General features: G+C 38.9%; 41 protein-coding genes, 1 tRNA gene and 1 rRNA gene (1 of these 43 running past the window's edge). 16 read left to right on the top strand and 27 right to left on the bottom strand.

Annotated elements, in window-relative coordinates:
• A protein-coding gene (locus EFT72_RS12365; RefSeq protein WP_124067234.1) for a doubled motif LPXTG anchor domain-containing protein crosses the window boundary here: on the bottom strand, positions 1-14,364 show its 5' portion. 36 nt of this gene lie to the left of the window's left edge; 14,364 of the gene's 14,400 nt are visible here — the first part of the coding sequence; its start codon is at positions 14,362-14,364; its stop codon lies beyond the left edge, outside the window.
• A 274-nt stretch (positions 14,365-14,638) separates the two neighbouring features.
• On the opposite strand from EFT72_RS12365, the gene nudC reads away from it, so the two are divergent.
• Positions 14,639-15,484 carry an NAD(+) diphosphatase gene (gene nudC, locus EFT72_RS12360; RefSeq protein ID WP_124067233.1) on the top strand — a complete coding sequence of 282 codons (846 nt, stop codon included), beginning with the start codon at positions 14,639-14,641 and terminating at the stop codon, positions 15,482-15,484.
• 71 nt (positions 15,485-15,555) lie between these two features.
• Here nudC and EFT72_RS12355 read toward each other — a convergent pair whose 3' ends face one another.
• From EFT72_RS12355 to adhE, 9 genes are all read right to left on the bottom strand, one after another.
• The gene (locus tag EFT72_RS12355; RefSeq protein WP_124067232.1) at positions 15,556-16,170 is read right to left on the bottom strand and encodes a DUF3267 domain-containing protein; all 615 of its coding nucleotides are present in this window, start codon (positions 16,168-16,170) and stop codon (positions 15,556-15,558) included.
• 173 nt (positions 16,171-16,343) lie between these two features.
• A complete protein-coding gene (locus EFT72_RS12350; protein WP_124067231.1) occupies positions 16,344-17,267 on the bottom strand; it encodes an AEC family transporter in 924 nt (307 codons plus the stop codon).
• Positions 17,268-17,312: 45 nt separating this feature from the next.
• A complete protein-coding gene (locus EFT72_RS12345; protein ID WP_124067230.1) occupies positions 17,313-18,716 on the bottom strand; it encodes a glycoside hydrolase family 1 protein in 1,404 nt (467 codons plus the stop codon).
• Positions 18,717-18,731: 15 nt separating this feature from the next.
• Entirely contained in the window at positions 18,732-20,204 is a 1,473-nt protein-coding gene (locus EFT72_RS12340; protein ID WP_124067229.1) for a glycoside hydrolase family 1 protein, read from the bottom strand.
• 87 nt (positions 20,205-20,291) lie between these two features.
• A complete protein-coding gene (locus EFT72_RS12335; RefSeq protein ID WP_124067228.1) occupies positions 20,292-21,575 on the bottom strand; it encodes a PTS transporter subunit EIIC in 1,284 nt (427 codons plus the stop codon).
• A 24-nt stretch (positions 21,576-21,599) separates the two neighbouring features.
• On the bottom strand, positions 21,600-21,908 hold the full coding sequence (locus EFT72_RS12330) for a PTS sugar transporter subunit IIB (protein WP_124067227.1): 309 nt from the start codon (positions 21,906-21,908) through the stop codon (positions 21,600-21,602).
• 21 nt (positions 21,909-21,929) lie between these two features.
• Entirely contained in the window at positions 21,930-22,262 is a 333-nt protein-coding gene (locus EFT72_RS12325; RefSeq protein ID WP_124067226.1) for a PTS lactose/cellobiose transporter subunit IIA, read from the bottom strand.
• A 4-nt stretch (positions 22,263-22,266) separates the two neighbouring features.
• The gene (locus tag EFT72_RS12320; protein WP_124067225.1) at positions 22,267-24,201 is read right to left on the bottom strand and encodes a BglG family transcription antiterminator; all 1,935 of its coding nucleotides are present in this window, start codon (positions 24,199-24,201) and stop codon (positions 22,267-22,269) included.
• Between the two features lie 298 nt (positions 24,202-24,499).
• Positions 24,500-27,115: a bifunctional acetaldehyde-CoA/alcohol dehydrogenase gene (adhE, locus tag EFT72_RS12315; protein ID WP_124067224.1), complete on the bottom strand. Its 2,616-nt coding sequence runs from the start codon at positions 27,113-27,115 to the stop codon at positions 24,500-24,502.
• 411 nt (positions 27,116-27,526) lie between these two features.
• Here adhE and coaW point away from each other — a divergent pair, with 411 nt between their 5' ends.
• Positions 27,527-28,369 (top strand): type II pantothenate kinase, encoded by an 843-nt coding sequence (coaW, locus tag EFT72_RS12310; protein WP_124067223.1) that lies wholly within the window; start codon positions 27,527-27,529, stop codon positions 28,367-28,369.
• A gap of 120 nt (positions 28,370-28,489) precedes the next feature.
• On the opposite strand, the gene EFT72_RS12305 is transcribed toward coaW, so the two are convergent.
• Genes EFT72_RS12305 through EFT72_RS12295 form a run of 3 tightly spaced genes read right to left on the bottom strand, consistent with a single transcriptional unit; the run spans position 28,490 to position 30,735 of the window.
• Positions 28,490-28,996 (bottom strand): DUF4446 family protein, encoded by a 507-nt coding sequence (locus EFT72_RS12305; protein ID WP_124067222.1) that lies wholly within the window; start codon positions 28,994-28,996, stop codon positions 28,490-28,492.
• Positions 28,997-29,020: 24 nt separating this feature from the next.
• Positions 29,021-29,962: a ParB/RepB/Spo0J family partition protein gene (locus EFT72_RS12300; protein ID WP_124067221.1), complete on the bottom strand. Its 942-nt coding sequence runs from the start codon at positions 29,960-29,962 to the stop codon at positions 29,021-29,023.
• Between the two features lie 2 nt (positions 29,963-29,964).
• Positions 29,965-30,735 (bottom strand): AAA family ATPase, encoded by a 771-nt coding sequence (locus EFT72_RS12295; RefSeq protein WP_124067220.1) that lies wholly within the window; start codon positions 30,733-30,735, stop codon positions 29,965-29,967.
• 233 nt (positions 30,736-30,968) lie between these two features.
• Between EFT72_RS12295 and EFT72_RS12290 the strand changes: the two genes are divergently transcribed.
• Complete coding sequence (locus EFT72_RS12290; RefSeq protein WP_124067219.1) at positions 30,969-31,919, top strand: alpha/beta fold hydrolase; 951 nt, start codon at positions 30,969-30,971, stop codon at positions 31,917-31,919.
• Between the two features lie 104 nt (positions 31,920-32,023).
• On the opposite strand, the gene rsmG is transcribed toward EFT72_RS12290, so the two are convergent.
• The 13 genes from rsmG to EFT72_RS12225 form a co-directional block, all read right to left on the bottom strand.
• Positions 32,024-32,755, bottom strand: a complete 732-nt coding sequence (gene rsmG / locus EFT72_RS12285) for a 16S rRNA (guanine(527)-N(7))-methyltransferase RsmG (RefSeq protein ID WP_124067218.1) — start codon at positions 32,753-32,755, stop codon at positions 32,024-32,026.
• Entirely contained in the window at positions 32,752-34,665 is a 1,914-nt protein-coding gene (gene mnmG, locus EFT72_RS12280; protein WP_124067217.1) for a tRNA uridine-5-carboxymethylaminomethyl(34) synthesis enzyme MnmG, read from the bottom strand. Before mnmG ends, rsmG begins: the two co-directional genes overlap by 4 nt.
• 18 nt (positions 34,666-34,683) lie before the next feature.
• The gene (gene mnmE, locus EFT72_RS12275) at positions 34,684-36,063 is read right to left on the bottom strand and encodes a tRNA uridine-5-carboxymethylaminomethyl(34) synthesis GTPase MnmE (RefSeq protein WP_124067216.1); all 1,380 of its coding nucleotides are present in this window, start codon (positions 36,061-36,063) and stop codon (positions 34,684-34,686) included.
• 116 nt (positions 36,064-36,179) lie between these two features.
• Entirely contained in the window at positions 36,180-36,845 is a 666-nt protein-coding gene (gene jag, locus EFT72_RS12270) for an RNA-binding cell elongation regulator Jag/EloR (protein WP_124067215.1), read from the bottom strand.
• Positions 36,846-36,857: 12 nt separating this feature from the next.
• Positions 36,858-38,138, bottom strand: coding sequence for a YidC/Oxa1 family membrane protein insertase (locus tag EFT72_RS12265; protein WP_124067214.1), 1,281 nt, complete (start codon positions 38,136-38,138; stop codon positions 36,858-36,860).
• A 19-nt stretch (positions 38,139-38,157) separates the two neighbouring features.
• On the bottom strand, positions 38,158-38,373 hold the full coding sequence (yidD, locus tag EFT72_RS12260) for a membrane protein insertion efficiency factor YidD (protein ID WP_124067213.1): 216 nt from the start codon (positions 38,371-38,373) through the stop codon (positions 38,158-38,160).
• A gap of 7 nt (positions 38,374-38,380) precedes the next feature.
• On the bottom strand, positions 38,381-38,728 hold the full coding sequence (rnpA, locus tag EFT72_RS12255) for a ribonuclease P protein component (protein ID WP_124067212.1): 348 nt from the start codon (positions 38,726-38,728) through the stop codon (positions 38,381-38,383).
• Between the two features lie 72 nt (positions 38,729-38,800).
• Positions 38,801-38,935: a 50S ribosomal protein L34 gene (gene rpmH / locus EFT72_RS12250; RefSeq protein ID WP_124067211.1), complete on the bottom strand. Its 135-nt coding sequence runs from the start codon at positions 38,933-38,935 to the stop codon at positions 38,801-38,803.
• 212 nt (positions 38,936-39,147) lie between these two features.
• The gene (locus tag EFT72_RS12245) at positions 39,148-40,200 is read right to left on the bottom strand and encodes a MupG family TIM beta-alpha barrel fold protein (RefSeq protein WP_124067210.1); all 1,053 of its coding nucleotides are present in this window, start codon (positions 40,198-40,200) and stop codon (positions 39,148-39,150) included.
• Positions 40,197-41,597 carry a PTS transporter subunit EIIC gene (locus EFT72_RS12240; RefSeq protein ID WP_124067209.1) on the bottom strand — a complete coding sequence of 467 codons (1,401 nt, stop codon included), beginning with the start codon at positions 41,595-41,597 and terminating at the stop codon, positions 40,197-40,199. Before EFT72_RS12240 ends, EFT72_RS12245 begins: the two co-directional genes overlap by 4 nt.
• 20 nt (positions 41,598-41,617) lie before the next feature.
• On the bottom strand, positions 41,618-42,511 hold the full coding sequence (gene murQ / locus EFT72_RS12235) for an N-acetylmuramic acid 6-phosphate etherase (RefSeq protein ID WP_124067208.1): 894 nt from the start codon (positions 42,509-42,511) through the stop codon (positions 41,618-41,620).
• Positions 42,504-42,971: a MurR/RpiR family transcriptional regulator gene (locus tag EFT72_RS12230; RefSeq protein ID WP_124067207.1), complete on the bottom strand. Its 468-nt coding sequence runs from the start codon at positions 42,969-42,971 to the stop codon at positions 42,504-42,506. Before EFT72_RS12230 ends, murQ begins: the two co-directional genes overlap by 8 nt.
• A 172-nt stretch (positions 42,972-43,143) precedes the next feature.
• Complete coding sequence (locus EFT72_RS12225; protein ID WP_124067206.1) at positions 43,144-43,773, bottom strand: ECF transporter S component; 630 nt, start codon at positions 43,771-43,773, stop codon at positions 43,144-43,146.
• A 461-nt stretch (positions 43,774-44,234) separates the two neighbouring features.
• Here EFT72_RS12225 and dnaA point away from each other — a divergent pair, with 461 nt between their 5' ends.
• The 6 genes from dnaA (at position 44,235) to gyrA (ending at position 52,842) form a co-directional block, all read left to right on the top strand.
• Positions 44,235-45,602: a chromosomal replication initiator protein DnaA gene (gene dnaA, locus EFT72_RS12220; RefSeq protein WP_124067205.1), complete on the top strand. Its 1,368-nt coding sequence runs from the start codon at positions 44,235-44,237 to the stop codon at positions 45,600-45,602.
• A gap of 258 nt (positions 45,603-45,860) precedes the next feature.
• Entirely contained in the window at positions 45,861-46,982 is a 1,122-nt protein-coding gene (gene dnaN, locus EFT72_RS12215; protein WP_124067204.1) for a DNA polymerase III subunit beta, read from the top strand.
• Positions 46,983-47,026: 44 nt separating this feature from the next.
• Positions 47,027-47,236: an RNA-binding S4 domain-containing protein gene (locus EFT72_RS12210; RefSeq protein WP_124067203.1), complete on the top strand. Its 210-nt coding sequence runs from the start codon at positions 47,027-47,029 to the stop codon at positions 47,234-47,236.
• 8 nt (positions 47,237-47,244) lie between these two features.
• Complete coding sequence (gene recF, locus EFT72_RS12205) at positions 47,245-48,330, top strand: DNA replication/repair protein RecF (protein WP_124067202.1); 1,086 nt, start codon at positions 47,245-47,247, stop codon at positions 48,328-48,330.
• A gap of 40 nt (positions 48,331-48,370) precedes the next feature.
• Complete coding sequence (gene gyrB, locus EFT72_RS12200; protein WP_124067201.1) at positions 48,371-50,284, top strand: DNA topoisomerase (ATP-hydrolyzing) subunit B; 1,914 nt, start codon at positions 48,371-48,373, stop codon at positions 50,282-50,284.
• Positions 50,285-50,298: 14 nt separating this feature from the next.
• Positions 50,299-52,842 (top strand): DNA gyrase subunit A, encoded by a 2,544-nt coding sequence (gene gyrA, locus EFT72_RS12195; protein WP_124067200.1) that lies wholly within the window; start codon positions 50,299-50,301, stop codon positions 52,840-52,842.
• Positions 52,843-52,898: 56 nt separating this feature from the next.
• Here the strand turns inward: gyrA and EFT72_RS12190 are convergent, their stop codons facing one another.
• Positions 52,899-53,267, bottom strand: a complete 369-nt coding sequence (locus EFT72_RS12190; protein ID WP_124067199.1) for a hypothetical protein — start codon at positions 53,265-53,267, stop codon at positions 52,899-52,901.
• Between the two features lie 204 nt (positions 53,268-53,471).
• Here EFT72_RS12190 and EFT72_RS12185 point away from each other — a divergent pair, with 204 nt between their 5' ends.
• The 7 genes from EFT72_RS12185 to EFT72_RS12155 form a co-directional block, all read left to right on the top strand.
• Positions 53,472-54,200, top strand: coding sequence for a response regulator transcription factor (locus EFT72_RS12185; RefSeq protein WP_124067198.1), 729 nt, complete (start codon positions 53,472-53,474; stop codon positions 54,198-54,200).
• An 88-nt stretch (positions 54,201-54,288) separates the two neighbouring features.
• A complete protein-coding gene (locus tag EFT72_RS12180; protein ID WP_124067197.1) occupies positions 54,289-54,723 on the top strand; it encodes an Rrf2 family transcriptional regulator in 435 nt (144 codons plus the stop codon).
• Positions 54,724-54,833: 110 nt separating this feature from the next.
• Positions 54,834-55,676 carry a fumarate hydratase gene (locus EFT72_RS12175; protein WP_124067196.1) on the top strand — a complete coding sequence of 281 codons (843 nt, stop codon included), beginning with the start codon at positions 54,834-54,836 and terminating at the stop codon, positions 55,674-55,676.
• A 24-nt stretch (positions 55,677-55,700) separates the two neighbouring features.
• The gene (locus EFT72_RS12170; RefSeq protein WP_124067195.1) at positions 55,701-56,264 is read left to right on the top strand and encodes a Fe-S-containing hydro-lyase; all 564 of its coding nucleotides are present in this window, start codon (positions 55,701-55,703) and stop codon (positions 56,262-56,264) included.
• The gene (locus tag EFT72_RS12165; RefSeq protein WP_124067194.1) at positions 56,261-56,974 is read left to right on the top strand and encodes a lysophospholipid acyltransferase family protein; all 714 of its coding nucleotides are present in this window, start codon (positions 56,261-56,263) and stop codon (positions 56,972-56,974) included. The genes EFT72_RS12170 and EFT72_RS12165 overlap by 4 nt, the downstream gene beginning before the upstream one ends.
• Positions 56,975-57,059: 85 nt before the next feature.
• A tRNA-Ser gene (locus EFT72_RS12160) sits at positions 57,060-57,147 on the top strand.
• Positions 57,148-57,543: 396 nt separating this feature from the next.
• Positions 57,544-57,671 (top strand): 16S ribosomal RNA (locus tag EFT72_RS12155); the annotation flags it as partial.

Genomic DNA, 57,671 nt, shown 5'->3' with positions numbered 1-57,671 from the left:
ATAAAGTGCCATTAGAAATGCAGACAGTACCACGAATACTTTTCCAGTGTTTTTCGTATGATCCCCAGTCTTTGGAAGTCTGCCAAGAGGTACTTCTTGGTCATCAATGGTAATGAAATCCATAGTATTATCTTGTGGCAGATTCGAAAGTGGAACCGGATCTGGTATAATGGTAACCATTGGATTTGATGGAGAAGGATCTCTTCCTCCATCTCCCCCTCCATCTCCTCGGTCTGCCTTAAAGTCCTGAATGGTTATGGTATATCCATTCACTCCGTCTAGTGTAAGAGCCGGGATTTTTCTGTTAATCCGATACCCGTTAGGTGCTTTTGTCTCTTCAAAATAATACGTCCCTTTTGGTATTTTCTTTATAACGTAGGTTCCATCTCTGCCCGTTTGAAATTTAGAGGCTTCTCCCCTCTCTTTTGTATATCCAACAAACGTGCCTTGATAAAGTTTCACATATTGGTTGTTAGAATCTTTTAGAATAAACTCTGCACCCTGTAATTTTCGGTCGGCATACACCGCATTGGTTTTTACTATTTTCAGCCTGGAAGGTGTATTTTCAATCGGTCCATTGGTTTTCTTTAAGAAAGAGGATTTAACAAATTGAGCATCCGGGGAAGACTCCGTTAAGGTAAATTCCCGACTCCATGGCTCCTTTCCTAATAAGTAACCGTCTGGAGCTTTTGTTTCCGTTAGCCGATACGTTCCATAAGGTAAATTAGTAATTTTTCCCTTCCCCTCTAAGAGAAAGGATATGGTATTACCTTTTACCTGATCCTTCGACCAAGAGGCACCCTCTGCTGCTGCCATGTCGCGGTAATGCTCCCATGCTCCCGGTACGATTGTCGAAATATTTAATAATTTAAATTCCGCACCATTTAGCCTATGATCCTTATTTTCCTGATCCACCTTTTCTAGCTCAAGACTTCCCGTTTTTATCTGATTGGTCACGGTAAGTGTTACCATATCATTATTTGAAACCATAACAGCATGGCTGTCATCTTTTAAGATAACCACCTTCCCATCCGCTTCCACCCTAATATAAAAAGGATCAATGGCATGATAGCCTTCCTTATTCTCCTCCCGGATTAAGTAATCCCCGTGTTTTAGTTCCATTGTAACCGTACCGTCTTCTTCTGTAACAAACGCTCCAGATAACCCACCCGCCTCTTTGTAAAACTGACTTGCCCCAAACAAAGACAGCAACTGGTTCTCCTTAAAACGTCCCGGTCCCAGAATCGTAAAGTGAACACCGCCAATCGTCTGGTTTAAATTGTTTCTCTTTTTGATCCGTATTTTTCCTTGTTTTCTGGTGTCATAAACTACAATGGCTTCCGGATTTCCTGCTCGCAATACCGTGATCTCTTGATCCGAAGACAGGTCATAGTGCTCCGGTGCCTGAATTTCTTTTAATACATAGTTTCCTGCTGGAATTCTTTTTAACGTAATTTTCCCTTCCGATCCAGTGACAAAATGAGTGTTTGCTTCCTCCTGATCAGAAAGTCCAAGATAGGAAGACTCCTGATCAAAGGAGACGTATCTTCCTGACTTTGTCATGAATGCAAAGACTGCACCAGAAAGTAGATTTTTGGTTCCCTGATCTCTTTTTTCTATGGTTAATTCATGTGGCCAGTTTACAATTCCCTCATTTCCGGTTAAGTGAATTCCTTTGGGATCCATTAATTTAAATTCCTTGTTAAATCCTCCCTCTACATATCCATCTGGTGTCTGAATCTCCTTTAAGGTGTAAGTTCCATAGGGAATTCCACTTAGATATCCCTGCTTTCCCGGTCGTTCTCCATCTAACTGAAACGTTACATACGGATTGCTTTGATCTTGATTCACAGTTACATGTGAGACACCTAGCCCTGTAACATGGGAAAGATATTCATTAAATGCACCTGGAATCTTAGAAGTTCCACTTAATACGAAACGAGCACCAGAAATCGGTGTCTTTGTTTCTCCATCTAATTTCTCCATGTAAAGAGGGGCCGTTTTCACTCGATTGGTAACAATAAAATTGATTTTATTCTGCTCTTTGCTGTTTTGCCGAATTTCCTTTCGGTCCTCTCCGCCTAATAAAGATACCAGACCAGTTTCATCAATTTTTATACGAAACGGTTTTATTGTCTCGTAGTCTGGCGACGGCAATTCTGTGATTTCATAAGATCCATAAGGCAGATTCCAGGTAAGGATTCCATCTTTATTCGTCTCTTTCTCTTCATATTCGTATTGTTTGAAAAGAGCTAGTTTTTTAATTCCAAACCGGATTCCTTTTACCTTTTGATTCCCAGTTTCATCCTCTTTTCTGATTTGAATCTGATACTCCGTTTTGGTATTGGTAATCCGGTTTCCAGGCAGCCCCACTAAAACTGCCTTCTGATCCTGATCTTGAATCTGAAACTCTACCTCTTTCCTTTTCTTTGTAATATCATATCCATTTGGAACCTGAATTTCTGACATCGTATAACTTCCCTGAGGAATTCCCGTTAAAAATACCTTTCCCGTCGCAACCGTAAACGTCACATCGTCTTTGGTTGTTTCTACATTAAGAATTCCCATGGCATCCGGATTCTTCTTTAACTCTTTGGTCCATGCTTGGAAAGCATCCAAAACCGGTACCCTCTTCTTTGTGATCCGAAATCTTGCTCCCCCTATTTCTTCCTCTGTCTGAAGATCTATTTTTGTAAATTCCAGAGATCCAGTCACAAATGAATTGGTTACAGTTACGGTTCCAGAAATCGGATCCTCCTGGGTTTTAAATTCTTTACTTTTTAGAATCCATGCATTCTGTCCCTTAACTTGGAAGGAATGAAGGGGCTCCATCTCTTTGGAGCTGGCACCAGAAATCCGGTATCCATCAGGTGCCTGATCTTCCACAATCACATAATTTCTATAATAAAGAAGCTCACCTGCATTCCAGATTGCCTCTCCATCAACGATAGATGTGATTCCCTCTGCTGCCGGTTTTGAAAGCATTTTTTCATCTGTAATTTTCTTTTTTTCTAATTCTTCCATCTCGGTGTTGGTATATGGCCCATATATGGTAAAATGAGCTCCCACCACCGGATTTTTTTCTTGGTTTGTCTTTTTAACAATTACTTTCCGGTATGGTACAAATCCAATGTCTTTTGTTTTATCGTAATCATTGGCAGAGGCCCACAGAAAGAAATCTTCCGAAGCGTATCCGTCTCTTGTCTCTGTAAAATTGCTATCCCAGCTTTCCTCATAGTTTTGCCCTCCCTGAATAAGTGTTCTTGGAAGTCTGGACCGTCCTGCTTTTCGATTGGGACCATTGAAACCCATATTTGGCTTCCCTAATTTTAGAATCAGATCCTTAAATTCGTCTGGCATGGTACCCTGATTCACATACATCTGGTAATGAGCCGGATCAACCCCTTTTAATTTCCCAACACGAAGGGTCTGATTGTGATACCACAGATCTTCCTCTTTCTGGGTAAAATCCGTCCCATTGATTCCAACTGGCTTTGCTGGCATCAAATTCTCAAACAAAAATCTGGCATCCGTAACCCCCGGTTGTTTAAAGCTTACGTCATCTCCATATTTACTATAAGCAGACAGACTTACCTGAAAATATCCAGAGGAAAGAAGGGGGGATAAATCCGTTAGAAGATGATCTTGTGTTACGTTTTCATTTTGAATCCCATTGTCATCTTCATCGATCCAGATTCTTCCCGACACTTTTACCTTCCCTGGAACCAGAACCACCTGAACTGAATCACTGGTTTGAATCTGACTATATTCTTTTTCTGTTCCAAGAAGACCACCCTCACGGGTACTGTAAACCGTGGCAAAATCATTGACTGCATACCCATAGGCTGCCTCTTCCAATTCTTTTGCTGTGTTGTAGGGAACCACTGCCCGGTAAGTGACCACCAGATTTTCCCCTGGTGCCAAATAAAATTTATCATCCCTAATTTTTACATGAAACGCAGATGGATTCCTAGAATTTGTTGACCAAAATCCGTTGCGATTGTCATACAATAATGCCTCTTTTCCTGCCGCCACGACTGCTTCGTCTTGAAACTTTTCATTGGAATACGTAAGATCATAGGTAAAATCTTCGGTTTTCCGGTCTGAAGGACTTTCCTTTGTTCTATTCTCTATTTGAATGGACTCAATCCCTTCAAACTTCAATCGATAATCACTGAGTCGTTCAAACCCACCAGTGCTGCGATCTCCCTTGACTGGAAGAATATCCATAAGAGAAAGCTGGCTGACATAATCAACATCCGAGGAATTATGAACTGTCAACCGATAAAGCACCGTTCCGTCTTGATAATTTAAGTCCGTATCGTCTGCACTCTTTGCCACCTTCCCTACCGTGGTCCCAGACACAAACCTGGTGTCTAGATTTCCTTTTACCTCCTTAAACAGATGAATTCCGGTTCCCGTACTCATTGTGTTTTCTGCAGAGTCAGATGCATATCCGTAACTGCGATACTTCTCATCGGAAAGCGTCACTGCTTTCGGTAGATCCTCACTGGGCCATTTGTTCCCCGTACTGGTTTCTATCTGAAACGATGCTCCCGTCTGATTGAGGGAAAATGCGGGTTGGAGCACATCACTGGTAACAAATAACGTGTTTAAAATGTTTTTTCCGTAATTGATGATATTTCCTGCTATTTGAGCGGATACGGATACCGTTACTGACTCTCCCTTTTCTAACGCTCCATCTAGCTGAAGGAATAAGGTTTCTCTTCCTGTAACCGGATCTACCTTTCGTATGGTCTTTCTCAAATGTACCCCTGCCGGTGCTTTTTCTATGGAAACTGCCTTTAAGAGATGATTTTCTCCACCAGTTTCTCCGGATACGGTAACTCCGAGGGGAACCAAATCAATTAGAATCGGTTTCTGTATGGGAACAATCTCCTTATCATTGCTTTTGGTTGCATTGGTCACAGTTAAATAATAGGTTAGGGTGTCTCCCGGCTGAATCCCTTTTATCGGGTTAACATTCTTACTGACAGACAGAACGGGTGCCTGACTGGGCACAATCTCGATATCACAAATCGCCTCAGCCTGACTTTCTATTTTCTCTGGCAATAAAGCACCATTGATATCCCATCTCCTATCTTTCATCGTCACACTCGTCTGATTTCGGATGTATTTGATTTCTTTTTTATATCTCCCATCCTCTAGTTTTGCATTTTGCCGGAACACCTTGGCTGTGACTTTAATGTTACCAGGAACAAAATCCTGTCCCAGTGTATATTCATTTTTTGTAGACTGTTTCAAGGTGTCATCCTGGTAAGAAACGGTAAAGGACTTGATTTTTGTCTCCCCTTCCGGTACGACTGGCTGTATCTCACCCTCTCCTGAAACTTCAATCCTCTGTGTTGATCCTACTTGGTTCCCATCAAAATCATAGAAACAAATCTCCCCGGTTATGGTTCCAGTGCTGGCATCCCTAATATGATTTTTCTGGCTTGCTTTTCCTAATGTCACCGATGCTATGGAGGAATGATTATAGGTATATTCCGGTTCTTCCAGAACATTCTTAGAAGCATCCAGCATTAAAATCCCTTGATCCTCCACCATGTATTCATCAATCGGAATGGTATTGACCGCTTTTGGTGTAATGGTATATGTTACGGTCTGGCTGTCCTTCCACCATAAATTTTGTATGGTATGCGTTTGCGTGGTCTTGTCAATGGATACCCCAGTATTCTGTTTTACATTGGTAAACTCACAAGGCACCGGTAATTTCCCTTTCTCAATGGTTACTTGCTTCTGATAAAGCGTTCTTGTGTCGTCTTTATTTAGAATAAATCCCTGCTGATTGGGAGAAATTGACGTTTCTTCAATCTCGTACGTTCCAGGAAGCAGTTTTATGGTTGTTCCCTCGTCTCCATAAGGAACCTCCACCAAATCTCCAACCTGCTTTTGAGTCTCTTGATCTGTTACTTTTAAAACTACTTTTATGGAACCATCCGGATTTTCTTGTTTGTTCCAGTCATTCTTAATGAGTTTAAGGGGCAGTGCTTCCTGATTATGCGCCTCGAAACGGTATACTCCCGGTGCTTTTGTTTCTCCATTCGAAAGAACATAAAGATCCACCCCATTCCTTACTTCACCGTTTTTACTCACGTCTGCATGAAGAGGAGATACGTTCCCTAATTCCCCCCGAAATGCTTCCATTGAAAACAAGTCAAATCCATGCTCCGTAACGGGCACTTCATACAACCCATAGGCATATCCGTCTTGCTGTTTTAGACCACGAAATGACAAGTTTCCCTGTACGTCTGTGGTTTCCTCCGTCACATAATCCCAAGTTCCATTTTCTACTTTTCGGTACAGTTCAAAGGTGATTCCTGCTTTTTTTGTCTCATTTTTTCCGATTCCACTATACTTTTGTATCACAAAATCAATCCCACCCTGATTTTCCACGGTAAGTTCTGTCGTTTTTCCCACCTCTGGGATCACTCCCTGCTCTGGAAATGCCCCATCTATCACAAGATAGCCGGGGGGTGCGTTGACCTCTTTTATATAATACGTATTGGGATTATATTCCTCTTTGGAAAAGACGGCTTCATAAACACCACTTTTTTCGATTTCTTTAAAATCACCAACATACTCCGTTAAGTTTTTATCTTTAAAAAGCTGAAACGATGCACCGGATAATTTTTGATTCGAATGAACTGCATCTACTTTAATCAACCGGATTTTTGATTTTGCATACTGATTTTTTACCGTTATGGCGACGGGATTATCTGTGGTAAAGGCTTCGCTCGTTCCCACCAACATGTATCCATCTGGATAAAGTATCCCATTTTCCACCGGTTGCTGATCCGTATACATCCAGTCTTTGTTTCCACGCTCTTTTAAATAATAAGCACTTCCCTTTGGATTTTGGGGCAGGAGTACCTGAGCACTGCCCATCTCATACCCATCCTCTGATTGTAAGGTTGTAATTTTAACCACAAGGGGATGGGTCTCTTCATCATAAACCGGTTTATATACTTTCTCATCCTCTGAATACGTATAAATGTCAAACACAATTTCTTTTGGAAGCTTCTCTTTGATGTCAGGGTCTTTGATAAATCCGTCTCCAAAATATAGTTTCTTTGTTACAGTGAGTACTACTTTTTTCCGATTCTTAAAGGTTACTTCTGAATGTTTGAACGATCCATCCATATCCCCTGTGACTGCAATGACCACAGGAGTTGAATCTACCGTGTAACCATCCGGTGCTCTCTCTTCCACCACCCGGTACCAACCCGGTTCACAATCTTTTAATACATAAGAACCATTCTTTAAGTCAACCATGGATTGTTTGATTGGAACAAATCCATGCTCTGGTTTTTTATACTCTGGTTTTGTAACGTCTTTTAACTGTCCGTCAATCAGATCACTTCCTGTTTGAAACTTTAAGTACTCCAAATGGAAAATAGCTCCCTTTAACAAAGCATCACTCTGCCCAGTATTTGCATCTGTCTTTTTCACGATTAGATCGGAACGGAGCGGATTTTTCACCTTCTGATCTACCACATTCCCCAAAACAGATCCATCCACTGGAACAAGGGTTACCTCTTCCTTCTCTCCATGGGGTTTATAACCAACCATAACCGTTTTCTCTTCAAAATAGTTGGAGGCCATCCTCTCTTTTGCCAGGTTTTTTAGAATTTCACTCTTTATGACGTACCTTCCACTCTCAAGACCTTGAAATTCCGCCCAGTATCTTCCGTCATTTCCTTTGACCGCTTCTTTCGTTAGTACGTTTCCTTTTGGATCTGTTACTACAATTGTGACACCATCCATATCAGTTGGAATCGTTCCATTCCATAAGGTTTTTTCCACGTTAAGAACTGGTTTTTCAGGATTGAATACCGGAACCGTCATTGGTTGGCTTTTTACCGTAAAATATCTCCACAATGAACCTTTTCCCGTATACATCGTCAAATACGTTTCTTTTTGTTTTGAGGTTAACGTTTCTTTTAACCGGTATCTTCCGGATGGAAGCCCATTTTTAATATTGACCTGACCTTTCTCATCTGTATGATACGTCCCATAATGCACATATTGGTACCCATTTTCCGTCCACTGATACTGCCAGATGTCAAGAGTAACCGAAGAAAGAGGCGTTTTGTTTAAATTCATATTGGCAAGCTGGTCGTCTGTCTTATAAAAGGCACTGGAATCAGGTACATACCCGTACTTAATTAGAGTCACTGGGTACTCCTTCGAAATATTGTTAAGCAATCGGTACGATTCATCCGTCTTTTTTTCATCCCAGAAGTACTGACGATCCACTTCATCGGTTTTATATGGAATGGCTACTGAAAGTATGTGGAGGGTGGGATTTAGTACTACCTTAGAGGGTGTTTCAATCTCTTCCAGTCCAAACAAGGCTTTTACCGGCTCCCCTTCTTTTTCAAAGAAAAGGATCTCCTTTGGATCTAAGTGCTGTTCTTCCAACTGCTTACTCAGTTCATCCATACGAATGATTTTTGATAGGGCATACCCGGTCTTGTGAGTGTTATCTGATTCCAGTCCCGTTTCCACTACATCAACCGGAAACAGTTTTTCCTTTGTCTCTGGATGCAACAGCCAGATTTTAAACTTCACGCCCCCAAGTAGTGTAGGCTCAATTGTTTCGTCTATATGGTTTAACCATTTGTTAAGAGCAATCTGGAAATGGTAATGAAACAGGCCCGATCCATCCGGTGCATGTTGGTTTTTAATGATTGCAATTTTTTCATTTCTCCCACTTTTGTATGTGTGTACAATCTCTTCCATGCCATGATAGGAACCTCCTTCAGGGACAAAAACTGCCTGTATGTTTCTCCCTTTCGGTAAGGTATATCCTGGGGCTGCCTCATCCTCAACCAGCCAGTATAACCGGCCACCTTCCAAGATAGAGGTGTCAAACTGTCCATCCAGACGTTTCCCCGTAGCAGGGTCCAGTCGTGTTCCGCTTTCATAATGACCTACCTCTAAAAATCTGCTCTCATCCGCCAAATCCTCAAGTTCAATTTTGGATAGGTTGCTTTCCTCTGACCGACTCATATAAAGAGTGAATCTGGCACCGTTTATCGGTTCTATGTCATGGGTTTTTCCACTAGAATCGATTCCATCGCATATTTTCCATATGTTAAACTGAACCCAAGAAGTTTCATTGTATAAAGGTTCCGTTTCCCGAACAAGGGTTTCCGGATTGGTTTCTAACTCTTTGCCTGAATACGAAACCGTATGATACACTTGCTTTAGATCCGATACCAAAAGAGTTTTTACCGGTTCCCCATGATTAAGTGGCAGAGGCTGTTTCTCTCCCATATTCAGTTCAAAAGGAAGCCCTGATTCTTCTTTTGTAGGAACCCTCACCTCCGCCACATAATACGTGTCGGTTCGGTTGATATCCGTAAACGTAACAGCCCCATCGTATGCATTGGTTAACTCTAATGCAACCAGATCCGCTCGATTGGGGTCTTCTTTATTGACTTTGTAAAGAGCTAGTTTGACGCCTCCCAGCGGACGGTTTACTTTATAGAACTGGTCATTCCAGCTATCACGCCAATACTTTTTCGTCCGTATGGTTAGTTTTGGTTCATCCTCAATCCTAAGAACCGCTCCATTTATATCCCCATTTACTGTGGAAATACTGGTTCCTTCTAATAATTTGGTCGTCACGGTTTCATAGGACTGTAAATATGCAGAGGGAGGTGCGATTTCTGCAATTACATAAGAGATCCGTTCTCCATTCTCATCAAATATTTTCAACTTATTCCCTTCAAAGACTACCTGCCCGTTTCCATCTGTAATCCCAGTTTCAATGGGATGGGAAATACTTGATTCCCAGTCACTGCTTTGAAACTGGGATTCATAAAAGATTCCAAGAGCTGCTCCTTTAACCGGAGTTTTTCTAAGAGCATCCCTCTTTCTTACGATCACCCTTCCTTGATTTACATAATTTGCAAGGGCTTTTTCCCCTTCTCCTAGTTCCACGGTCATCTTCGTTTCTTCAGCCTCATTGGCTGCAGTAATCGAAGCAGGTCCATAATACACTTGTGCGTCCTTTATCTCATAGTCCTGATATATCCCATCCGCTCTGTTTGGGAGCAGATACAGAGGATTAATCACATCCTCCGGAACCACTTCTTTGAAATAATACATTCCCGGAGCCATCTTTGTATCCTCATTTGAGAGTATAAATTGGTTCCCGTTTGGAAGTGTTACGGTATGAAATGCATCCTCTTCTTTCGTATACACTTCAAATTTTCTTGCAACAGAATCATTTTTCTTGCCATCAGAACTTATCTGCGTTTTCGTAACCTTAACATCTTTGAACGGTTTGTTATAAACCGATACATGAGTTGTGATCGCATCATCCGGATGCCCGAACCATTGCTCCAGCCTCTTTTTTGTAATGGGACCTTTGGGAGTTGTAAATGAAAACGCATCCATCTTCTCATAGAACGGAGTAGGTGTTACCTCTTCCACTTCATACGTAGAATCCACATCCAAGGTAAGAAAGGTTCCGTCGTTGGTAACCTTCCCCTCATACATCACCTCTTTTGTCTTCGTATTGGTGATTTTTAAAATGGCTGAAATAGAACGATTTTTATCTGTGATATCACGCTTATGAATCCAATAAGGCACCTTTTGAGGAATGTTATAAGCGGAAACAAAGGTATTCTTCTCTCTGCTAACGGAAAATGGACCAATCAGGTGCGTGATTCCATCCTGATTATCTTCTAAGTCAATTATCTTTAAAGGATCGTCTGTTTCCAGACGGAACTCACTTCCGATTTCCATAAAGTAATACGATTTACTAATATCCAAATCGTTTATCGATATAAATCCATTGGCATCGGTGTAGTATAGATGGTCTTTCGTTACTTCCGTAAAATTACGGGTTCCTTTCTCCGTTTCATAAAGCCGAAAGGCATAGCCATTTCGTTGATTATTCTTGTTAATCCAGCCCTGTGACCACTGATTTCCAAAAGACCAGACTTCTTTCTTAAGCGTTAAATTTCCTCCCCGGTCATTTTTCAACACAATCTTTGTGGTGTTTACAGGAGTTAAATCAAAGTTTTGGACTACATGTGAGATTCCAGCCCGAACCTCTATGAAAGTTCCGGGTTGAGATGGTGCCTGATATCCCTCTGGCAGCTGTTCCACTACACGGTAATTTATCTTAACCCCATCTTTATAAACAGGAAGCGTTTCATCAAACTCACTTTCTTGATTCAGGGAATAGAACCCATTGTTATTTTTCTTTACTTTGTTCCAAGTCATTCCATCTAGGGATTCTTCCAACCAGAAATGATTGTTAAAATCACTTCTATAAAGATCTGGCACTTCTTTGTAATCACCCTGATCATTTAAAAGCAGCTTTGTCACCTGGATTTTGGCTCCATTCTGAATATTAACCAAAGCTTGGTTCCCTTCCATTAATGGAGAAGTTTCGCCTTTTCTCACGATTACGTTATATTTATTCGGATCTAAGATATAACCATTGGCACTTGTTTCTCTGACTATATAAGAACCTGGAGTCAGTGGCTTAAAAAGCACAAACCCTCTCTCATCTGATTTTGCGGTCCTTACTTTTTTCAAAGCATCTCCTACTTGTTCGTAAAGGGTAAACTCTGCCCCTTCCAGTGCCTTTAACTCTTCTTCCTTTGTATTTGCCGTATCAAAGGTCCTTGCCTTTTTATAAAAGGCAATGGCTCCTTTTCCGATAACATTGTTTACGACCGTTATCCTTTTGTTCTCTCCTGCCTTCACTGCTACTGGAATGGAATCTTCTTTGGGCGAAGTTCCTACTGGCATCTGAACCTCTTTTATTACAAAAGTTCCGGGGTCTATTTGAATCCGAATAGATCCATCATCCCCTGTCACATAAAGCCCCTCCTCCCCTTTTTCCATGGAGGGATTTACTAGGATGTCTTTGCTCTCGATCTGATTGCCCTTACGGTCAATCACGGTATAATTTTTATATGGTGTTTCATGATTTTTATCATCCACAGTATAAATCTCAAACCTGGAAAACCCAGGGTACTCATTCTCCATTGACGTGTCGTATGGTTTTGAACTTCCAATTCCTTCATCAATCACTTTTTGAATGGTTATAATTGCTGGTTGATTGACTTCATGTATGGCAATATCCGCTTTTGATTCCTCCGATAAAAGCTCATTGGTCCCCAAAAGCTGGTATTCTAGACGTGCGGTATTTTGTATTGTAAACACAGAAGAATCCCCCACCCGCTCATCGTTATATAAAAGAAGAAACGGATCATATGGATACCTTGCTGTCACTCGATAAGAACTGTAAGTCGGGGCTGAATCGGATACGTGAATATGACCCTCTTTCTCTTGCCCCTTTGTTTTAAACTGAGAGATTGCAATGGAGCCATCTTCGTTTTCTGTTACCGATACTGGTGACTTATCTCCCCAGGCTGCTTTGATGGATACCGGTTTCATTCCTTCTGGTGCTCCAGGCGTTAAGATGGACAAGGAATCTGTGATCCGAAAGGTTTGATCGGTAAAAACAGTTCTACCATAGGTCTGATAGATGGTACCACCTGGCTGCCTGGAAATCTGCCCGGATTCCCCATACATCCCCACTTCTATCAAATATTTTATTTCTATAAACTTGGGAGTTCCTTTGTTATCTTTAATGACCTCATAGGAGTTCTTTGTTGGTTCAATCTGTTTTCGGATATGCCATGCGTCGTCGGAGGTTAACATTAAAGTGCTAGTCTCCGGCTGGGAGGCATAGGTTTTCGTTTCAATATTTCCAGGATACTCAATCTGGTCCGTATCTGATTTATCTGCTACTTTAACTTCTGCATGAAACTCCACGCTGTTATCTGGCAGGGCAAAGGATTCCCCTATCCCCCTACTTCCATTCCCGTCTATGTGTGCATTTAAGATAATTCGATCCGATTTACCGGGACGTATGGTTCCAGCTTCATCCCCAACGTGAATTTCATAGATCGTCTCCCCATCAGTAGAAGAAATTTGAGTCACCTTCCCTTCCTTTTCCTCCAGGACAATCCCTGCCGGTACCTTAAATACTATTTTTGCATGTTCATAATGGTCAAAGAGAGAAAGCTTTCCGCCTGCCGCATACTCATAAAGGGGCGATGCCTGCATGGTATACGTAAGGACATAAGAAAAAACCGTTCCCGCCTTGATCTTTCCTGTTTGACTTTGATTCAAACTGATTTCAACGATTTCTTTCTTCTCGGTAGCATCGGGTCCATAATAAAGCAGAGCCGTATCATAGGGTGTGATTGTTTCCTCTTCACTTACCTCCGAATCAAGTGTGACAATTCCATAATTGGATACCACCATGGAAAACGATAGAGGAGATCCCATTAAGTCCGATCGTTCCTCTTTTGTCAGGCTTCTGGAATCCACAGGGATCACATCCGCTTCTTCATACGCATCTCGATCTGGTTCTGCCTGCGTAGGTGTAGAAATATGATAGATGTTTTGAAAAAGTATGGGAGCATCCTGCTTTGAGATTGTAACTTCTGGCTTTTTATCTGTTTCTGCGGTTGAGTCAGTTTCAGGATTTTCCTTTGTTTCTGCAGTTGAGTCAGTTTCAGGATTTTCCTTTGTTTCTGCAGTTGAGTCAGTTTCAGGATTTTCCTTAGTTTCTATGTTTACGTCAGTTTCTGGATTTTTCTTTGTCTCTGCATCCAATTCAGCTTCGGTTTCCTTTACTGGTTGGCTTTTTTCCTCTGCGGATTTGCTCTCTGTTTTCTGTTCCTCAAAAGGTGTAATTTTACCAACCACTTTATATTCATCTACCTGAGCATCGGCAATGAATAAATCTTCCCCCTGTATTTTAAGTTTAAATTCACATTCACGGTCTTTATATCCATTTATCCCAATTACTTGAATCCTATGTAAGAAAGACTCCGTTCGGATCCGGTCCGATTGCCCTTTATCAAAAAAGGGTTCTCCTTCCAGATTATCGGATACCAGCACCAGATACATGGCCTTTCCAACTTTTTTCTGTGTAATCAGAGTCTTATCCTCTAGTTCTTGATAGAGCTTGTCAAGTACTAGATTTTTATGTTCTCCTTTAAATGGAATGAGATCTTCTTTTAATTCTGGTCGTTGTTCTGGATCTTTTTTTAGAACTTTTTCGATCTGTGACTGAGTCACTTTTACCCCAATCACCTGTCTTGCCTGGGAAGGTGTTGCTTCGGACGGTGTTGCTTTTTCCCCATTGGACAAAGTGGCTTTTCTATATTCGTTCTTATCCGCCGCATAAACTGTCGTTGTCATCACTTGGGAAACATTTCCCATAACGATTGCCACAGTCAATAACCATGAAATCAATCTCTTGATTGCATGCACTTTCTTCCTTAATGCCCTCATCGTCGACTCCTCCTCAACTATATTTTTAATGATCTTTATTATTAAACCTCTCCAAAAAATAATATTTTCTACTATAAGTATATGTACTAATGGTTACACAACAGTTATTTTTTTCCATTTTTTAGATATTGTTTCAAGATTATTTAAAATATCTGTATGTATTACAAGGATATCTATGGACTGGGTGTAGCTTGACAGAACCTCTTATTAAACTTAAAATATCCTATATATCGTAGATAAATAAAGATAAATAAAGAAAAGAAGGGTTCCACATATGATACAGGATATTTTTCCTCACGTATTTCACAATGAATTTCAGATTAAAGCGCCGGATGATGACAGCTATTTTTTCTATTTTATCGATGGTAAATTAGCCTTAGTGGATGGAGATGAAAAATCCATCCCACAATTTTCTTCTTTACTGGAGGAAAAATCAGAGGCTATGTCCCACTGTGATTACCTCTTTTCCATTGACGATAAGACGTTTTATTTGATTGACGAAACAGGCGTAACGCTCTCAAACCTGCCTGGGATCACCATTCACCAATCAAGTATACTTCGAGAGATTCCGACTCTTTGGGTCTCATTCTCTGCGGTCTGCGCCATGCAGCTTCATCGGTTTTACCGATCCAATCATTATTGTGGCTGCTGTGGATCCAAGATGTTAAATAGCCGGAAAGAACGGGCAATGGTTTGTTCTTCCTGTGGAAACACAGTCTATCCGAAAATCGCTCCCGCCGTCATAGTCGCGATTTTTCATGAAGGAAAAATTCTTCTTGCAAAACAAGCAGGCGGCACTTATTCCCGTTATGCACTTATTGCAGGTTATACGGAATTTGGAGAAACACTTGAAGAGACAGTTCATCGGGAAGTGATGGAAGAAGTTGGACTAAAGGTAAAGAACCTACGTTACTATAAGAACCAGCCCTGGGGCATTAGCGATACGATTTTAATGGGGTACTGGGCCGAACTGGATGGTTCTCCACAAGTAACCCTTGATTTGACTGAGTTATCCACCGCTGAATGGATGGCACCGGAGGATATCCCCGATGAGTTTACCAATTTAAGTCTGACTCACGAGATGATACGTATATTTAAGGATGGAAAAATCACAAAATAACGAAAGACCTAGATTCTTTCTCTACCATAAAAAAACGAGACGTCTTATTTACGTCCCGTTTTTTTATGATATTATTTGTAAAAAGTGGCGTTCCCATTTGATCTTACACTTGCTTTTTGGGGAACCTGATGATTCACTAACAAAATATTTAATACATCCACGCATGCTCCCCCAGCATTAAACACACTTAAGAAAATTAGATAACCAGTCATACTGCCTGCCGCATAAATAATAAGCGGTACCAGGAAAGAAAGCACCAATAACGGTATAATTGATATAAGAAAAAATCGGTTTCTTGAAATCACCTCTTCTGTGTATACAAAACCAAAAAGTCCGTTTAATCCCCAATACGTGCAACTTGATTTTATGACTCCCGGAATTAGGGCGGCATGAATCATTTCATGTAGAAAAAGACAAAATACCATTCCAAAAAGATAGAGAATGCTGTTTAGTCCAAAGGTAATTTCCACCGATAATTCATTGGAATTCGAAAGAAAATCCTGAAACGAAGGGGATAATAAATAACACCAAAGCACATTTACGAACATAAGGACAAAAGAAATCGGTAGAGACAAAAGGATGGCCAATAAGGAGGATTTTGGTTCTTTTAGCCGGAGCCAGCCAGTATCCTCTAATTCCTTTGAAATATCCAAGTCTTCCGGGGGGATTTTTTTAATAAATTTCATTGTATGTCACCTCGAATTTTGATATTGACTCTTGTCCTGCTTATCCTAACATACTTTTTTTATTTCATCCAGCCTATATTATTTTATTTCACCATTTCGTTATCCTAGACAAAAATCACCTTTCCATTCTATTAAATCTTTTAGAATGGAAAGGTGATTTATATGTAAAATTATTAAAGTAGAATCCCTGCCAGAAAAGTAAGTACCGGTATGGTAATCATGGAAAAAAACGTAGTGGTGCAAAACATCTCCGAAGCATACCGAGCATCTTTATGATATCTCAAAGCAAACATCGTTGTCATAGCTCCTGTGGGACATGCTGCGCAAATGAACACCACAAATGCTGTATTCCTCTCCGCCCTCAAAATCATGAGCATAAGCAATGTTGCCATAGGAATTACAATCAACTTTATAAAACTCATAAGGTAGGTACGGGGGCTTTTAAAACTCCGTAGAAAATCAGACTGGGCCAGATTTACGCCCGCTATCAACATAGCCAAAGGAGTATTCATACTTCCCACACTGGCTATTGGGTTTAAAAGAATGCTGGGAATTTTAAATTGTAAAAAAAACAATAAAAGCCCAAGGAAAATCGCATAAATGGTAGGTGTATTGAGATTTTTTAAATTTTCTTTCATGGATACCCCCTTCACCATCAGAGACACACCATGGGTCCAAATTAATATATTAAATACTGTCAAATACGCACTTACATAAAACACGCCTTCTTTTCCCAGAACCCCTTCAACCAATGGTATCCCAATAAAAGCACAATTGGAATAAATAATACCCATACGATCAATTGCTAAATTGGGTCCTGATTTCGGACGGATAACCAACTGGGCAATTGCCACATCCAGGGCAAAACTTATAAAAGAAAATACCAGACACAAAAATAACCCCTGAATCAGTTCCGGCCTGTATTCTATCTGATAGGAATTGATGATAAGACAGGGAGCTACCAGCATTAATAAAAAGTTAGAAAGTTTTTTGCTGGTACTCTCGTCTATCAATCTGCATTTAAAACTCATAACACCCAAAAGAATGAGTATAAACATTTCCGCAATTTTTCCACAAGTTGAAATAACTAGATCCATATCATTGTCTATCTCCTCTTTTGGGATAACGGCCTAAAGTTATTATTAAAAAGTTCCATTTGTTTCTATGATTTTTTTATAATATGAGAAAGAGTCCTTTTTTCTTCGCTCCAGGGTACCATTTCCTTCATTATCTCGGTCCACATAGATAAAGCCATACCTTTTTTTCATTTCTCCGGTTCCAGCGCTGACAATATCAATGGGCCCCCACCAGGTATAGCCAAATACATCACAGCCATCCTTGATGGCTTCTTCCATTGCAGATACATGATCCTTTAAATAATTGATCCGCTCTTCATCATGGATTTTTCCGTCAGGGCTGATTTCATCCGCCCTTCCTAATCCATTCTCCGCAACAAATAACGGTACCTGATAACGATCATATAATTCATTACAGGTATAGCGAAATCCCAGTGGATCAATGGGCCATCCCCATTCAGATGTCTGTAGGTAAGGATTTTCACTCCCGAAACCGCCTCCCGTATTGTATTCCAATTGACTGTCATGAGAATACACCATAGTACGGTAATAACTAAATGCCAGATAATCGTTGGTATACTGTTTTATCAGTTCTAGGTCTCCCGCTTCTATTTTTAAAACAGCTCCATAAGATTCCATTAGTCGTTTGGCAAATCCCGGATATTCTCCTCTAAGCATTACATCGGAAAAAAGAAGAGAGCGACGGCGCAGCTCATAGGTTTCAAAAACATCTTCTGGATGACAGGTAGCTGGATACGTATTAGAGAGAGAGAGCATACAGCCTATTTTTGCCTTTGGACAAATTTCCCCACAAAGCTTTACAGCTATGGCATTAGCAACAAACATATGATGAGCCGCCTGAAATGCGATTGGCATCCAATTCTCTATTCCCGTTACATCAACCCCTGCAGCCAAATAAGGCAACCGCATCACGTTATTGATTTCATTAAAAGTCATCCAGTACTTAACCTTATCCTTATAACGCTCAAATAACACCTTAGAATATTTCTCAAAAAGTCCAATAAGACGTCTGTCTGCCCATCCATTGTATTTTTTCGTTAACTCCAAAGGAGATTCGTAGTGAGACATAGTCACAACCGGTTCTATGCCATAACTTAACATCGTGTCAAATAAATCATCATAAAATTTAAGCCCTTCCTCGTTGGGTGTTTTTTCTTCCCCTGTCGGGAAAATTCTGGACCACGAAATAGAGGTTCTAAGGCAGCGAAATCCCATTTCTGACATCATTTTAATGTCTTCTTTATAATGATGATAAAAATCAATTGCTTCATGGGATGGGTAATAGTTTTCCGGATCTATGCTTAAGGTGATATTCTGAAATCGATCTGCCCCAGCTTTGATTACATCCGCTGCACAAAGGCCTTTTCCTCCTTCTAAGTAAGCACCTTCACACTGATTTGCAGCCAATGCACCTCCCCACAAAAAACCTTCTGGAACTATATTTTTCATTATTATCCCTCTTTTCTAATTCAAATCTGCACCGTTTGTTTCAATTACTTTTTTGTACCAGGAAAAGGATTTCTTTTTACTCCTTTTATACGTACCATGTCCCAAATCATCGACATTCACATAGATAAACCCATAACGCTTTGACATCTGACAGGTGGACATACTAACCAAATCAATGCACCCCCACGGGGTGTACCCCATCACCTCAACCCCATCAGAAATTGCCGCACCAATGGCCTTAATATGCTGACGGTAATAATCGATTCGGTAATCGTCTTGTATGCTTCCATCCTCCTCAACTTTATCTCGATTCCCAAGACCATTCTCTACAATAAACAATGGTTTTCGATATCTATCATATAGATCAATCAGGGAATAATGAAGTCCATCTGGATCTACCTGCCAGTTCCATTCGGTCACATCAAGATAAGGGTTTTTCACTCCCGAAGTTAAATTTCCACAGACCTTTTCCTTCTTCTCCCCCTCTATGCTGGCTACCATGGTCATATAATAGGAAAAAGATACAAAATCCACGGTATGACATTTTAATATTTCTTCATCTCCTGGTTCGAACTTTACCTCAATCTGATTATTCTTCCACTCGTTTAAGATGTGTTTCGGATATTCTCCAAACACCTGCACATCTGCATAATAATAATTTTCCCGGTTGATTTTAAGCGCAAGAAGCATATTCTTTGGGTGACAGTTCTCCGGATAAGTTAAAGTTCTTGTAAGCATACAGCCCATCTGTGCCCCTGGTACCATCTTATGAAGATACTTTGTTGCTAAGGCACTGGCTACAAATTGATTGTGTACACACTGGTATATGATTTCCTCCAACTTTTCCTGAGGATAACGATCTGGAACAATCCCAATTGTCGTAAATGGATGGCGAAATACCGAATCAATCTCATTAAATGTCAGCCAGTATTTGACCAGTCCTTTGTATCGAGTAAATACAGTCTTACAGAATTTTATAAATAAGTCAACCACTTCTCGTTTATACCATCCATCATAGTGATTGGATAGGTAAAGGGGCATCTCATAGTGATGAAGGGTTACCAAAGGTTCGATTCCCCTCTCCTTCATTCCCCTAAATAATTTTTCATAGAACAAGAGTCCTTTTTCATTTGGTTCCTCTTCCAGCCCAGTCGGATAGATCCTAGTCCACTGGATGGAAACACGTAACGTTTTAAACCCCATTTCCTGAAAAAGATCCAAGTCTCCCTCATAACGATGGTAGAAATCAATCCCATGCCGTTTCCCATAAATCTCCGTAGAATCCGACTTCATGGCCTCATCAATGTCTTTGCTGCTAATCCCATGTTGTGCCTGATAATCCTTAGGATCCACATTGGGCTTATAAACGGAGCAGTCCGCCACGCTCATTCCCTTTCCATCCTCATTCCATGCGCCTTCACACTGGTTGGCAGCCGTAGCACCTCCCCATAAAAAGCCTTCCGGAAACACATTTTTCTTCTCTAACATTAACGCACCTCTACTTCCTTGACTGTTTTATAAAAGGCTGAGAATCCACCTACGTTTTCCCAGCCTTTTTCTCTATTTGATTCTATCTTAATCCACTGCCTTTTCCTCTGCCTGCTTATTGGATATAAGCACAAATGGAGCCCATGTAAAGATGCAGACGGTAAGAATGATAACCTGAATTACCACCCCTTGCCACCCATGGCTGATAAAGGCAGATAGGATTACCGGAACACCGAAAGGTACATCCACAGTATTGCATGGAAGAAAACCAATTTTTGTCGCAAACATTGCAATTCCAGTGGCAATTCCTGAATTCAGGATAAACGGAATGGCAAAGGTTGGATTTAAAACAAGTGGCAAGCCAAACACAATGGGTTCCGAAATTCCACATAATCCCGGGAGAAAGGAAAGCTTCCCTATCATTTTAAAATCATCTCTCTTTGAAAACAAGAAAATCGCAAATATTAGAGATAACGTAATTCCTGCACCGCCAGTTACCACAAAATTTAACCAGAAGCCATAAGTTACCGGCTGACTTGGTGTAAGTCCTGCTCCAAGAGCAGATACATTCGCTGCAATTGCTGCAGCAATCAAAGGATTTCGAATCGGAGAAATAACAAGTCCTCCGTGAATTCCCAAAAACCAGAACAATTGAGAAATAATAACAACCACAATAATTCCTATGGGGCTTTGGAATACAGATTCAAGCGGTGCCTGAACAATTTTATAGATCCATTCATTGACATAGGATCCGGTTGCCATCTTAAATAAAATACCGGCTACGGAAGTAATGACAAGCGTTAATAAAATAGGGACCAGTACATTAAATGATGTTGCAATACCGGCTGGAACTGCAGGCGGCATCTTTATTTTAATCGCATCAATCTTAATGAGCATTGTAAACAATTCTGTTACCAAAACTGCTATTATCATTCCAATAAATAACCCCTGAGCCCCCAATGCACCTGACGACAGACCGGACACCGAACTTTCCCCCACTGTAACCATTTGAGGGACCACTGATATATAGGCAGCGACGGCAACGACTCCACTGATATATTCCGGTATTTTATTGTATTTTGCTAGATTCATAGCAATTAAGAATATGATAGGAACCGCCATAAAGGTCATGGTACAAAAATTCATAGCACTGAATGCTGGCTTTAAATTCATAAGCCATGGGAGCCACCTTGCAAGCCCGGTCTTATCTGAAGCAATCAATGCATTTAACAGGGTTCCAAAAGACCCTACAATAACAAATGGCATAAAAACTGTAAAAGCATTTTTAATACTGGAAAGATATTTGTTATCATCTACTTTTTCGGCTACAATCATCAGCCCATCTTCAAACTTTTGTGAGAAACCCGCCATTTTTACTTCCCCTTTTCTATTAGACTATTTACCAGCTGCCAAAGCTTCTGCCTGCTTTAACACAGCCGCTCCGTCACATCTTCCATAAGATACCGGATCAATAACTGCTACTGGAGCTTTACCTTCTACGATTTTGCTTACTTTTCTCATAATATGACGTACCTGAGGACCTAACAATAATACATCGAAGTTTCCAAGTTCACTTTCAATTTCTCCCTGTTCCACGGCCCATATTTTGTAATCACTCTTCCCCTGGGCTTTGGCGGCTTCCTCCATCTTGCTCACCACCAGTGATGTGGACATTCCTGCACAACATGCTAACATAATATTCATCTTAATTTCCTCCTTATTTTTTTATTTTTTTTCTTTCTTTAAATCAGATAGCAGCTTATACATTTCAACAAACTGTTCTGCAAAATCCTTTGACATCATAGCCATGGTTAAATGGTCCTGAGCATGTACCAAAATAATGCTTACATCCACTGGGTTTCCAGAAGCTTCCTGCTGTATCATATCTATCTGTGCCTGATGGGCTGCCCTCATTTCATTTTCCGCTTCCTTGAGTTTTGCCTCAGCGTCTAAAAAATCTCCTTCTTTGGCGGACTCAATTGCCATAAGGGATGCAGATTTTGAATTTCCAGCATTCATAATAATTTGAAATGCCCCTAAATACTTATTTTCATCCATATAATTAACCCTCCGTTTTTTTCTGTCCCGACTTTTCTAAAAGCCTTTGTAATTCTTCAAAAGTCTGCTTCTCAATTAGGCTCTCGATTGCCTCCGGATCAGTCAGTATCCCGGTCATTCCCTGATAAAATTCTCTTAAATTTTTATTCTTTTTATTTGATATGGAAACAAGAAATACTGCCTGAACCTTTTGATCTCCCCACATAACCGCTTGATCTAGTATCCCCACACAAACAAAGGTATCCGTACTAATTGCCTTCCATGGGTGAGGCATTGCTACCCGGTTTCCAAATGCGGTCTGAGCCGCTGACTCCCTCTTTTTTACAAGATCCCAAAATGTGTTGGGCAACTCCTTCTCTTCCATAACCTGTCTGCATAGAAACTTAATCACGTCATGGCGGCTTTCGAATTTCAAATGGGGGAAAAATAGATTCCGATCAAAATAAGCCAGCAAAGGGTTCTCCCCCCCTTCGCCCATTAACGTCATCTTCATTTGCCTAATTTCATCTGATTCCAGGAAATACTTTACCTCCTGTACCGGTACTGGTATTCTTTCTAAAATCGGAACAGTTGTAAACACATAATCAATGCCGGAGAAGTCTACCTTTTTTAAATTTCCTACATCGCATGTTTCTATCCGGTCTACATACGGTCCAAACTCCTGTCTATATTGATAAGAAAGAAGTTTTGCACTTCCCTTTCCGGAAGCACAAACGATTAAAATGTTCTTTTTGGGAAGATTGGTATTTAACCTCTCAATTGCAAGCGCAAATGCAAGGGCAATATATCCCACCTCATCCTCCTTTAATTCACTGCCATAATACTCCTTTAATATAGATGACGCTTGAAGGGCCATGGCATAAGCCATTGGAAACCGTACCCTGATATCCTTTAAAAGTGGATTTTTAAGCTTCATGTTATACTTCATTCGAATCACCAAGGGTTCCAAATGTTGGGCAAGATTCATCCTCAGCTCCAGATCGTTTTGAAAATCAAAACAAAAGGCCTCATTCACAACTTCCAGCATCCGTATCACCACCACCCATGTTTCCTGACTCATGATCTGATTTTTATTATCCTCATACTGCGGGAGATAAAGTGATTTCTTACCAGCCAGGTGAATGGCAATGTATACGATTTCCTCTTTGGGAAATTGAATCTCAAAATCCTTGTTTATTTTTTCTACAAGTTTTTCTGCAACTTCATATTCCCGCGTTCCATTCATTTGCTCAAAGTGTCCCTCTTCTAACGTCACATAACAGGATTTCTTAATTCTTTGAATCGCAATTAAAATATGAATAATCAGATTTTGATACGCAATCGAATGGACTGCATATCCTTCCTCATCGATTACCTCAGCTACTGATTTTGCAACTCGAGTAACCGATTCCTGATATTCCTTATTATCTCCTCCATATACTTCTGTGCTTCTTCCTACAATGACATTGGCAATGCATAGGCGCCGATCAAATTCTTTGCCTTGAATTCGGATTCCATAATTTGGTTTTTTCTCAAGTCTTAGATTGTAGTCCGAAAGAATTTTTTCAACTTCCTTCACCGTGGTTGAAACGGTCTTTCTCGATACAAATAAAATCTCACTAAAGGCTTCCATTTTCACAAAATCTCTACGACTTAAAAGATCATTTAAGAGGTATTCCACTCTCTCTTTTAGAGTGGAGGGAACCGAAACTCGATTCTGATCGCTCTTTAGATCCTTAAAATGTTTGTCAAACAATTCTTGATCGTGAATTTTCAAAGAGTAACCGATCCCATGTTTGGACTGAATCCGAGCCCCGAAGCTTGCAAAGCGTACATTCCATTCCCCAATGTAATTGCGAATTGTTTTCGTACTAACTTTAAGTTCTGCCGCCAAAGACTCTGCAGTCTGAGTGCCATTTTCGTGTAAATATACAGTTAACGCAAGCAACCGTTTATCCATGTAAGCACCTCACTTGTATGACTTGATCTCATTATAACAGTTTAAACTTTGGAACTCCACTTCCTCTTTTACCACTAGTGTAATGGCATTTGCTTCTACAATGTATATTTATATCCAATTTATCTTTTATTTTTTGTGCATTTGTACTAATTTATACCTATAAAAAAGATTTTTAGATATACCATGAATTACTTCATTATTCAACAGGGAAATTGGGTGCATTTGAAACATTTTTTAGAAAAGCACAAAAAAAGGCAGACAACAAAATCTGCTGTCTGCCTTTGCAATCTATTTAAATTTATTTCCCATAATACGCTTTTAAATACATCTCCTTGATTTCGCTCATCAAAGGATATCTTGGATTCGCACCAGTACACTGATCATCAAATGCATTCTCAACCATCTCGTCTAACGTCTCTAAGAAGTTCTTCTCATCAATTCCATACTCCTTAATAGTTGCCTTGATTCCAACTGATTTCTTTAACCCCTCAACCTTTGCAAGGAATTTTTTAAATACATCAGCATCGTCTTTTCCTTCCACTCCGCAGAAACGTGCACACTCTGCGTAACGAGCCATTGTATGAGGATACTGATACTGTGGGAAGGTTCCCATCTTCGTTGGAACCTCAGACGCATTGAAGTCCATAACAAGTGTAATCAAAAGTGCATTGGCAACCCCATGTGGAAGGTGATGGTACGCACCTAATTTATGAGCCATGGAATGACAAACTCCTAAAAATGCATTGTTAAACGCCATACCTGCCATGCAAGAAGCATCTGCCATCTTACATCTTGCTTCTACGTTGCTGCCATCTTGATATGCAGTAGGAAGATATTCAAATACGTTCTTCATTGACTTTAATGCTAACCCATCGGTATAATCAGATGCCATAACCGACGCATAAGCCTCAAGTCCATGGGTCAGTACATCAACACCAGAAGCACTGGTTAAGCCTTTTGGCTGGCTCATCATATTATCTGCATCAACGATTGACATATTCGGCATTAATTCATAATCTGCAAGTGGATATTTTACTCCTGTTTCCTGATCTGTAATAACTGCGAAAGAGGTCACCTCAGAACCTGTACCGGAAGAGGTTGGTATTGCTACAAAGTAAGCCTTCTCTCCCATTTTAGGGAATGTATAAACTCTCTTACGGATATCCATAAAACGCATTGCCATATCCTTGAAATCCACTTCTGGATGCTCATACATCACCCACATGATCTTAGCTGCATCCATAGCAGAACCTCCGCCCAGTGCAATGATCGTATCTGGCTGGAATGCTGTCATCGCGGCTGCACCTGCCTGTGCATTTGCAAGGGTCGGATCTGGCTGAACTTCTGCAAACACGGTGTAAACAATACCCATCTCATCTAATTTATCTGTAATTGCTTTTGTATAACCATTCTTATAAAGGAAAGAATCCGTTACGACAAAGGCTCTTTTCTTATCATAAACATCCTTTAATTCACTTAATGCAACTGGCATACAGCCCTTTTTGAAATAAACCTTCTCCGGATTTCTGAACCAAAGCATGTTCTCTCTCCTCTCAGCAACGGTTTTAATATTGATTAAATGTTTCACACCAACGTTTTCGGAAACAGAGTTTCCTCCCCAGGAACCGCATCCTAAGGTTAAAGATGGCTGTAATTTAAAGTTATAGATATCACCGATACCGCCTTGAGAAGATGGGGTATTAATAAGAATTCGACAAGTCTTCATCGCCCCAGCGTGTGTTTCAATTTTCTCTTTTTCATTGACATTTACAAACAGGGAAGCCGTATGACCATACCCACCATCTGCTACCAGCTGCTCCGCTTTTTCAATCGCATCTTCAAAGTTCTTTGCCTTATACATCGCCAAAACTGGAGACAATTTCTCGTGTGCAAATTCTTCTTCTATATGAACGTTTTCTACTTCACCAATTAAAATCTTTGTAGCTTCAGGTACATCAACACCTGCTAGTTTTGCGATTGTATGTGCTTTCTGACCAACAATTTTCGCATTCAATGCTCCATTGATTATAATTGTTTTTCTTACTTTCTCGATCTCATCATTTTTTAAGAAATAACAGCCTCTAGCAGCAAATTCCTTTTTCACTGCATCGTATACTTTTTCAAGAACGGTAACAGACTGCTCCGAAGCACAAATCATACCATTGTCAAATGTTTTGGAATGAATGATAGAGTTAACGGCCATCTTAACGTCTGCCGTATCATCGATGATTACAGGGGTATTTCCAGCTCCAACACCAAGTGCCGGTTTTCCTGAAGAGTAAGCGGCCTTAACCATACCAGGTCCCCCAGTAGCCAGAATAATATCTGCACCCCTCATTACTTCATTGGTCAGTTCTAGAGAAGGCACGTCAATCCAACCGATAATTCCTTCTGGTGCCCCTGCTTTTACCGCTGCATCTAATACAACTTTAGCTGCTGCAATCGTGGAACTCTTTGCTCTTGGGTGTGGGGAAATGATAATAGCGTTTCTGGTTTTTAAACTAATAAGGGTTTTAAAAATGGCAGTCGACGTTGGATTCGTCGTAGGAATAACTGCAGCAATCAAACCAATCGGTTCTGCTATTTTCTTAATCCCATAAGCTTTGTCTTCTTCGATCACACCACAAGTTTTAGTATCTTTAAATGCATTGTAAATATATTCCGCTGCATAATTATTTTTAATCACTTTGTCTTCAACAATTCCCATTCCAGTTTCTTGGACAGCCATCTTTGCCAATGGGATTCTCATTTTATTGGCAGCACTCGCTGCTTCAAAAAAGATCTTATCTACCTGCTCCTGCGTAAATGTTGCGAATTTTCTCTGTGCTTCTTTCATAGCCTCCATCTTTGCAATCAAGGCATCAACACTGTCAATTATATAGGGAACTTTAACCTGTTCTTCTTTCTTTGCCATTTTTACTATCCTCCAATGATATAAAAATTCCATGGGTTTCTATGATCGATATATTTTTAACGATCTTTGTAATATCATTATATTATATCGTTATTTTTTTGTCAATGTTATTTATCACAAAATTATACATGGTTCGAGTGATTTTTTATATAAATGTAATAAATATTTTTTTACTTATATAATAGGAACATCAGGGGTTAAATCTTTGTTAAATTCAGCTTTTTCTCTTGTTATATTTATTAAAGTACCCAAATATACAATTGGATTTCTTTCAAATTTTGCGGAAAATTGGACGTATTTTAAAACTTGGCAATCCTTTCTATGTATGGTATAGTTAGCCCAAGAACCATACTAGAAACAACTGTAATACTGGTTTTATAACCAGATACAAAAATAAGGGGATTTTAACTTATGAAAATAACCATAGGAATTGATCTTGGAGGAAGTACCACCAAGATAGTTGGGTTTCATGATCATAAACTAAAGATACCAACGTTTGTCAAAGCAGATAACCCCATTGCTTCTCTCTTTGGTGCTTTGGGAAAATTTATTTACGACAACAACATGCAACTAAGTGAAATAGAAAAAATTATGATCACTGGAGTTGGAAGTGCCTATGTGGAACAGTCCCTATATGGCATTCCTACCTATAAAGTGAATGAATTTATTTGCAATGGACTTGGCGGTCAATATTTTACCGGATTAAAAGATTTGATTGTAGTCAGCATGGGAACTGGTACCTCTATCGTTCAAGTGAACGAAGATTCCATCGTTCATACGGGTGGAATCGGCATTGGAGGCGGAACCATCGTTGGACTGTCCAGCCTTCTTTTAAAGACCCAGGATATATCTAGAATAATGGAACTCGCAAGCAAGGGGACTTTAAGTAACATCGACTTACAGATACAGGATATATCAAAGACTGCTCTTCCTGGTCTCCCATTGTCTGCAACTGCCTCTAATTTTGGTAAGGTCAGAAGTCAGGTTTCCGATGAAGATATTGCGATTGGTCTTATTCATATGGTGCTTCAAACCATTGGTAAATCTGCTATTTTATCTTCATTAAACAGCAACATCCATAATTTTGTTATGACTGGTAACCTTGCTAAATTTCCACAGTGCAAAGAAGTCTTTCAGTCACTTGAGAGTATGTTTGATGTTCATTTCATTATACCGGATCAAGCCGAATACAGTACTGCGATCGGTGCCGCACTCACAGAGGACCATCATATGGAGATGAAACAGATATTATAAATAAGATCGGGTATTCTGCTATATCTTTCCCACTACTGGGCGAATTCGGGACGAACACCCGTTGGAACGTGTGCCCGTGGGGCACACGCAAATAAAAAGTGCGGCAGTATGCCGCACTTTTTATGAATGATACCCCAGTGCACATTCGAGTGCAGCCTTTTCTTCACTTCCTAATAATACATCTGTTTCTCCTCGTTCTACCTCTTTGATGTATACATAACACCCTTCTCGACTATGGACTGAATTTAAAACAAAACCTGTATTGGTGTAATCCAACATTGCCAATGCAAAACTTAAATTTCCGCCCATCCCCTTAAATGCATTATATTTTATTAGACCAAATTTCTGATATGCACTTCGGTAGTTTTTATTCGTATTTCGCAACGAATCTTTATTTGCCCGGTCTTCGTCCTTTAATTTAGCGATATCCTCCATCTGTTCCATGATGATTTCTTCCAGGGTCTCTGCGTCTTTTCCCCTCATAAAATAATCGTACCTGCGATACAGTTTTCGCATCTGAACCAGACATAGGATTATAACGATCAGCAATATTATAGTAAGCGCTCCTAAACCTATGATTAAAAAGGCTGGATCGATCGGGAGCTGATTCAATATACTGTTGTCCATTCTTTCGTCCTCACTTCCATGATGTTATCTTATGGATTCTATTAACTCTACTATTCTTTCCAATTCCGCCTCAGAATAGTACTCAATTTCAACTCTTCCTTTATTTTTATCTTTTTTATTGATACTGACCTTCGTACCCATAGCAGTTTTCATCCGTTCTTCCAGTTCCCGAAAGATCAATAAAACACTTTCCTCTTCTCCCTTTTTTTCCTTAGGTTCTTTCTTTTTCGACAAAGATTTTACCAGCTTTTCTACTTCACGCACACTTAAGTTTTCGGCTGCTATTTTACCAGCAAGTTGAAACTGTAATTCTTTATCTTCAATTCCAAGCAATGCTCTGGCATGTCCACTGCTGATCTCATTCTGAATCAACATGTCTTGAACTTTTTCATCTAATTTAAGCAGACGCATACTATTGGTTATGGTAACTCGATTCTTTGCTACTCTAGCCGCTATCTCATCCTGCTTCAATTCAAACTCCTGCATCAATCTTTGATATGCCCTTGCTTCTTCTATGGGATTTAAGTCTTCCCTTTGAACATTTTCAATCAATGCAATTTCCATTGTCTGCTGTTTACCGTATTCACGAATTACAACCGGAACTTCTTTTAAACCAGCCAGTTTAGCGGCTCTCCATCTACGTTCCCCTGCTATGATCTCATAGAGATCTCCCTGTTTCTGTACCAAAAGAGGTTGCAACACCCCATATTCCTTCATCGATTCCGCCAATTCTAGAAGAGATTCTTCCCTAAAATCTTTTCTAGGTTGATGAAGATTCGGCTCAATGGAAGAAAGTTTTAAATATATCTCTTTTCCGTACTCAGGCTCCTTTGACTGTTTCCCCTGTTGTTCAACTAAATATTCATTCTTTTGCTGTTGTTGTTGATGATCTTCCGCAGCCGATTCCATCACTTCATCCCCAAAAATAGCACCTAGACCTTTTCCTAACCCTGTTCTTTTAGCCATAGTTATATCTCTTCTCCTCTACTTATTACTTCTGCGGCCAACAACCGATAACTTTCTGCTCCCGCTGATCTGGAATCATATAAATTAATCGGCATTCCATGGCTGGGAGCCTCTGCCAGTCTTACATTCCTGGGTATAATTGTTTTATAAATATTCTGATTTAGATTATTTTTAACACTTTCCACAACTTCCAAAGAAAGATTGGTTCTTGCATCGTACATCGTAAAGACCACGCCTTCCATTTCCAGAGTAGGATTTAACTTTTTTTTCACCAAATTTACTGTATTTAGTACTTGACTAAGCCCTTCTAGGGCATAATATTCACATTGAATGGGAACTAATACAGTATTTGCTGCTGTTAAGGCATTAATTGTCAATAGATTTAATGACGGAGGACAATCTATGATGATAAAGTCATAGTGATTCTTGATTTTTTCAAGATATGTTTTTAGGAGTGCTTCCTTATTTTCAATTTCCAATAATTCAATCTCAGCTCCTGCCAGTTCCACATTTGAAGGAAGAAGATCTAGATTTTCATATACATTGGCAATCATGCATTCTTCAATTTCGCACTCACCTACCAGCAAATCATAAACCGTTTGATCAATGGTTGTCTTCTCTATCCCCAACCCGCTGGTTTCATTCCCCTGTGGATCAAAATCCACAGCCAATACCCGTTGTCCTGATTCTGCAAGACAAGCAGATAGATTAATTGCAGTTGTCGTTTTACCGACACCGCCCTTTTGATTTGCTATTGCAATTATTCTTCCCATTTTATATTTTCTCCTGTTACAACTTTCGGAAATCGCAGTTCAAACTAAAGTATAGCACATTTTTTTTTTTTTTCCTATGGTTTCTTGTAAAATTTTACTTTTTTTCCTATAAATGTTTCACGTGAAACAATGATTTAAGTTTTAAGAATAAATTAATATGTTAGTCGTTGTAAGTCTTAGTGGATTATACTATAATAAGAAGAGATTAAGCTATATCAGGAGGTATATATAGAATGAAAACAAAGAACAAGCTACTGACCTTGCTTATATTATCCGCTAGTGCAGCCACTGCCACTGCTGTTCTAAATAAATGTATCAAAATTTCTGCATCCTCAAAAAACATACTGTCAGATAGTAAGTCACTGTGTTATAAGTGGAGATTTGGTAACATTCATTATACAAAAAGTGGGACAGGGAAGCCTCTCCTTCTCATTCATGACCTTAATTCATGTTCCAACGGTCAAGAGTGGAATTCCATGATTCCATTATTAAAAGAGAACTATACCATATATACCATTGATTTACTTGGGTGCGGGCGATCTGAAAAACCAAATCTAACTTATACCAACTTTCTTTACGTTCAAATGATCGTAGATTTTATTAAATCAGAAATTGGTCATCGTACCAATATAATTTCTTCCGGATCTTCTACCGCCATCGCACTTATGGCCTGTAACAATGCTCCTGAGTTGTTTGATCAGATCATGTGTATTAATCCAGAAAGTCTGCTTATGAGTAATCAGATTCCCAATAGACATGCTAAATTTTATAAATTTATTTTAGACTTACCCATATTAGGAACTTTACTTTATAACATCGCGACCAGCAAACAAGCGATCAGAGAAGAATTTACAAAGAATTATTTTTATAATCCATATACAGTAAAAAACTCCTTTATTGATCTGTATTATGAATCTGCTCATTTGGGAGATTCCCCTAAGTCCTTTTATGCCAGTGAAAAATGCAATTATATTAAGTGTAATGTAACCAATGCCTTAAAGAAAATCAACCATAGCATTTACATGGTTGGTGGGCGAGAGATGGACCACATGACAGATGTGATACGAGAATACAAAAAATATAATCCCGCAATCGAAAGTTCTTTTATTAATAATTCCAAATATCTTCCTCAGATGGAAAATCCTACCGAATTACTTCATGTAATTCAAATGTTTTTTGTCTGATTGTAGAAAACATATACGAGTTAATTCAATTTGAAATAAAAATGTTTCACGTGAAACATCCAATTCAATGGAACTAAGGTTCCAGGATGTTTCACGTGAAACATTTACTTTAATGGTTCTTTTGCTGGTACTCCAGGTTTTCTCGGATATCTCTTCGAGATTCCTTCCACTTTCTTTATCTTAACAAACGATCGCTCTGCATCTGCACCAGGTAGCGTGAAATTCTCAATTCCTTCAATCTTCCCACCTAATAAGAAAATAGCATGTTTGGCATCCGCTGCTTCTTGTGCAACCGTTCCAGATTTGTAAGATATAAAATATCCTCCCTCTTTTACAAAAGGAAGACAATATTCTGAAAGTGTGCTTAAGTTAGCAACCGCCCTTGATAAACTAAAGTCATATTGTTCTCGATATAATTTATCTCTTCCCAACTCTTCTGCTCTCCCATGAATTGCATTCATATCTTTCAAATCAAGTTGGTCAATTACTTCATTTAAAAATTTCACTCTTTTATTTAACGAATCCATTAATGTTATTTTCAAGTTTGGAAATACAATTTTTAATGGAATGCCCGGAAAGCCGGCTCCTGTTCCTACATCAATGATCTTATAGTTTGTTTGTCCCATATTATTTACCACTTTTATCAAAGACAAGCTATCAACGAAGTGCTTAATAACCACATCCTCCATTTCAGTGATTGTAGTTAAATTCATGACTTTATTCCATTCTTCCAATAACTCATAATACTTATAAAATTTCAGTATTTGATCCTGATCTAATTTAATTGGTAATAAAGCTAATTTTTCTTCCAATAATTTCTGAAACTCTTCATTCATGACTCATCCTCCCTACTCACAATTTTCTTTTTATGATGCCTTAACTGCTCTAAATAGACCAATAATACAGAAATGTCAGCAGGGGACACTCCCGATATTCTAGACGCCTGTCCGATGGACATGGGTTTGTATAAATTTAATTTTTGAATCGCTTCTTTTCTCAAACCTTTCACATCACTATAATCAAATTCTATAGACAGCTTCCGATTCTCTAATTTTTTATATTGTGATACCTGCTGTTTCTGTCTACGGATATATCCATCGTATTTAATATTTATGTTTACTTGTTCAGCTGCATCCTCAGTGAGGTATGGTCGTTTTTTATCTATATCAGTTAACATAAAATAATTTAATTCTGGTCTACGAACCAATTCAGCCAACGTTGTTCCCGTTTTTAAAGGGGTGCTCTCATGTGCCTCTAAAAACCCTTGAACTTCTTTCGAAGCTCCTATGTTTAAAGACTCCAGACGTTTCATTTCTTTCTCAATGGCAATTTCTTTTTCTTGCAGATTTTTATATTGTTCTTCACTCACAAGACCAATTTGGTAGCCAATTTTTCTTAGACGTATATCTGCATTGTCTTGTCGCAGCAAGAGTCTATACTCTGCCCTAGAAGTCATCATACGATAAGGTTCCTTGCTTTCTTTGGTCACGAGATCATCAATCAGCACGCCAATATAAGCTTGAGAACGATCTAGTATCACTGGATCTCTGCCCAACCGTTTCATGGCTGCATTGACCCCAGCCATAAAGCCCTGGACTGCCGCTTCCTCATACCCTGAACTTCCATTTAACTGCCCTCCGCTAAACAATCCCTTGATTGCTTTAAATTCCAGCGTAGCCGTTAATTGACGGGGATCAATACAATCATATTCTATGGCATAAGCATTCCTTACAATCTTGACGTTTTCAAGACCAGGCACGCTCCGGTACATGGCATGTTGAACATCCTCAGGCAAGGAACTAGACATCCCTCCCAGATACATCTCATTGGTATAAAGTCCCTCCGGTTCCACAAAAACCTGATGACGGTCCTTATCTGGAAACTTAACGACCTTGTCTTCAATAGAAGGACAATACCTTGGTCCCGTTCCTTCAATTGCACCAGAATATAAAGGAGAACGATCCAGATTTTTTCGAATAATTTCATGAGTAGTTTCATTTGTATACGTTAGCCAACAGGAAATCTGTTCCTTTTGTATGGTTGCCGGATCGGTAGAAAAAGAAAATGGAACGACTAACTTATCTCCAAACTGCTCCTCCATCTTTGAAAAATCAATGCTCCTTTTATCCACTCTAGCCGGCGTTCCTGTTTTAAATCTTCTGATCTCAATTCCCTGTGCCTTTAAAGATTCCGATAAGTGATTGGCTGACATTAATCCATTGGGACCTGTTTGAATGCTCACATCCCCATAAATACATCTGGAACTTAAATAGGTTCCTGTGGCTAATACCGCTGCTTTGCAATGATATAAAGCACCAGAACTGGTTTTTATTCCAGTTAATTCCCCATTGTTAACGACTAAATCAGAGACTTCTGCCTGCCTGATGGTCAGGTGATCCGTGTTCTCTAACGTTGTTCTCATGGTTCTTGTATAGTCCTGTTTATCTGCCTGAGCCCTAAGGGAATGAACAGCAGGTCCCTTAGACTGATTCAACATCTTGGACTGAATAAATGTACGGTCAATATTCTTTCCCATCTCACCGCCTAATGCATCTAGCTCTTTTACCAGATGCCCCTTAGAACTTCCTCCGATGTTCGGATTACATGGCATAAGTGCAATACTGTCAACACTAACGGTAAACAGTATTGTCTCTAAACCTAACCTGGCACATGCCAAAGCTGCCTCACATCCGGCATGTCCGGCACCCACAACAACAATGTCATAAGACTCCTCTAAATACTGCATTTTAATCTCCTTCCTCTCCTACTTACCCATACAGAATTTACGGAATATTTCGTTGACCAGATCTTCCTCCACGGACTCTCCGAGGATGGTTCCCAACTGTTCATACGCATCCATTAAATCAATGGAATAAAAATCCTCCGGCATCCCATTTAAAATACTCTCTTCCACCATACTAAGACTTTTCTGGGCCTGAAACAGAGCATTTTTATGCCTTGCATTGGTTATAAAAACTTGATCATTAAAATCAATTTTACCCTCATAAAACATGGATTTAATTTCATCTTCCATTTTCTTAATGCCTTGTTGTTCTTTTGCAGAAATAACGATCACAGGATGCCCTGTTTTCTCCCTTAACGCTTCCACAGTAAGAACCATAAAAAGGTCTGATTTATTCAAAACCACCAACACCTTCTTATCCCTTATAACCCGTAATATTTCCTCATCATTCTCATCGATTGGACAGGTTCCATCCACCACATAAATAATAAAATCCGCCTGATCTGCCGCACGCTTCGCTTTCTCTACACCAATTTTTTCGACTACATCATCAGTATCCCGAATTCCAGCCGTATCAATGATATTAAGACTTAGGTCTTCTAGAAGAATGGACTCCTTTAACGTATCTCTGGTTGTTCCGGCTATTTCCGTTACAATTGCCCGCTCCTCTCCCACCAAAGCATTTAACAGAGATGATTTTCCTGCATTGGGTTTTCCAAGAATTACCGTCTCTATTCCCTCAGACAAAACCCTTCCATTCTCCGATGACCGGATTAGTTCATCAATTTCTTCCTTCACAGGTCCTAATACCTTTTGAAGCGTTTCTCCATAACCGTCGAGTGAGATATGCTCCGGATCATCAAGAGCCGATTCGATAAAAGCAATCTGGTAGATTAATTTCTCTCTCATGTTTCGGACACGTTTGGAAACGGCTCCCTCCATCTGACGTACCGATGATTTTAATGCATATTGATTCTTTGCATGAATCACATCAATAACCGCCTCTGCCTGAGACAAATCCATTCTACCATTCAAAAATGCTCGTTTCGTAAATTCTCCAGGTTCCGCTGGTCTTGCACCATACTTTAAAACAGTCTCTAAAATCTTTCTGGTAACAAGAACCCCTCCATGACAATCAATCTCAACCGTATCCTCAGCGGTATAACTTTTTGGCCCTTTCATGATAAGAACCAACACTTCATCAATTGCCTCATCTCCGTCACATATAAATCCATAATGGATCGTATGTGAAGGCTCCTCGGATAATTTTTTTTCCTTTTTACCTTTTCCCTTAAATATCTGATCTATAATTTGAAAGGACTCTTCGCCGCTGATGCGAACAATCCCAATTCCAGAACTGGACGCAGCGGTAGCGATCGCCGCAATTGTATTCATTTTCATATTCCTTCACCTGCTTCTATTCTCGAAACACAATTTTATGGTTTGCATAATTTATTCTGATAAAAGAAAAGGGATGAGGGTGCCTTCCGACAGCCCCAACCCTCATCGTTGTCTGACTATTTATCTCTTTCTTGATACCGTTCTTTTCTTATATGATCCTTTTTCAATGAAATAACAACATGTCGAAATGGATCATCTCCATCACTTCTGGTATTTACAAACTTATCATTTTGAAGTGCGGAGTGAATAATACGTCTCTCATATGGATTCATAGGCTCCAATGAAACCGGTCGTTTGGTACGTTTCACCTTATAAGCAATATTCTTAGCAAGGGTCTCGAGAGTTTCTTTTCTTCTCTCTCTATAATTTTCCGTATCAATTTTAACTCTGATATATTCATTACTTTCCCTATTCACCACAAGACTTACAAGATACTGAAGAGAATCAAGCGTTTGTCCTCTCTTGCCGATCAATATCCCCATATTATCACCTGACATACCAATTGAAAGCTCCCGGTCTAATTCATGATAATTTAAATCCAAGGTAACTTTTAGATCCATAGCGTTAAATACATCGGAAAGAAATGTAGTTGCTTTATCTACGATCGTTTCTTTTCTTTTAGCGTGTATGATCGCCGGCTTCGTACCGAATAACCCCAGAATACCATTACTACCCTTATCAACAATTTCATATTCCAGTTTATCACTGGTTGTTTCCAACTCGATTAATGCCTTCGTAATCGCTTCATCCACGTTTTTTGCTGAAACTGTAATCATATCCATAGGTCCCCCTTCCTATTTGCTGTGCTTATCGTTGTACTTTTTAACCATACGTGCTTTTGCTGCAATGCTATTTGGGTTCAGATTTTCGTCTTTATAATATTCATTCGAGTCTTTGATCTGCTCCTTTGTCTTCTCCGTTTTTATACGAATTTCTTCTTCCTGTTTTTCATTCGAAGACTGAAGATTTTTTAGATTTGCAACTGCATTCTGAGATACACGCTGAGGCGGAAGCCCTTTCTTTGCACGTTTCTTATTCGCTTTTTCAACATTCATCTTAATCATCTCATCCATATCTATCCGGTTTAAATGACGATTCACCAATACCTGCTGAATGACCTGAAATACACTGGAGGAAATCCAGTAAATACCAATACCAGAAGCAAATGTGAAACAGAAAAACACTGACATTAAAGGCATAACCGTATTCATACTCTTCATCGATTGTGCCATAGCACCACCTTCATCCCCTGTCTTTTGAGGCTGGTTTACCGTCATAAGTTTCGCACTAAACCACTGACTGACACCAGCAAAAATAGGAATGAGGATTGCCAAACTAAAGTGAAATCCACCTCCAACAGGGAACAACATGCTATAGGGAGTTGACGCTAAGTTGACTCCAAAAAATGTATTCATGTTCTCAATCTGAGCCCCATTGGTTGCAATCGTATTCTGAATCGTGGGAAACAAATCTTGCAATAACTTCCATTGAGTTGGATTTAACTGATATAAAAAGTCAACCATTCCGTTACTCGTATTTAGATCTCCGATTCTTGCCATACTAACTTTGTGATCAGCTGCAAACTGTGTCAGCTGTGCCACATGATCCCCACCAAGGGAATAGATAGAATTAACCACGTTCTCATATAAAACTTTCACACTCTGAACGTAAGCAGGAATATGATAAATAACTTGATACAAAGCAAACAAGATTGGCATCTGAATCACCAGTTGGACGCATCCACCGGTCATCGATGTGCCATATTTTTCATAAACTGCCTGCATTTCCACGTTTTGCTTTCTCATGGATTCCTGATCAGTTTTTCCTTTGTACTTTTCCTTTATAACTGAAAGTTCCGGCTGCATAACGTTCATAAGTTTTGAAGATTTTTGTTGTTTTAATGTTAATGGGAACATAAGAAGCTTTGTTACAAGAGTAAATAATATAATACATAAACCAATATTCTGGATCCCGAATGTTTTCGTTAGATTAAAAAGCCAATCCATAACCACACCCAGAACAGTTGCAAACGGCCCCAGAACGCCTCCTACTTTAGTCAGTACTAAGAATTCCAATGAACTACCTCCTCATCTGTTACGGAACTGGATCATAACCGCCTTTTGCGAAAGGATTACACCGAATTATCCTTTTGCAAGCCAAAAATGTACCTTTCAACACGCCATACTTTTGAAGTGCTTCAATGGCGTATTGAGAGCACGTAGGCGTGTAGATGCAGTGAGTTCTTATTTTCAGAGGTGACAAAAATTTCTGATATCCCCTGATCAACAAAATCATGATTTTTTTTACCATAATAAGATCACTTCGATTCTTTTTTTATAATGTTATGAAGTCCGCACAAGTGCATATATGCACTTTCGATTGTCTTGTAATTTTCTTCCTTCGTTGCAGCTCTTGCAACGACAACGATGTCTAATCCTGTCTCAATCATTCCTACATGAAGCCTGAAGCTTTCTCTGATTAATCTGGTAATATGATGCCTTACAATACTATTACCAACCTTTTTGCTTACGGATATCCCGATTCTAGTATCCTGCCTGTCCGTCTTTAAAACATACATAACTAAAAGTTTGTTGGCATAGCTTTTACCTTTTTGATAAACTTCTTTAAAATCCTTGTTTTTCTTAATTGAATTAAAATGTTTCATTCTTCTCTTTCCCTTTTTCCTTTCTTGGAATTTAAGAAAAGAAAAGGCCACAATCACTTGCGGCCTGGTCCATTAAGCTGATAATTTTGCTCTTCCTTTTGCTCTTCTGGCAGCTATTACTTTTCTTCCACCTGGAGTGCTCATTCTGGCTCTAAAACCATGAACTCTTGATCTCTGTCTCTTTTTTGGCTGAAACGTCATCTTCATAATCTACGGACACCTCCTCTTATTACAATCGCTTATCATAGGCAATATGAATAAACACATTGAGACTATTTTTTATTAAACATCGTTTCAATTATATAGAAGAAACGTTGGTTCGTCAAGGGAAATATCAAATTATATCAATCCAAACCTACATTGTTATAAAAGTATTTCCATATCATACCAAGAAACTCAATTATAATATACACGATTCCCTAAATAAGTTTCACACCAAGTCCATTTTTTATGTATGGTAAATATTTTAGATCACTTTTTTCAATCTGTCCAATAATGATGACTCTTTCCTCTTTTGGAAGTGAAATTCGTGCAATCTCCAATTCTCCACAATACCGCAAAAACAGATGATTTGAAATAAAAATACTGCCAGGTTTCCTCTCCGTCACTGGATATTTTATTTCTTTAAAATCTTCCATCTTATAGGTTCGTGACTCTTGAGAACGAATGACATATTGACTGGAGTCTAGTCTGTCATGATGAATTATATTTCTGACAAATTCATAAGGGGTTCTGATATCTGCCTTTAGTTCTACATAATTGAGACTCAAATTTTTCATATGGTGCCAGGATATATCGTCAAGCTCCGGATCTCCAATAAGAACTACATCATTAGAACCTTCATAAAAAAGCTCTAACATATTTAAAAGCACATTATTTTTACACCACCGATGCGCTTCCACGGTTGGAAGCCCTTGAAACAGAGGACTCCTTAATGTTTTATTGCCCGGAACAAATGCCATAGTTGTAAAACCAAGCGATTTCAATTGCTGATTGATCTCTTTTACTCGTTGGATCGACAATCCAGTATAAGGCTTTGGGTAATAATTATGACACGCAGAAAACTTCGTAAAATCAGCCCCACACCTGCTCCATTCCAGAAGTTGATCCTCTGTAATAGTAGAAGCATTTAAAACAACATGAAGTTTTTGAGAGATCCGAATAATTTCATTTGCAGAAAATCCATAATCCAACCTTACATGGGTAATCCCAAATTCCTGTAAATCCTCAATTGTTTTAATTTCAAGTTTTTCTAAAGTTTCTGGTCCTACATCCACAATTAAATTTAGATTTCCTTCTTTGCAAAGTTTCAAAATCTTTTTTATATGGTTTGGATCATTAATGCTAGACTCTTCCGGAATGTGAAGTGAAGTAAATATATACTTTACTTCATTATGAATTGCCTTTTTTATAACCTTTTCATTTATAACCATGTCATTCGAAAAGTAAAAAGAAATTCCTGTATTTATCATTCTCCATAAACCTCATTGATCCTATCTTCATTCACTCCAAATAAATAAGTTACAAAAAATCCACCCGCATAAGCGGTTGCCATTGCAATTAAATATCCAATCTGCTGATTTGGCTGCACGATTAAAAGACCAAACAAACCAGAAACTCCCTGAGAAACCGTTCCTAGATGAAGAAGAGCTGCCACCGCTCCACCAAAACCTGCACCAATGCATGCAGTAAGAAAGGAGCGACCAAGAGGCAACGTAACTGCATACATCAATGGTTCCCCAATTCCAAGAATTCCCACTGGAATCGAATCTCTTATAAACCGTTTTAATTTTTTATTTTTTGTTTTAACATAGAGTGCAAAACCTGCACCGACCTGCCCACCACCTGCCATCATCAGAATGGGAAGTAAATAATTAATACCATTTGAAGGTCCTGCTGGATCATTTAACATTACATGGATCGGTGTCAATGCTTGATGTAATCCTACTGAAACAAGAGGAAGAAATCCTCCAGCCAGAACATAACCTCCAAACACACCCATTTTTTCGTACACAAAATTCAAAACAGCATAGATTATTTTAGTTAATCCTGAACCCAGTGGTTGAATTACTAATAAAGATACGATTCCACCAATTATTACTACCAACAGTGGACTTGCAAACGTATCAATAAGATCAGGCATCCGTCTGCGAATCTTTTTCTCCAAATAAGCAAAAAAAACGCCTGCAATCAGTGCCGCTAACAACCCACCAGAGGATGGGTTAAATACAGCATTTGTAATTGGAAGGGAAATTTGTGCTTCCTGATACGTTGCAAGCAAAGGCATGGATGGATTGGATATTGACATGGCCCCGGCAATCGCCCCAAGAACACCAGACCCACCAAATTCTTTTGCCGCATTGAAGCCAACCAGAATTGGCAGGTAGGCAAACATTGCCCAGCCCATCGTACGAATACATTCGTACCACCACACACCAGAAAGAGTTCCATGGGTAGAAACATTAATTACATTACAAGTACCATTAATTAAACCAGCAGCAATAATACCCGGCAGTAAAGCAATAAATATATTAGCAATTCTTTTTAAAAACGCTTGAACAGGCTTATTATATTTTGCTTTTTGAGCCGCTTTGTTTTCTTTTGTTACTTTATTGATCTCTGTACTCCCAGACAATTGGTCTAATTCTTCTCGTACTTTATTTACCTTACCTGGTCCAAATACAATCTGAATGGTATCGCTTTGTACCACCCCCAAAACACCATCAATCTTTTTGATCTCTTCCACATCCACCTTAGAAATATCTTTTAACTCCACACGTAGTCTAGTCATACACGCTGCGTAAGAAATAATGTTTGATGCTCCACCCAGAAACGTAATTAAATAATTACCAATCTCCTTATAATTCATATCCCTTCTCCTTATTTGAATTATTTTAAAGCATTTCTGATTTTCCCTCTCGATTGTTCGAGCTTTTCCTCTGCTTCTTTTACTGTGCAGTTTAACAAAATCATGATGATTGCGGTTTTTACATTTCCACTTGCTTTGTCAATTGCAGTTATTCCCTCATCTCGATTACATCCAGTAATCTCCATTACAATATTTTGAGCTCTTTCTTTAAGTTTTAAATTACTTGGCTGAACATCAACCATAAGATTTTCATATACTTTTCCAATCTCAATCATACTTCCAGTTGAAATCATATTTAATACCAATTTCTGCGCAGTCGCAGCTTTTAATCGAGTGGATCCGGTAAGCACTTCCGGACCTGAAATCGGTTCAATTGCAAGTTTTGCTACTTTTCCAATTGCCGAATCTTTATTACATGCGATTGCAACCGTCAAACACCCAACGGAATTTGCATACTGCAAACCATGGATCACATAAGGGGTTCTTCCAGATGCCGCCAAGCCAATTACAATGTCCTTTGAGGAAAGGAAAATTCTTTTTAAATCTTCTTCACATAAAGTCTCACTATCTTCCGCTCCTTCTACTGCTTTTATAAAAGCTCTATCACCTCCCGCAATTAAGCCAGTTACCATATTAGGTGGAACACCAAAAGTTGGGGAACATTCTACTGCATCAAGTAAACCAATCCGCCCAGATGTTCCAGCTCCTATATAAATGATTCGACCACCTCCCCGTAGACTTCCAGAAGCCCATTTGATTGTAGTTGCAATTTCAGGAAGTACCTCCTGTACGGCTTTTACAACCTTTTCATCTTCTTTATTCATTATCTGTGCAATTTCAAAGGAAGTCATTTCATCCAGATTCATCGTATTCATATTACGCATTTCGGTTGTCAGTTTTGACAAATCAATCATGTTCTGTTCCTCCATTTTTATGTATATGTGTTTTTCGAAATTGATTCATACAAAAATCATAATTTTTATTTACATATGCAGTAAATAAAATGTCTACCACATTAAGTTGAGAGATGCGTGATGTGTTTTCTAGCGATTCTATGTTTTTTATTGTGACTTTATAGATGATTTCATCAACGGTATCCTTTTGAGTTATTTTTTCAAATGCAATTTTACTACTCTCCTGAAAAAGTGCAATTTCATATGCCAAGGTAGTTTGAAAATCTTTGTATCCAGTACAGCCTAGTTTCTTACATAATCGTACAATGGTGGCAGGGGATACATAAGTTTCTTTTCCCAATTCCTTTATGCTTTTCCCCAGTATTGTTTCAGGATTCTTATGCATTTTTTTAATCAACTCTTTCTCAACAGCACCTGCTTTCTGAACATAATCATCAATTCGAACTAGTAATCCTTTCATATAATCCCCCCTTTTTCTATTAACTAATTATATTTTATCTTAATTGTACTATATTTTCAATACAACCAGTGATTTGTGAAACATATTTTCAATACATGATGACTTTTTTACATAACAATAGAATTATTTATATTTTTACACAAAAAAAGGCAGCGATTGCTGCCTCTAAAATTTAACGATTCATTGCCTTAACCAGTGCTTGGGTCACAGCCACTGTTAATATAGCTGCCAAAATGGCCTCTGGAACTCCATTGATACAAATAATTCCAATGATCACACCGTAAAGACCTTCTGTAATTCCTTTCGCTGCATGTCCATATTCTTTTCCAAAAAATAAGTAAATCAGATTCATTACCAGTATCGTATTGGTTAATGATCCAGCGATTCCTGCCACTGCCAAAGCAACCGCTCTCTTACCCTTTTTCTCTTTTAACACCTTCATGACAGCCCAAAATACATAATATGCTACGATTCCAATAAGGATTCGAGGCACCATGCAAATGATAAGACTACCAAAATTCCCTCCGTACTCTCCCATTTTTACAAATGGAGAAAAGACAAACGAAGTGGGATTTGGCATATTTGTGTTCTTCCACAAACTTGTAAGTCCAAACACCATTCCCAAAAATCCGCCATATTTTGGTCCAAGAATAATGGCTCCAATTATGACTGGTACGTGAATAATCGTGGCATTCATAAATCCCAGCGGGACATATCCAAACGGTGTGAATGCCAACATGACAATAATGGCAATAAATATAGATGCCAGCGCCATATTTCGCGTTTTGTTAAATGCAATCATGTTTTCCTCCTATGCTACTGTTCTTTCTATAAGATACAATGCAACTGGTTACATCTGCATTATACATAGCTACCTTTTATTCGTCAATCTATGTCCAAAAAATAGCACCTATTTTGTTAATTTACATAAAGTTATCAACACTTTGGGGATAACTTGTGGATAACTCTATGGATATAATCTTGATAACTAAAAGCTTGTACACAGGCACGTTCTCCATTTCCCATAAGTAAAGTATTTCCCGAATGTGAATAAATATAGTTAGCAAACTGTATTTTAATGTGGACAACTACCTCTGCGGATGCTTATCAACAAGACATACACATGTAATTCACATCCTCTACACATACTTATCCACAATTTTTTTCTATTATCATTGAAAATTAATTCAAAATAGTATAGAATGAACAGTAGATTGGGCGAATACGCATATTTTCATTTAATATAGATGTAGGAGACATACAATGTTAGAAAAGTTAAAGGTAAAATGGGACGAAATCTTATTGAATTTGAAAGAAGAACACGAAATTACGGACGTGTCTTTCAAAACTTGGCTTCTCCCACTAAAAATTTATGCCGTAAACGGTGATAAAGTAATCGTTACGGTACCGGATGTGGAGTTTTTAGGATACATCCGCAAAAAATATGGGTTTCTTCTTAAAATCACCATCGAAGAAGTGACTGGCTTTGAGTGCAACGTTGATTTCGTTGTTGAGAATCAGATTCAAACGGATACTGCTCCTGCAGGTAACACACTAATCGCCAATTCGAATTCCATCAGTCAAACTGCCATTACAAACGCAAACCTAAATTCAAAGTATATTTTTGATACTTTTGTGGTCGGAGCCAATAACAATCTGGCGCATGCCGCATCTTTAGCGGTGGCAGAATCACCCGGAGAGATCTACAACCCTCTCTTCATCTACGGAGGCGTAGGACTTGGAAAAACCCACCTGATGCACTCCATCGGACACTTCATCTTAAAGAATAATCCGAGAGCAAAAGTTTTATACGTTACAAGTGAAAAATTTACAAACGAGCTCATCGATGCCATCCGGAATAAGAATAACTTCTCACCCACTGAATTTCGGGAAAAATACCGAAATAACGATGTTCTGCTCATTGATGACATTCAGTTTATTATAGGAAAAGAAAGTACACAGGAAGAATTCTTCCACACCTTTAACGCATTATATGAATTGAAAAAACAGATTATCATATCTTCCGATAAACCACCAAAAGAGATTGAAACCTTAGAAGAACGACTTCGCTCCCGGTTTGAATGGGGGTTAACCGTGGACATACAGTCCCCCGATTATGAGACTCGGATGGCCATCCTCCGCAAAAAAGAAGAGATGGAAGGCTATAATATAGACAACGAAGTGATCAAATACATTGCAACCAACATCCGCTCAAACATCCGGGAATTGGAAGGTGCACTCACAAAGATTGTTGCACTCTCTCGGCTTGATAACAAAGAAATTACAGTAGAACTGGCGGAAGAAGCCCTAAAAGATATTATTTCCCCTAATGACAAACGAGAAGTTACTCCAGAACTGGTGATCCAGGTTGTTGCTGATCATTATGGACTAACTCCTCTTGATATCTGCTCTCAGAAGCGGAATAAAGAAATTGTATATCCCCGTCAGATTGTTATGTACCTTTGCCGGGAGATGGTTGGTACCCCCTTACAGATGATCGGAAAATTCTTAGGAGGCAGGGACCATACCACCATTATTCACGGAATTGATAAGATAACGACTAACCTAAATAAGAACGAAACTCTAGGTAATACCATTGAGATATTGAAGAAGAAAATTAATCCACAATGAGATGTGTATCTTCTGTGAATTACATGTGGACAAATAAGAGGCTCAAAATGCTTCTCATGGTGATGTGGATAACCTTAGAGTTTTCCTTTCGTTTTGTGGACGTTATTCACACCGTTATGAACACAGAAAACTCTGCCTTTATAACGCTTATCAGGGCTTTTACACAAACCCACAGCCCCTACTACTATTACTACGGAATTTAATTATATTATTTATCTATATTTTGTAATTTCTAGAATAAAGGAGTTATCAACAATTATGAAATTAACATTTAAACAAGATGCGCTTTTAAACAGCATAAACATCGTATTAAAAGCAGTACCAAGTAAAACAACCATGGACATCTTAGAATGTATTTTTATGGATGCCAGTAGTTCGGAAATCAAACTAACTGCCAATGACATGGAACTTGGAATTGAAACAAAAGTAGAAGGAACCATCCTCGAACGAGGTAAAATCGCACTGGATGCAAAGCTTCTTTCTGAGATTGTTCGAAAGCTATCATCCGCAGGTGATTCCATGGTTACCATCGAAAGCGACGAAAAGTTCACAACCACCATTACCTGTGAAAACTCAATCTTCCATATACAGGGACGGGATGGAGAAGAATTTGCCTATCTTCCATACATTGAACGAGATCACTATATTAGTTTGTCTCAGTTCTCTTTAAAAGAAGTAATTCGTCAAACCCTATTTTCCATTGCTCCAAACGATAGCAATAAGATGATGACAGGTGAACTTTTCCAGGTTACTGGGAATCAATTGAAAGTCGTTTCCTTGGATGGGCATAGGATCTCCATCCGAAATATTGAATTAAAAGATACCTATCATGATATAAAAGTCATTGTTCCTGGCAAGACTCTAAGTGAAGTAAGTAAAATTGTAGGGGGAGACAATGAAAAAGAAGTTTTGATCTTTTTTAGTACAAACCATATTTTATTTGAATTTGATGATACAATTGTAGTATCCCGTTTGATTGAAGGTGAGTATTTCCGCGTTGACCAAATGTTGTCTAGTGATTATGAAACAAAAACCACTGTAAACAAAAAAGAATTATTAGATTGTTTGGATCGGGCAACGATTCTTGTGCGTGAGAATGATAAAAAGCCTTTGATCATTAGCATTGAAGATCAGGAGATGCAGCTTAAGATGAAATCCAGTTTTGGTTCCATGAATGCAGAGGTTGCAACCCATAAAACTGGAAGCGATATCATGATAGGGTTTAATCCTAAATTTTTAATCGATGCATTGAGGATTATTGATGATGAAGATGTAACACTTTACATGCTTAATCCAAAATCTCCTTGTTTTATCCGGGATGAAGAGGGAAAATATATCTATTTGATACTGCCTGTAAACTTTAATGCAGCATCCGTTTAATAGGAATAATAGAATCAAAATGCATGGGCAATAGAAAGGATAATATGGAAATCATAAAACTTAGGGAAGAATATATCAAATTGGGTCAGGCTTTAAAAGCCGCTGGTCTTGTAGGATCCGGTGTAGATGCAAAACATGTGATCGAGGATGGTCTTGTATGTGTAAACGGTCAAAAAGAGTACCAGAGAGGGAAAAAGCTACATGCTGGTGATGAGGTTACTTTTGGCGGAAATACCATAAAAATAGAGGAATAAAAACATCCATGTTCATTGAATCGATAGAGCTGAAAAATTATCGCAACTATAATGAATTACATATGGATTTTAGTGAGGGAACCAATATTCTTTATGGAGATAATGCCCAGGGGAAAACCAATGTCCTAGAAGCGATCTATGTCTGTGCTACGACTAAATCTCATAAAGGCAGCAAAGATAAAGACATGATACAGTTTGACAGGGAAGAGTCGCATATTAAGTTAAACGTTAGAAAGAATAACGTTCCATACCGAATTGACATGCATCTTAAAAAAAACAAAGCAAAAGGCGTGGCAGTTAACGGCGTACCCATCCGGAGAGCCAGTGAATTATTTGGAATTGTTAACGTTGTGTTTTTTTCTCCAGAGGACTTAAATCTTATAAAAAACGGCCCGGCAGAAAGACGTCGCTTCGTTGATATGGAATTATGTCAACTAAATAAACTATATGTACACTCCCTGGTTCAATACAATCGGATTGTGGTACAGAGAAATAAACTATTAAAAGATATGGCCTTCCATCCGGATTATGAGGAGACCCTGGATATATGGGATATGCAGCTAATCCAGTATGGGAAAGAAATCATTGAATACAGGAAAGAATTCGTGGAAAATATTGGTGAAATCATAGAACCCATCCACGCAAAACTTTCCGGAGAAAAGGAATCTCTTCGCATCCTTTATGAACCAAATGTTCAAATGGATGCGTTTGAAGATACATTAAGACGTAGCAGGAAACAGGATTTAAAGCAGAAAACCACTCTGACCGGACCCCACCGGGATGATTTAAGCTTTCAGGTTAATGGAATTGATATTCGTAAGTTCGGTTCCCAGGGTCAGCAGCGGACTGCTGCTTTATCCCTGAAACTTGCAGAAATTGAACTAGTTGAAAATATCGTACATGATTATCCCATTCTTTTGCTAGATGATGTGCTGTCTGAGCTTGATCATGGCAGACAAAATCAGTTGCTGGCAGGAATCAATCATATACAAACCGTAATTACCTGTACGGGTCTAGAGGAATTTGTCAACGAACGATTCCGAATTGATAAAGTTTTTCGGGTAATAAGCGGTACAGCAGGCAGTGAGAATTAGTAATAACCCAAATTAACGATTCAGGAGGAAGCATGCGAATATGAGTCAAGAATATGGTGCAGATCAAATCCAGATATTAGAGGGTCTTGAAGCGGTAAGAAAAAGACCTGGTATGTATATTGGAAGTACGTCTATTAGGGGACTTCATCATCTGGTATACGAAATTGTGGACAATGCAGTAGATGAAGCTCTTGCAGGGTATTGTGATAGTATAGACGTCACAATTCATGAAGATAACTCGATTACAGTTATAGATGATGGGCGAGGAATTCCGGTTGGCATTCAGAAAAAAGCTGGTATTCCCGCTGTAGAAGTTGCATTTACTATTCTTCATGCCGGTGGTAAATTTGGCGGCGGAGGATATAAAGTTTCAGGAGGTCTTCACGGCGTTGGAGCCTCGGTAGTGAATGCACTTTCTACTTGGTTGGAAGTAGAGATCCGTCAGGAAGGCAAAATTTACAAACAACGTTATGAAAAAGGAAAAACCAAATATCCTTTAAAGATAGTAGGCGATTGCGGATTTGAAGAACATGGAACGAAAGTTACATTTCTTCCCGATGATGAGATTTTTGAAGAGACCACTTATGAATACGATACGTTAAAGGTTCGTCTCAGGGAAACTGCGTTCTTAACAAAAAACTTAAAAATTATTTTAAGAGATGAACGAGAAGAGAAACACGAACACGTTTTTCATTACGAAGGTGGGATCAAAGAGTTTGTTCATTACTTAAACAAAGGAAAATCATCTCTTTACAGTGACGTATTTTACTGTGAGGGAACCAAAGACGGTGTATATGTAGAAGTTGCCATGCAGCATAACGATTCTTATACAGAAAATATATATAGTTTTGTCAATAACATTAATACGCCAGAGGGAGGAACTCATCTGGCAGGATTTAAGAGTGCACTCACTTATACCATTAATGATTATGCAAGAAAGAATAAACTGTTAAAAGAAAGTGAGACCAATCTTTCCGGAGAGGACATCCGAGAAGGATTAACTGGTATTATCAGTGTTAAGATTGAAGAGCCTCAATTCGAAGGTCAGACGAAACAAAAATTGGGAAACAGTGAAGCCAGAGGAGCCGTTGATAACATCCTTAGGGAACAAATGACATATTTCTTAGAACAAAATCCAAGTATTTCAAGGATTATTTGTGAGAAATCCATTATGGCACAGCGGGCCAGAGCGGCAGCAAGAAAAGCAAGAGACCTAACCAGAAGAAAAACAGCACTGGAAGGAATGGCTCTTCCTGGTAAACTTGCTGATTGTTCGGATAAGAATCCGGAAAACTGTGAGATCTATATCGTCGAAGGAGACAGTGCTGGTGGTTCTGCTAAGACAGCCCGTTCAAGGAATACACAGGCAATCCTCCCCTTAAGAGGTAAGATTCTTAATGTAGAAAAAGCAAGATTAGATAAAATTTATGCCAATGCTGAGATCAAAGCTATGATTACTGCATTTGGTACCGGCATACAGGAAGATTTTGATGTTACTAAATTAAGATATCATAAAATTATCATTATGACCGATGCCGACGTAGATGGTGCCCATATCAGTACATTACTGCTTACATTTTTATATCGCTTTATGCCAGAATTGATTCACGAGGGTCATGTATATCTGGCACAGCCTCCTCTCTACAAAGTTGAAAAGAATAAAAAAGTATGGTACGCATACACAGACGAGGAACTGGAAGCAATTTTAAAAGAGGTGGGTCGTGATACGAATAATAAGATTCAGCGTTACAAAGGTCTTGGAGAGATGGATGCAGAACAGTTGTGGGAGACCACAATGGACCCAGAAAGAAGGATTCTTCTTCGAGTGAATATGGAAGATGATTCCCAGGCAGAGGTGGACTTGACATTCACCACGCTCATGGGGGATCAAGTAGAGCCAAGACGTGAATTTATCGAAGCGAATGCCAAATACGTAAAGAATCTTGATGTTTAATTGGAGGAAATAAAATGGAACCAAATATCTTTGATAAAGTTCATGACGTGGACTTAAAAAAGACCATGGAGAAATCGTATATTGATTATGCCATGAGTGTCATTGTTTCCAGGGCACTGCCTGATGTAAGAGACGGTTTGAAGCCGGTTCAGAGAAGAGTCCTGTATTCCATGATCGAGCTTAATAACGGTCCGGATAAGCCTCACCGTAAATGTGCCCGTATCGTGGGTGATACCATGGGTAAATACCATCCTCACGGGGATAGTTCTATCTATGGAGCATTAGTAAATCTTGCACAAAGCTGGTCAACCAGATATCCATTGGTGGATGGGCATGGAAACTTCGGATCCGTGGATGGAGACGGCGCAGCTGCGATGCGATATACGGAAGCTCGTTTAAGTAAGATATCCATGGAAATGTTGGCAGATATCAATAAAGATACGGTAGATTACAGCCCAAACTTTGATGAGACAGAAAGAGAACCAGATGTTCTTCCGTCTAGATATCCCAATTTGCTGGTGAATGGAACCTCTGGTATTGCGGTTGGTATGGCAACGAATATCCCACCTCACAATATAAAAGAGGTGATTGGAGCGGTTGTTAAAATCATTGATAACCAGGTGGAAGAAAATAGGGAAACCACTATGGAAGAGATCCTTGATATTATAAAAGGACCGGATTTTCCAACTGGAGCAACCATCCTCGGAAGAAGAGGAATCGAAGATGCATATCGCACTGGGAGAGGTAAAATTCGTGTTCGAGGTGTAAGTGACATTGAAACGATGCCCAACGGAAAAAGCCGTATCATTATTACAGAACTTCCTTACATGGTAAACAAAGCCCGTATGATCGAAAAGATCGCTGAACTGGTAAAAGATAAAAAAATAGACGGGATAACAGATTTAAGAGATGAGTCTGACCGTTCCGGTATGAGAATCTGCATTGAGCTTCGCCGGGACGCCAATGCAAATGTCATTACCAATTTGCTGTTTAAACATACCCAGCTTCAAGATACCTTCGGTGTAATTATGCTTGCTCTTGTAAAAAATTACTCTGGGACTCTAGAGCCAAAAGTTTTAAACATCCTTGAGATGCTTAACTATTATCTGGAACATCAGAAAGAAGTTGTTACTAGAAGAACCCGCTATGATTTAAATAAAGCAGAAGAAAGAGCACATATCTTAGAAGGTTTGTTGATTGCACTGGATAATATTGACGAAGTCATTAAAATTATTCGCGGATCGCAGAATGTTCAGGCAGCAAAAGTAGAACTTATGAGTCGCTTTGGTTTAAGTGATCCTCAGTCACAGGCCATTGTAGATATGCGTCTAAGAGCACTCACCGGTTTGGAACGGGAGAGACTTGAGAATGAATATAGAGAGCTGGAAATTAAAATTGCTGAATTGAAAGCGATTCTTGCAGATGAAAAGAAACTTCTAGCAGTAATCAGAGAAGAAATTTCCTTTATATCAGCCAAATACGGGGATGAAAGGAGAACTTCCATTGGTTTTGATGAATTTGATATGTCAATGGAAGACTTGATTCCAGAAGAGAATACAATTGTTGCAATGACAAAGTTAGGATACGTGAAACGTATGTCAATTGACAACTTTAAGAATCAGAATAGAGGTGGCAGAGGGATCAAAGGAATGCAGACCATTGATGAAGATTACATTGAAGATCTGATGATGACAACCACGCATCATTATCTCATGTTCTTTACCAATACTGGCCGGGTATACCGGTTAAAAGCCTATATGATACCAGAAGGAAGCCGAACAGCGAGAGGAACTGCTATCGTAAATCTGTTGCAGATGCTTCCTGGTGAGAATATTACTTCTATCATCCCAATGAAAGAGTACGAAGACAACAAATTCTTATTAATGTCTACCAAAAACGGTATGGTGAAAAAAACACCAATGATGGATTATGCAAATGTTCGTAAGAATGGACTTCAGGCAATCGTTCTTCGGGATAATGATGAATTAATTGAAGTAAAGGCAACCGACAGCACCAAAGATATTTTCCTGGTAACAAAAAAAGGACAGTGCATTCGGTTCCACGAGAATGATGTACGAATAACAGGCCGGGTATCCATTGGTGTTATCGGTATGAAACTGAACAAGGATGATGAGGTTGTGGGGATGCAGATGGATTCTCAAGGACCGAAATTATTGATCGTTTCTGCAAATGGTATGGGAAAACGTACCCCAATCGAAGAATTTTCACCTCAGAGAAGAGGCGGTAAAGGGGTTCTGTGCTATAAGATCACGGATAAAACCGGAGATATTGTAGGAGCGAAGTTGGTTGAGGATGATCATGATTTACTTCTTATTACCAACGAGGGTATCATAATTCGTATTTCAGTCAATGATATTTCGGTTATCGGAAGAAATACGTCCGGTGTAAAACTTATGAATATCAATCAGGATACAGACATCAAGGTGGCAAGCATTGCCAAAGTTCGTGATGACGAAAACAAAACTGAGGATGAAGTGTTAGAAGAAATCGAAGGGGAAATTACAAGTGAGATTGTAGAGACTCCCGAAATAGATTAAAAAAAGGAGCTGCGCATGAGATGATTTAAGTCATCTGTGCGCAGCTCCTTTAAAAATTACTGTTCCTGTTGTACAAAATACATTTTGGAACCAGCTACTTCTACAAGTAACTTAGAATCTTCAATTGGACATTCAAGAGTCTCACCATCTGATTTTATTGTAATGGTATCATCTTTCTCTGTCCAGGTTCCATCTCCTTTTGTATCGCCAAAGTTTAAAGTGACTTTCTTTTCTTCAAACTTAATTGTGGAATCTGGCATTGCATTTTTTAAGGTATCCCCTTCAATGGTTATTCCTTGAGCTTCAACAGAATCCAGAGTCCAGGTTGTTCCAACATATTTGGATTGATTTTTTGCTCCACACCCCATTAACATTGTTCCAAGAATCATAATAATTGCAAGTAAAATTGATGCTTTTCTCTTCATACTTAACTCCCTTATTCATATATTATTTTTTATACATATTATATTACATAAAATGTATCTCCAAAAGTTTATTATATTCCATAATGAGGGTCAATAAATCCGGTGTAAAATGCAATTTATAGGTGCAAGGAGCGAATTATTTGTTTAAAAACTTGTTATATTGTGATATACTGGTTAATAAAATCGAAAAATTGGGAGTTTAACATGAAACTTGTAATTTTAGAATCCAATGCTTATGACCGAAATATTCTGAGTTACATATTAGACCAGTACTTGCATAATAAACTGATTCATTATTCCTTACAGGAATTTTCCAACGAAAAAGACATGTTTGAAACAGTTGATTTTCAATGTGAACAACTACCATGTTGTTTCATTCATCTATCAGAGACTGAGTATGATGGTTTCTTAGTGGCGCAGAAAATACGCAAATTAAATCCGAACAGTATAATCATGTTTACCTCTAGCAGCGAGTGCCATGCTATCCATGCGTATCAAATGTTGGCGGAGGGGTATCTTCTAAAGCCTGTAGGAAAAAAGCAATTAGGGGAAACTCTGGATAAATGTTTGGATCAAAGAAACTATATTTACAAAAAAATCAGGGTTCGATCCGAATATATGAATATGAACATACCGCTAAAAAATATTATGTATATTGAGGTATTTAACAAAACTTGTGTCATCCATACAAAGGAAAAATTAATTGCTAGTTGTATTCCACTGGTTGAGTTGGAAAATCAACTGAAAAAAGAAGGATTTCTACGTTGTCATAAAAGCTATCTTGTGAACATGCGTTATATTGAAACCTGTGGGAAATCTGGATTTTATCTATATAATAAGCAATTTATTCCCATTTCCAGAAGAGAAAGCCTCAAACATCGGGAAACCCACTTAAACTGGTTATTGAATCAACTTTCTATATACCGGACTTGACAGAAAGAAGACAAATTGATAAGATACAAACTGAAACCACAACGATTACAGAAACAAAAGTTAAGATAGAAAAGAATGGGGGATTCCTATGACAAGCGAATTTGCAGTTGCAATTCATGGACTTGTTTTTTTGAATCAAAGAAAAAGTACAACATCCAGTGAAGAATTAGCAGCCAATGTGTGTACGAACCCTGCCCGTGTCAGAAAAGTATTAGCAAAACTAAAAAAGGCAGGTATTGTAGCTACGAAAGAAGGACTTGAAGGAGGGTATCATCTTGCAAAGGACCCATTAAACATCACTTTAAAGCAAATTTGCGATGCACTGGAAGTAAAATTTGTATCTTCCTCTTGGAAATCAGGAGATGAAACAAATCCCTGTATGATTGCCTCTGGTATGGCAGGAGTGATGGATGATCTCTATGGAGAGTTAGATGATCTTTGCAAAAAACGGATGGAACAGATAACGATCAAGGACATTCACGAATCATTGGTACGAAAAAAGTTAAACTCACTAAAAAGCTGACAGGTATAGACGCATGCGCCTTCCTATCAGCTTTTTTTACTTGATTTCAGGACATGATTCTATTATGATAATAAAAAGGCAGTTGACTCATGATTTTTCTGGAGGAAAATATGATTAGAACCATAAATGCGCAAGAGATTGCGAATAATATCAAAGAAATGTGTATCGAAGCAAACCATAGACTTTCTAAGGATATGGAAGATGTTTTTTTTGATGCAGCTTTAAAAGAGAAATCCGAGTTGGGATTAAAAGTTCTTAGTCAGTTAAAAGAAAACTTAATAATTGCAAAGGAAGAGTGGATTCCCATTTGTCAGGATACCGGAATGGCCGTTGTCTTTTTGAAAATTGGGCAGGACGTTCATGTGGAGGGTTTAAGCATAACAGATGCAGTAAACAAGGGAGTAAGAGAAGGATATGCAGAAGGGTATTTAAGAAAATCGGTAGTTAGTCCTTTGGATCGTATCAATACAAAAGACAACACACCAGCGGTAATTCATTATGAGATTACGGATGGGGATCAGATTGAACTAACCGTAGCACCCAAAGGGTTCGGAAGTGAAAATATGAGCCGTATTTTTATGTTAAAACCTTCGGATGGATTAGAGGGGGTAAAAAAAGCAATTTTAACCGCAGTTGAAGAAGCAGGCCCCAATGCATGTCCTCCTATGGTGGTAGGTGTAGGAATTGGAGGAACGTTTGAAAAATGTGCATTGTTGGCGAAAACTGCCTTAACAAGAGATTTAAATCTAACATCTCCTTCTTCTTATATAAGAGAACTTGAAAAAGAACTGCTGGAAGCGATCAATAAACTGGGAATTGGACCGGCAGGATTGGGAGGAAGTACAACGGCTCTGGCTGTTAATATTGAAACCTATCCCACACACATAGCAGGACTGCCAGTAGCGGTTAATATTTGTTGTCATGTAAATAGGCATATTCATAGAGTTCTATAATTTAGAAGAAAGAAGGGGAAAGAGATGGATTATCAATTAAAAGCACCAATCCGTCCCGAGGATGCAAAAAAATTAAGAGCAGGCGATTTTGTTTATCTAACAGGAACAATCTATACTGCCCGGGATGCCGCCCATAAAAGAATGAGTGAGACATTGGCTGAGAAGAAGCCTCTTCCATTTGATATAAAAGGAGCGATTATTTATTATATGGGACCATCTCCAGCAAGAGAAGGAAGGCCAATTGGTTCCGCAGGTCCCACCACAGCAAGCCGTATGGATTATTATACTCCCCAACTTCTTAATATGGGATTAGGAGGGATGATTGGGAAAGGCAAAAGAAACAACGATGTAATAGAAGCAATGGTTAAGAATGAAGCGGTTTATTTTGCAGCCATTGGAGGAGCAGGTGCTTTGTTATCTAAATGTATTCAAATATCTGAAGTAATTGCCTATGAAGATTTGGGGACAGAAGCCATCCGTCGTCTTTGCGTAAAGGATTTTCCTATAATTGTTATTATAGATAGCAAAGGCAATAATTTATATGAAACAGCAATAGAAAAATACAAAGAAGAACAGGAGAATACATGAACCGAATTGTTTACATGGTAATCCGTAACTTCATCCAGGTACCCATCTGGTTTCACCATATCTTGAAATTTGGTCGTCCAGGAGATAACCATACTCTTCGAGAAAGATATGATTATATCCGAACGGTTGTAAAGAAGATTAATAAGTCAGGAAAGGTAGATGTCATAATTCATGGGATTGAAAATCTACCATCTGATAATGGTTTTATTCTTTTTCCAAATCATCAGGGACTTTTCGATATGCTTGCATTGATGGAAGCCTGTCCCAAACCGATTAGTATTGTAGTGAAGATAGAGGCTTCGAAACTTATACTTGTTAAGCAGGTAGTGGAAGCTTTGGAGGGGTTTTTTATAGATCGCAAAGATATAAAGTCGTCTATGAAGATTATATCAAACATGTCAGATCAGGTGAAGAAGGGAAAGAACTATGTTATATTCCCAGAAGGAACCCGTAGTAGAGAAGGGAATAAACTACTTCCATTTAAGGGAGGCACTTTTAAAAGCGCAGTGAATGCAAAATGCCCAATAGTTCCAGTGGCTCTAATTGATAGTTTCAAACCATTTGATGTGAACTCTTCCAGAAAACAGAAAGTGGAAGTCTGCTTTCTAAATCCCCTTTATGAAGAAGATTATAAAAATTTAAAAACAGTTCAGATAGCAGAAAAGGTACATGATACGATACAGGATGAAATTAATCAAAAAATGGGTTGACAAGTCGAATTATTTTATGTATAATTGTCAATGCGTCTGGAAAAGATATACAGGAAGGACGAATCATACGGAGACTATGAACTACGGAGAAATACTCAAGAGGCCGAAGAGGCGCCCCTGCTAAGGGTGTAGGTCGGGTGACCGGCGCGAGGGTTCAAATCCCTCTTTCTCCGCTCATTTCCAAGTGATTATTTTTTTGCTCAGGGCAGTAAAAAAAGTAGTTGACATGGGATTGAAGATATGATAAGCTATACCAGCTGTCGAAAAACAGCGAAACAATGAAACGATGAAATAGCAAAAAAAGAAAAATAAAAAAGTGTTGACAAAACAGAAACGAAATGATATACTTAATGAGTTGCTGTTGAGGCAACAAAGCAAAAAAAGCACTTTGAAAACAGAAGATTGAACAGTATGTAAAACCCTGAAAATTCGAATAAAAGTCATGTTTGATGACTTTGAATGAGAAATTCAGAACGAATACAAGTAATTGTATACGAACCAAACAACAAGTAAAAACGGGAAATAAATTAGCTAGTTAGTTGATTTTGACCGTGGATTGAACAACCATTTAATTTGAGAGTTTGATCCTGGCTCAGGATGAACGCTGGCGGCGTGCTTAACACATGCAAGTCGAGCGAAGCACTTTAAAGGAAGTTTTCGGATGGAATTTAAAGTGACTTAGCGGCGGACGGGTGAG

Source organism: Clostridium sp. E02 (assembly GCF_003833015.1).
GTDB lineage: Bacteria > Bacillota > Clostridia > Lachnospirales > Lachnospiraceae > Lacrimispora.
The sequence above is the reverse complement of the archived record's forward strand: the minus strand, read 5'-3'. Positions and strand labels throughout refer to the sequence as shown.

Coding starts and splice junctions, on each gene's coding strand:
- nudC (WP_124067233.1), top strand. CDS start 14,639: ATGATACAGGATATTTTTCCTCACGTATTTCACAATGAATTTCAGATT.
- EFT72_RS12355 (WP_124067232.1), bottom strand. CDS start 16,170: ATGAAATTTATTAAAAAAATCCCCCCGGAAGACTTGGATATTTCAAAG.
- EFT72_RS12350 (WP_124067231.1), bottom strand. CDS start 17,267: ATGGATCTAGTTATTTCAACTTGTGGAAAAATTGCGGAAATGTTTATA.
- EFT72_RS12345 (WP_124067230.1), bottom strand. CDS start 18,716: ATGAAAAATATAGTTCCAGAAGGTTTTTTGTGGGGAGGTGCATTGGCT.
- EFT72_RS12340 (WP_124067229.1), bottom strand. CDS start 20,204: ATGTTAGAGAAGAAAAATGTGTTTCCGGAAGGCTTTTTATGGGGAGGT.
- EFT72_RS12335 (WP_124067228.1), bottom strand. CDS start 21,575: ATGGCGGGTTTCTCACAAAAGTTTGAAGATGGGCTGATGATTGTAGCC.
- EFT72_RS12330 (WP_124067227.1), bottom strand. CDS start 21,908: ATGAATATTATGTTAGCATGTTGTGCAGGAATGTCCACATCACTGGTG.
- EFT72_RS12325 (WP_124067226.1), bottom strand. CDS start 22,262: ATGGATGAAAATAAGTATTTAGGGGCATTTCAAATTATTATGAATGCT.
- EFT72_RS12320 (WP_124067225.1), bottom strand. CDS start 24,201: ATGGATAAACGGTTGCTTGCGTTAACTGTATATTTACACGAAAATGGC.
- adhE (WP_124067224.1), bottom strand. CDS start 27,115: ATGGCAAAGAAAGAAGAACAGGTTAAAGTTCCCTATATAATTGACAGT.
- coaW (WP_124067223.1), top strand. CDS start 27,527: ATGAAAATAACCATAGGAATTGATCTTGGAGGAAGTACCACCAAGATA.
- EFT72_RS12305 (WP_124067222.1), bottom strand. CDS start 28,996: ATGGACAACAGTATATTGAATCAGCTCCCGATCGATCCAGCCTTTTTA.
- EFT72_RS12300 (WP_124067221.1), bottom strand. CDS start 29,962: ATGGCTAAAAGAACAGGGTTAGGAAAAGGTCTAGGTGCTATTTTTGGG.
- EFT72_RS12295 (WP_124067220.1), bottom strand. CDS start 30,735: ATGGGAAGAATAATTGCAATAGCAAATCAAAAGGGCGGTGTCGGTAAA.
- EFT72_RS12290 (WP_124067219.1), top strand. CDS start 30,969: ATGAAAACAAAGAACAAGCTACTGACCTTGCTTATATTATCCGCTAGT.
- rsmG (WP_124067218.1), bottom strand. CDS start 32,755: ATGAATGAAGAGTTTCAGAAATTATTGGAAGAAAAATTAGCTTTATTA.
- mnmG (WP_124067217.1), bottom strand. CDS start 34,665: ATGCAGTATTTAGAGGAGTCTTATGACATTGTTGTTGTGGGTGCCGGA.
- mnmE (WP_124067216.1), bottom strand. CDS start 36,063: ATGAAAATGAATACAATTGCGGCGATCGCTACCGCTGCGTCCAGTTCT.
- jag (WP_124067215.1), bottom strand. CDS start 36,845: ATGGATATGATTACAGTTTCAGCAAAAAACGTGGATGAAGCGATTACG.
- yidD (WP_124067213.1), bottom strand. CDS start 38,373: ATGGTAAAAAAAATCATGATTTTGTTGATCAGGGGATATCAGAAATTT.
- rnpA (WP_124067212.1), bottom strand. CDS start 38,728: ATGAAACATTTTAATTCAATTAAGAAAAACAAGGATTTTAAAGAAGTT.
- rpmH (WP_124067211.1), bottom strand. CDS start 38,935: ATGAAGATGACGTTTCAGCCAAAAAAGAGACAGAGATCAAGAGTTCAT.
- EFT72_RS12245 (WP_124067210.1), bottom strand. CDS start 40,200: ATGATAAATACAGGAATTTCTTTTTACTTTTCGAATGACATGGTTATA.
- EFT72_RS12240 (WP_124067209.1), bottom strand. CDS start 41,597: ATGAATTATAAGGAGATTGGTAATTATTTAATTACGTTTCTGGGTGGA.
- murQ (WP_124067208.1), bottom strand. CDS start 42,511: ATGATTGATTTGTCAAAACTGACAACCGAAATGCGTAATATGAATACG.
- EFT72_RS12230 (WP_124067207.1), bottom strand. CDS start 42,971: ATGAAAGGATTACTAGTTCGAATTGATGATTATGTTCAGAAAGCAGGT.
- EFT72_RS12225 (WP_124067206.1), bottom strand. CDS start 43,773: ATGATTGCATTTAACAAAACGCGAAATATGGCGCTGGCATCTATATTT.
- dnaA (WP_124067205.1), top strand. CDS start 44,235: ATGTTAGAAAAGTTAAAGGTAAAATGGGACGAAATCTTATTGAATTTG.
- dnaN (WP_124067204.1), top strand. CDS start 45,861: ATGAAATTAACATTTAAACAAGATGCGCTTTTAAACAGCATAAACATC.
- EFT72_RS12210 (WP_124067203.1), top strand. CDS start 47,027: ATGGAAATCATAAAACTTAGGGAAGAATATATCAAATTGGGTCAGGCT.
- recF (WP_124067202.1), top strand. CDS start 47,245: ATGTTCATTGAATCGATAGAGCTGAAAAATTATCGCAACTATAATGAA.
- gyrB (WP_124067201.1), top strand. CDS start 48,371: ATGAGTCAAGAATATGGTGCAGATCAAATCCAGATATTAGAGGGTCTT.
- gyrA (WP_124067200.1), top strand. CDS start 50,299: ATGGAACCAAATATCTTTGATAAAGTTCATGACGTGGACTTAAAAAAG.
- EFT72_RS12190 (WP_124067199.1), bottom strand. CDS start 53,267: ATGAAGAGAAAAGCATCAATTTTACTTGCAATTATTATGATTCTTGGA.
- EFT72_RS12185 (WP_124067198.1), top strand. CDS start 53,472: ATGAAACTTGTAATTTTAGAATCCAATGCTTATGACCGAAATATTCTG.
- EFT72_RS12180 (WP_124067197.1), top strand. CDS start 54,289: ATGACAAGCGAATTTGCAGTTGCAATTCATGGACTTGTTTTTTTGAAT.
- EFT72_RS12175 (WP_124067196.1), top strand. CDS start 54,834: ATGATTAGAACCATAAATGCGCAAGAGATTGCGAATAATATCAAAGAA.
- EFT72_RS12170 (WP_124067195.1), top strand. CDS start 55,701: ATGGATTATCAATTAAAAGCACCAATCCGTCCCGAGGATGCAAAAAAA.
- EFT72_RS12165 (WP_124067194.1), top strand. CDS start 56,261: ATGAACCGAATTGTTTACATGGTAATCCGTAACTTCATCCAGGTACCC.